We start from the raw sequence: 55,216 nt of genomic DNA, 5'->3' as shown, positions 1-55,216 counted from the left end.
CTGCCGAGCTGGCGGGAGCTGGTCGTCGCGACGGCCCTGTCCCTGCGCAGACACCACGCGCGGACGCTGGTGGTGCCGATGTCGCTCCTGCGCGACGGCTACCGGGCGGAGATCCTCGACGGCCTGGCCGACGCGGGCGAGGAGGTTCTGCACGTCTTCCTGGACGCCGCCCCCGAGGTGCTGCGGGACCGGCTCCGCGCCCGTACGCCGCCACCCGGCGACCACCGACCGGACGGGTCGACCCTCGACTGGGCCCTGCGCCGACTCGACCCGACCGCCGCGGGCCGGCAGCCGGCGGGGACCCTGGTCCTGCGCTCGGACCGGCTCACCCCGGCGGAGCTGGCCGACGCCGTCCTGGCCGCCGCGTAGCCAGGGCACCATTCCCGGCGTGCGTACCCACATCGCGCTGCTGCGCGGGATCAACGTCGGCGGCCACGGGAAGGTCCCGATGGCCGACCTGCGCCGGGTGCTCGGCGGACGCGGCTGTGCCGACGTCGTCACCCACATCCAGTCCGGCAACGTCGCCCTGACCAGCCCCGCGGGCGACGACGAGGTCGCCGCGACGATCGCCGCGGCGCTGGTGGAGGAGTTCGGCATCGAGCGCCCAGTGGTCGTGTTCGGCCGTGCCGACTACCTCACCGCGGTGGCGGCGAACCCGTTCCCGCAGGTCACCGACCCGAAGCAGCTGCACGTCCTGTTCCGGGCCGGTCCACGGCCCGACGACCACGAGCGGATCGCGGCCGCGCTGGCGGCCGAGCGGGCGAAGGGCGGCCGGGGTGACGCCGTCGTCCGTGGCCGGACGGTGTGGCTGCACCTGCCCGACGGGCTGGGCCGCAGCGAGCTCGCCACCCGGATCTCGGCCCGTACGACCGCGCCGGACCAGGGCGGCACGATGCGCAACCTCGCCACCGTCCGGAAGCTCGCCGACCTCCTGGGCTGAGAACTCCTGGGCGGAACGCTCCTGGGACGAGACGCGACGAAGCCGTGGCCCGCGCCCGATCGGACGCGACGCCACGGCGCCGTCGACGGCGGATGTCGAGCTGCCAGAACGATCTCCACCGCGTCACCGGCATTCCTGCAAGTGACTTGCAGCAGAGTACATGTGGCGGATCGATCCGTCCACGCGTGCGCGTGGCCGGTCGCGGGTAGTCGGCAGTTGCTACATAGTGGCAAGTGAATCCGCGTGGCACACCGCCGCGCGTTCCCGACCCAGGAGAGGACCATGGCCGAGTACACGCTTCCGGACCTGCCCTACGACTACTCCGCGCTCGCCCCGCACATCGCGCCCGAGATCATGGAGCTGCACCACTCCAAGCACCACAACACCTACGTCCAGGGCCTCAACACCACCCTCGACAAGCTCGCCGAGGCCCGGGACCGCAACGACTTCGGCGCCATCGTCGGACTCGAGAAGACCCTCGCGTTCAACCTCGGCGGCCACGTCAACCACTCCGCCTTCTGGAACAACCTCTCCCCCGACGGCGGCGACAAGCCCACCGGCGACCTCGCCGCCGCCATCGACGAGGACTTCGGCTCCTTCGACGGATTCCAGGCCCACTTCACCGCCGCCGCCACCACCATCCAGGGCTCCGGCTGGGCCATCCTCGGCTACGACCAGCTCGGCGACCGCCTGCTGATCCACCAGCTCTACGACCAGCAGTCCCAGCTCCCCGCCGGACAGACCCCGATCGTCCTGCTCGACATGTGGGAACACGCCTTCTACCTGCAGTACAAGAACGTGAAGCCCGACTACGTCAAGGCCTGGTGGAACGTCGTCAACTGGGCCGACGCCGCCCAGCGCTTCGCCGCCGCGAAGGGCTGAGCCTCCCCGCACAGCGCAGCGCCCCGTCCGGGTCCCCCGGGCGGGGCGTCGTGCACAGAGGGTGCGCTCAGCGGTGCGCGCCCGGCCCCGTGACGCCGGTGGCGCGCAGCAGCAGGTGCATGGCCAGGTCGACCGAGCGCTCGCGCACGTCGGCCCGCCCGCCGGGCAGCTGCGGGTCGCGCGCGATGACCTGGCCGTCGGCGGTGGTCACGCAGAAGCAGACGTAGCCGACGGGCTTGGCCTCGGTACCGCCACCGGGGCCCGCGACGCCGGTGATCCCGACGCCGACGTCCGCCCCGAACCGCGCCCGCGCACCGTCCGCCAGTGCCCGCGCGACCTCCGGCGACACCGCCCCGTGCGCCTCGATGAGCGCGGCGGGGACGTCGAGCAGCGCGGTCTTCGCCTCGTTCGAGTAGGCGACCACGCCCCCGGCGACGTAGGCCGACGACCCGGCCCGGTCGACCAGCCGCCCGGCGAGCAGCCCACCGGTGCAGGACTCGCCGGTCGCGACCGTCCAGCCCTTCGCGCCCAGCGCCGCGGCGAGCAGCTCGTCGGTGGTGCTGCCGTCGTCGCTGATGAGCGCGCGGCGGTGCCGGTCGACGATCCGCGCGGCCAGCTCGCGGGCCGCCGGCTCGGCCCCGGGCAGCGGGTGCAGGTCGACCTTCAGCTCCGAGCGACGCAGGCAGGTGGTCACCTCCACGCCGGACACGTCGAGCTCGGTCTCCAGGACGCGCAGCGTCTCGGCGATCTCGGACTCCGGCAGCCCCGCGAAGCGCAGCAACGTCGCCTCCGCGCGGGGTACCCGGGTCAGCAGCTCAGCGACCGGGGCCGACTCCAACGCGGCGGGCCACATGCCCTGCAGCTCCCGCGGCGGCCCCGGGAGCACGACGACGAGCGGCCCGCCCGGCCGCGTCACGGCCAGCCCCGGCGCGGTCCCGACCGGTTCGAGGACGCTCGCCCCGCGCGGGACCCTGGCCTGCTTGGCCGTCGCCGCGTCGAGCGCGGGGCCGGCCCAGCCGGCGCGGCTCGCCCATCCGGCGACCCGGTCATGGATCCGACCCTGCAGCGCGGTGTCGACCTCCATCTCCGCTCCCGCGAACTCGGCGACGACCTCGGCCGTGAGGTCGTCGGCGGTCGGTCCGAGCCCGCCCGAGGTGACGACGAGATCGTCGGAGGCGACGAACTCCAGGGCCGAGCGCAGGTCCTCGGTGCGGTCCCCCACCAGCAGGACCCGCGAGACGGCGAAGCCGAGCTCGCCGAGGGAGCGGGCGACGAAGGGGCCGTTGGCGTCGGCGACGTGGCCGGTCAGCAGCTCGCTCCCGGTGACCAGGACCGAGGCGGTGGGGCGGGACTCGCTCATGATCCGAACCTACCCGCGCCCGGACACCCGCACCCCGTCCCGCGCGAGCTCACCATCGGTGCTGGTCCGGGGCGTCGGGGGATCGTCCGGTGTGGACTTCGCGCCCGTTCGGGTGATGAGAGAGGCGCGACACGCCCGAAACCGGGCTTCCACGGCGTGTCGTCGCAGCACCACTGCCGCTCGTCGCGCCCCGGCACCGCCGTGGGCAACCGCGCTGCGCGGCCGCCGTCATCACCCGTACGGCGCATGATCGGGCGCCACGGCTCCGACCTGCGCCGACGCCGTCCGTCGCACCGCATCCGGTGAACTCCGCGACCGCGCACACGCACAGTGTCCGAAATCCGGCAACCGCGCACTCTCAGTGTGAGCACAGCTCGCATACCCGACACTGTGACCCATGTCAGCGATGTCTGCGCCGAACGACGCCGCGACCTGGGTGGGTGAACTGGACCGGCTCGGGCCGCTGCGTGATCTGCGGGTCGACCCGGGCTTCCACGCCGCCCGTCTGCTCGTCACCGTCGGGGGCACTCCACAGGGTCAGGTGACCGTGCCGCTGCGTGGCGGACGGGCCACGATCGCAGAGCTGCGATCCGCGCTGATCACCCTGGGGCCGCCCGAGGAGGTGACCCCGGCACCGGTGGCGAGCGACCCGGTGACGGTGGTGATCGCGACGCGCAACCGCCCCGAGTCGCTGGCCCGCTGCTTGCGCGCGGTCCTCGCCTCGGACCACCCGGCATTGTCGGTCGTCGTCGTCGACAACGATCCGCCGGACGAGCTCACCCGCGATGCCGTCGCCGCGGCCGGGTCCCCACGGGTCCGCTACGTCCGCGAGCCGCGCCGCGGGGCCTCGGTCGGGCGCAACCGCGGACTTGCCGAGGCCCGCACCGAGATCGTCGCCTTCACCGACGACGACACCGAGGTCGACCCCGCCTGGGCCTCCCGCATCGCCGGCGCCTTCGCCGCCGACCCCGAACTCGCCTGCGTCTCCGGCCCCGTCCTGGCCGCCCGCCTCGCCAGCCCCGAGGAACGCGCCGCCGACGTCGCCCTGGCCTGGAACAAGGGCTTCACCCCCCGCCGGTTCACCCTCGCCGAACCCCCCGCGGACTCCCCGATCTTCCCCTTCGCCCCCGACCTGTTCGGCATCGGCGCCAACCTCGCCGTCCGCGCCAGCGCCGCCCGCGCCGTCGGCGGCTTCGACGAGGCCATGGGCCCCGGCACCCCCACCCACGGCGGCGAGGACTGCGAGTTCCTCGTCCGCATGATCCTCGCCGGCCACGTCCTGGGCTACGCACCCGGCGCCTACCTGTGGCACCACCACCGCCCCGACCAGGCCGCCCTGCGCAAGCAGATGGAGGGCTACGCCGTCGGGCTGGGCAGCTTCCTGGCCAAGGTGGCGCTGTCCCCGCAGGGCCGGTCGGTCGCACTGCGCCGACTCCCCGCCGCGGTCGCCCGGCTGCGCCACATCTCCGACCGCGAGGCCGGCGCCGGCGTGGCGATGCCCGCCGACGCCGACCAGACGCGCAACCGGGGACTGCTGACCGGCCCGCGCGCCTACCTCCGGTCGCGCCGCGCGGTGCGACGGGCCGGCGGAGCGGTGCCGCCGCTCGTCGGCCCGGCCCGGGCCGGGACCACCGCCCCGCACAAGATCCTCGCGACCGGCGGCCACCGGGCCGTCACGCCCACCCGGCCGCACGGCACCGGCGGGTATCCCGCGGTCGCTCCGTCCGGGGCCGAGGGCACCGGGGGCCGTCCGGCCGCCGCACCCCGTCCGCAGGACAGCGGTGGGTACCGGCCCGTCCCCGCCCGCACCGGCGGCCCGTACGGCGCGGACCCCGCCCGGCGCGGCTGAGCCGTCTCGGGCCGGCGCCGGCGGCACCCCGCCACGGAGCCTCCGGCACCTCGACGCCCCCGCCGCGAGGGCGCGCCCCCGCCGTCACGACGGCGTCGTGGCCTCCGGGCCCGGCCCCAGCAGGGCCGGGTCCGACGCCGCGGCCACGAGCCGGCCGTGCGGGTCGGCGACCAGGCGTCGCGTCGTCGTGTCGAGCACCCCGAGGGTGCACTCCACCTCGGCCGCGAGATCGTCCGTCCGGGCCCCGTCGGCCGCGGTCTCCCGGACGATCCGGTGACGCATCGTGAACGGCTTGCGGGTCGTGAACGCGATCGCCGAGTCGATCCACAGCTCGTCGCCGGCGCGCAGCTCGGCCCGGAAGTGCGCCGTCGTCGACAGCAGCACGATCGTCAGGCCGTGCGCCCCGAGCGCGTGCTGGGACAACCCGGCCGCACGGAAGTGCTCCATCCGGGCGTGCTCGCCGTACTGGTGGTAGACGGCGTGGTTGACGTGCCCGTTCACGTCCATCTCATAGCTGCGGACACCGATCCGGACCCCGAACGGCGGAGGCATCTCGACGCTCATGGTGGCCACCCTGCCAGCCGGGCCGGACCACCCCCGCCGACGCACCGGACCACGTCGCGGAACGTTTGTGCCACCGCCGACCGCGGTCGTAGGGTGGGTGACCGCGCTGACTAGGCTGGTGCGGAGGCAGCACGAGCGGCACGTCAAGCAACGGCGGCCGGTTGTCACTCACGGTGAAGTCGACGGCGTGTCCGGGACCGGACCACGAGCACGTCGACGGCGCCGACGGCGACGACTCGCGAGGGAGCACGACACATGAGCAGTGAGACGCCCACCGGGGTGGGGGGAGACCAGGGCCCCGACGTCGGCGAGGTCGTCCGCTTCGAGGTGACCGAGCACGGTGACGGCGCCGTCGTCGTCGGTGTGCACGGCGAGATCGACACGATGACGGCGCCCGTGCTGAGCGAACGCCTCGCCGAGCGGATCGGCTCCGCGAGCCTGCTGGTGGTGGACCTGACCCGGGTCACGTTCCTCGGGTCGGCCGGGCTGGCGGCGCTCGTCGAGGGCAAGGAGAAGGCGGAGAACGCCGGCAGCCGGCTGCGGCTGGTCTGCGGGTCGCACGCCGTCACCCGGGCGCTCGAGGCGACCAACCTGATGTCCCTGTTCGACGTGGCCGACGGTGTGCCGGAGGCACTCCGCACGGCCTGATGCCCCGGGGGTCCACGGGTGCCCGGTGGCGCCCGCGGTCCTCGACGCCGACGTGGCCGAGCATCTCGGCCGGGCGGGTGCGATTCCCGTCCTTTTCCCCGACCACTCCCTCCGACGACCGGGACGACGAGCCCCACCGCGATGAGCACTCTGCACCTGGACGAGCCGTCCCCCACCTCGGGAGACGGCCCGTCCGGTGTGTCGGGGCTCGCGGCCGCGGTGCGCGAGGGACGGCTGAGCGCGGCCACCGTCGCCGAGCGGCTCCTCGCCGCCCTCGACGACGCGGTACCCGTGGGCGCCGGGCTCGTGGTGGACGCCGGACCGCTGCGCGCGGCCGCCGCGGCGCTCGACCGGCGCACCGACCGGTTCGCCCTGCCGCTGGCGGGGGTCCCGGTGGTGGTCGAGGACGGCATCTCCGTCGCGGGTCGCGGGGACGAGGTCGTGCGCAGGCTGCGGGCCGCGGGCGCGCTCGTCGCCGGGCGGGCGCGGACAGCCGAGCACGAGGTGGGCCTCGACGGCACCCCGGGCGGCCGGGCCACCGCGACCGTGGTCGCCTCCGGTGTCGTCCCGCTCGGGATCGGCGTGGACGGCGACGGGACCCTGCGCTGCGCCGCCGCCGCCCACGGGATCGCCGCGCTCAAGCCGGGCCGCCGGGTGCTCCCGCTGCCCGACGCCGCCGAGCGCCGCTGGTGCGGGCTGGCCGAGCCGACCCTGATCGCCGGGTGCGCGGAGGACCTCACCGTGGTGCTCGACGCCCTCTCCCGCGGCACCGGGGGGCCGGCCGCGCCGTCGTCGGTGCTGCGGCTCACCGCCCCGACCGGTCCCGGCCCCGGGTCCGGCGCGACGCCCGTCTCCTCCCTGGCCGCGTCGCTGCGGACCGGACGCACCCGGCTCGCCGGGCCGGACGCGGCGTCCGCGGTGCACACGGCGATCACGCTGCTGCAGGACGCCGGGCTGGGCCTCGTCGCCGCCGACCCGCCGTACCGGGCCGTGCTGGTCGTCCACTCGGCCCGCCGCCGGCAGGCCGGGCTCGCCCGCCGGGTGGAGGACCTCGGCCTCGACCCGGCCGAGCTGCCGCGCAGCGCCCGCAGCCTCGTCCGGCGCGGCCGCCGCGTCCGGCGCCTGGGCGGCCTGCGTCCCGCGACGCCCGCGTCGTGGCGGCAGCGGATGGTCGCCTGGCTCGACGACGCCGGCGCCGAGGCCGGCCTGCTGCCCGCCCCGCCCGGGGCGTCCGGTGCCGGATCCACCGGGGTGGCGGCGTGGAACCTGGCCGGGCTGCCGTCGCTGGTCGCGCCGGTGCACCGGCCCGGGGAGCACGGCTGCGTGCAGCTCGTGGGGCGGCCCGGGTCGGAGCGACGGCTGCTCGCGACCGCCGCCCTGCTCGCCGAGGGCTGACCCGGCCCGGCGGAGCCGCTCAGTCAGCGGGCGGGGACCAGACCCCGGTCGCGACGAACCGGTCGAGGGTCGCCGTGTAGGGCGCCAGGTCCATCCCCTGGGCGGCGACCCAGGCGTCGTCGTAGTAGCTGTGCCGGTAGCGCTCGCCGCCGTCGCACAGCAGGGTCACGACGCTGCCCGACCGTCCGGCACGCAGCATCTCGGCGACGACCTGGTAGACGCCCCACAGGTTGGTGCCGGTCGACCCGCCGGCCCACCGGCCGGTGCGGTCGCGCAGGTGGCGGGCCGCGGCGACGCTGGCGGCGTCGGGGACCGGGACCATCCGGTCGATCACCGACGGGACGAAGCTCGGCTCCATCCGGGGCCGCCCGATCCCCTCGATCCGCGACGCCGCACCCGTCGCGTACGACGGGTCCCCCGCCGTCCAGCCGGGCAGGAACGCCGAGCCCTCCGGGTCGACGACGGCCAGCCGGGTCGCGAGCCGCCGGTAACGCAGGTAGCGGCCGATCGTCGCCGAGGTGCCCCCGGTCCCGGCGCCGACGACGATCCACTCCGGCACCGGGTGCGGCTCCTCGGCGAGCTGGGCCAGGATCGACTCGGCGATGTTGTTGTTGCCGCGCCAGTCGGTGGCACGCTCGGCGTAGGTGAACTGGTCGAGGTAGTGCCCGCCGGTGGCCGCGGCGAGCCGCTCGGCCTCGGCGTAGACCTCACCGCCGTGGTCGACGAAGTGGCAGCGCCCGCCCTCCCGCTCGATCAGCGCGATCTTCTCCGGGCTGGTCGAGCGAGGCATGACCGCCACGAACGGCACCCCGATCAGCCGGGCGAAGTAGGCCTCGGAGACCGCCGTCGACCCGGAGCTGGCCTCGACGACCGTGGTGCCGTCGGTGATCCAGCCCGACGCGAGCGCGTAGAGGAACAGCGACCGGGCCAGCCGGTGCTTGAGGCTGCCGGTGGGGTGCACGGACTCGTCCTTGAGGTAGACCTGCACACCCCACTCGGCGGGCAGGTCCAGCACGTGGAGGTGGGTGTCGGCGGAACGGTTCGCGTCGGCCTGGACGCGGCGCATCGCCTCGTCGACCCAGGCGCGGGTACGGGCACAGGAACGGTCGACGGGGTGCACGCCCCCGACCCTAGATCGGCCTCGGAGCCGGCCCGGCCCGGTCCCTCGGCCACGGCGCCGATCCGGGTCACGTCGTGCCCGCGCGGCCCGCCCCGCGCCGCCCTCCGCGCCCCCGTGCCCGCATCGGGGCTCCGTGATCGCGCACGTCACACACCGTCGACCGCCGCACCGGCGCCGTCCGCCGAACGGGGGCTGTCGGGGTGCGTCACGGAGCCGGAGACTGACGCACCGTGAACATCTGCCCGGGGAGTGCGACGAGGTGACCGACGGTGTCACGGAGACCGGTGCCGAGGTGACGGCCGAGGACGTGCGCGACGACGAGGCGACCCGGCCCGGGGACGCGACGCCCCCGACCGGGCGCGTTCCCGAGGCCGCGCCCCCGGGGACCACGGCCGCCGGACTGCCGCAGCGCAGCCCGCGCGGCGGCGACGGTGCCCGCACCGTCGAGCACATCGTCGAGGACCTGATGGTCCGTCTCGCCGCGGCCGAGCACGCGCGCGACACCGCCGAGCGCCGGGCCGACGCGCTCGCCGCCACGCTGGAGGAGGCCCGCTCCCGGCCCGCGGAGACCTTCGGCATGCGCGCGGACAAGGTGCTCCGGATGGCCGAGCACGAGGCCGCGATGCGGCGGCGCGGCGCGGAGGTCGAGGCCGCGCAGCTGGTGGACGCCGCCCGCGACGAGGCCGCCCGGATGGTCGACGAGGCCCGCGCGGAGGTCGACCGGCTGCGCGCGGCCGGGGCGGCCGCACGGCGGGACAGCGAGCTCGTCGCGGACACCGCGGCGTCGATGCACGCGCACGTGTCCGGCCTGCGCTCGTCGGTGCGCGACGAGATCGCCCGGCTGCACGCGATGCCGGGGGCCGAGCTGGGCAGGCTCGACGCGCCCGCCCGCGCCTCCCGGGGCGCCGACCAGGGCGAGCGGGTCCGGCGCCCGGTGGGCGGCCCGGCGCACGCGCTGCGCACCGGGGAGACCGCCGGGCCGGACGAGGTCCCCGACGCCGTCGCCGCCGACGCCGTCGCGGACCGGGACGAGGCCGCCGCGCTCCCGGCGGTGGTGCTGCCGGAGCAGCGGGACGCCGAGCCGTCACCGGCCGCAGCCCCCGCCTCCTCCGCCGCCGGTTCCGAGGGCAGCGCGCAGCGGACGTCCTGAGCCTGGACGGTGCGGTCGCCCGACGGGACGCGTCGCCGGCACCGTGCGGGCACCGAGCGGGCTCCGAGTGGCGACGCCGTGCCGCGGTGCCTACCGTCGACCCAATGACCGACCCCCGTCCACCCGGCGCCGGCACCAGCGACGGCTCGGGCACGGCGTCACCCGATGTCACCGACAGCTGCGACGGGCTGCGACTGGAGACCACCCGGCCCGCGGACGGGACGGTCGTCGTCGCGGTGACCGGCGAGCTGGACATGCTGACCGCGCCGGAGCTGCGGCACTCGGTGGCCGAGCAGATCTCGGTGTCCTCGCTGGTCGTGCTGGACCTCGACGGGGTCCGTTTCCTCGGCACGTCCGGACTGGCGGCCCTGATCGAGCTGCGCGAGCAGGCCCACCGGGCCGGCGTCGAGCTGCGTCTGGCGTGCACCGAGCGGCGTGTCCTGCGCCCGATCGGCATCGCCGGGCTGCACCATCTGTTCGACATCCACGACGACGTGCAGGCCGCACTGGCCTCCTGACAGGTGACGTGAGTCACACATCGTCGGTCCGATTCCGCCCGATACCGGCGTGCCGGTCGCAGCGCGCAGGTGCGGGGTGGTGTCGTGAACAGGGGTGATGGCGGTCGGTCCGATCGACCGCCCGCCCCCGGGGGCCGCACGCGGCCGATCACCGGCACCGGTCCCGCCACCCCGCAGGTTTGATCTCGGACCCCCTCGGGAACCGGGTTGGGGAGCCAACCCGGTCCGCCCGGGCCCCGAGCGACGAGGTGAGCACGTGAGCGACGTTTCCCGGCTTCCCGGCCCGATGGACGACGTGTGGCAGTGGCAGCGACTGGGCGCGTGCCGCGGCATGGACAGCGCCGTGTTCTTCCACCCCGACGGCGAGCGCAACCCCTCCCGGTCGCGTCGCACCGAGCGCGCGAAGCAGGTCTGCCGGGGTTGTCCCGTGCTGCAGGAGTGCCGCCGCTTCGCGCTGGCCAGCCGTGAGCCGTTCGGCGTGTGGGGCGGGCTGGGCGAGTCCGAGCGTCGCGCCATCATCGAGCGCCGCGACGCCGAGCGCATCGTCGCCGAGCAGGGCCCGGGCCTCGCCGCCGTCGTCTGACGGCATTGCTCGACGGCTCACCGATCCGGCACGGCCCGCCCGGGCATCGGGCGGGCCGTCCTGCTGCCCGGACGTTCTGCCACATCTCCGGGCGTCACACCGCGGAGGGCAGGGCCTCCGGCCCGGTGATGTCCCGGGTGATGTCCTCGGTGATGTCCTCCGCGACGGGGCCCGCGGGTCGGTAGGGCAGCACCGGAAGGCCGTAGACCCGCGCGACGCGGCGCACCGCGCGACGGACCACCTCGATCTCGGGGTCGGACACCGGTCCGGCGGCGGCCGGGGCCACGCACCAGGTGTCGTCGTCGGGGTCGAACCCGACCAGCTCCGAGAGCGCCGCGACGAGGTCCGCCTCGTCGCCGTCCTGCACCGCCCAGCGCAGCCCGAGGCGGTGCACCCGCACCCGCTCGACCGGCAGCATCACCACCGGCGCGGCCTCAGTGCCGTCCCCAGTGCCGTCCTGGGTGTCGTCATCGAGGTCGTCCTCGGCCGCCAGCAGCTCCCGCGCCTGCGCCGGTGTCAGCGGACGCCGGACGGGGGCCGGGTCGTCCCGCACCACCAGCAGGTCGGTCTCCCCCGCCGCGCCGGAGAGCGCCGCGAGCGGTCCCCCCGCCCTCTCCGACTCCGCAGCGGTCAGCGCCACGGCGACCAGCCTCCGCGGTCGCGTCGTCCCCTGCCCCACGCTCGCCCCCGTCGATCCCGCACGTCCTCGTCCGTCCAGTACAACGCCCGGGTCCCCCGATCGATCGCCGATTACCCACCCGGACGGACGAGTGGGGTCACCCGTTCCACGAGCGGGAGACGACCCCCTGTCCCGAACCCCCGGACGGCCCCGACCGCAACTCCGCCGTGACCTCGGCCCGCCCACCGGTAGTACGGAGGGGCCGGACGGTCGAACGGCGCCGGCCGGTCAGGGCGGCCGGTCAGGGCGGTACGTCAGGCGGGGCGGTCCAGGCGGATCGCGAGCAGCGCGATGTCGTCGTCGAGCCGGTCCGGCAGGCACACCTCGAGCACCCGCTCGACGACCCGCTCCGGGTCCGCGTCGGACGGCAGCTGCTCCACGGTGCGTTCGATGAGCTCGGTGCGGGCGTCGGCGTCCTCCCCGACGATGTCGGTCAGGCCGTCGGTGTAGAAGACCAGCAGCGACCCCGCCGCACACGGCACGGTGGCCCCGTCGCGGTGCGCCCCGGTGGCCCGCCCGAACTCCGGCACCGCCCCGAGCATCGGCGAGTGGTGCGCGTCGAGCCGGTGCAGCCGGCCCTGCGGATCGCGCAGCAGCGGCGCCGGGTGCCCGGCGTTGGCGTAGGTCAGCTCGCGCGCGCCGTCGGGGCCCGCCGGGCCGAACCGGGCGTAGACCGCGGTCGCCATCGCGGCGATGTCCAGGCCCTGCACCAGCTGGTCGCAGCGGTCGAGCACCGGCCCTGGCGCGTCGCCGCCCCAGGCATAGGAACGCAGCACACCGCGCAGCTGCCCCATCGCGGCCGCCGCCGACAGGTCGTGGCCCACCACGTCGCCCACCGCGGCACCGACAGAGCCGTCCGGCATCGGCAGCACGTCGTACCAGTCCCCGCCGACCTGGTTGCCGTCCGCGCCCACCAGGTAGCGGGCCGCGACCCGCATCCCCGGGACCTGCGGCAACGCCGGGAGCAGGCTGTGCTGCAGGGTCGCCGCCGCGGCCCGCTCCACCTCGTAGAGCCGGGCGTTGTCGACGGCCAGCCCGGCGCGGCCCGCCAGGTCCGAGGCCAGGTGCACGTCGCGCTGGGTCCAGCGACGGCCGTAGGGAAACTGGGTGGACAGCGTCACCAGGCCGAGCACCCGGCCGCGGCCGAGCAGCGGGACGACCATCGCCGAGCGGAGCCGCAGCCGCTCGTAGGCGTCGGCCGCCTCCGGGTCGTCCGGATGGACCTCGCGTCCGTCGTCGGGCAGCTCCTGCACCAGGTAGGGCTTGCCGGTCCGCACCGCGGTCTCGGCCTGCTGCTCGATCCGCACGGCCCCCAGCGGACCGGACCGCGACAGCAGCGCCTCGTCGTCGGCATCGCGGGCCGCGACGGCCATCCGCTCGCGGCTGGCCCCGTTGGGGGTGTCGAGCAGGTCCACCGTGCACAGGTCGGCCAGCTCCGGCACCACGATCCGGGAGAACCGACGGCAGGCGTCGGCCACGTCGAGCGCCGAGGTCATCTGGGTGGTCGCCTCGGCGAGCAGCCGCAGCTGGGCCCGCGCCGCCTCGGCGTCGGCCAGCGCCGCCCGCCGCTCCTGCTCGACGACGACCCGTTCGGTGACGTCGCTCTGCACCCCGACGAAGTTGACCAGCTCGCCGTCGCCGTCGTGCACCGGCGAGACGGACACCTGGTTCCAGAACGCGGTGCCGTCGCGGCGGTAGTTGAGCAGCACCTCGGTGATCGGCCGCTGTTCCCGCAGCGCCTCGCGCAGCCGGCGGACCGCGGACCGGTCGGTGTTGGGCCCCTGCAGGAACCGGCAGTTGCGCCCGACGACCTCGTCGAGCGGATAGCCCGTCAGCCGCTCGAACGACGGGTTCACCCAGGCCAGCGGGTCGTCCTCACGCTGCGGGTCGGAGATCGTGAACGACATCTCGGTGGCCAGCACGGCGCGGTCGCGCAGGAACCCCATCCGGTCCCGGTCCCCGCCCTGGCCGACCTCGGAGTCCGACAGCGGCAGCAGCACGGCCAGCGCCCGGCCGGGCCCGGTGGTCGAGGGCTGGGCGAACGCGCCCTGTCCCTGGGCGCCGGGGTCCGACAGCGCGAACCCGGTCACCCAGACCAGCGTGCTGCTGGCCGTCGCGCCCTCACCCGGGACCGGGACGCCGTCGCGGTCGGGCATCAGGCCCGGTCCGTGCAGTGCCACCGGCTCGCCGGACACCGCGTCGCCCGCGGCGATGCGGGACAGCGGTGACCCCTCGTCGGTGTAGGGCCAGCCGTCCAGATCGGTCAGCCGCACGGACTCGCTCCACTCGCGGACCCCGATCGGCAGCCGCACCGGGCGGTCGCCGGCCAGCTCCAGCGCGGTGGTGTTGGCGTAGACGATCCGGCGGTCCGCGATGTCGATCATCAGGACGGCCACCTGGGTCCCGCCGCGCACGTACGGCATCGCGGGGGTGCTCGGCTGCTCACCGAAGGACTCCACCGAGGTCGCGACCGCCTGGTCGACGGCCCGGTCCACCGCGTCGCCGGGCGGGCCGGCGGGGGTGTCGGAACCGAGATCGGGATACCGCGTCACCCTGGCGAGCCTAAGGGCAGGCGCCGTGCCGGGCGCACCGAGCCCGGCCGGTATCGTCGGTCCCGGTCTCCTGTCGTGGGTGGACCGGACCGGTGCGGGCCAGGAAGGCTCCGCCGCACCCCCGGTGCGTCGTCGCGATGCGAGAAGGCATCTGCCCGTCGAGAGCACGGCGGCGCTCCACCACGCTTCCGCGCCGCCCGGCGCCCGACACGGAGGTGATCACCCTGCCCGGATCCGCGCCGGCGCAACCGTCCCGGGGGGGACGGCGACGCCGAGCTGGACCCCGCCGACTCCGCCCACCTCGGGGTCCGCCTGTCCTCACCGCGCAGTGGCCTGACCGTGCTCACCGTGCGTGGCGAGGTCGACACCCTGACCGCGCCGCGTCTCGAGACGGCCCTCGACGAGCTGCTGAACCTCCCGCCCGACGGCGACGGCCGCGACCTCGCCGTCGACCTGGAGGGCGTCACGTTCCTCGCCTCCAGCGGCCTGGGCGTGCTCATCCACACCGCCCGTCGGGCCGCCCGGGACGGACGGCGGCTGTTCGTCGTCGCCACCAACCGGGCCGTGCTCCGGCCGCTCGAGGTCACCGGCTCCGCCCAGCTGTTCACCGTCCTGCCCGATCAGGAAGGCATTCCCGGCGCCTGAGCGGGCACCCGGTCTGCACATCCCCGCCGGAGGCGACATGATCCGGCCCGACACCCCCCCGTCGTACGAAAGGACTCGTCAGCGTGGCCCAGGAGGACGTGGCAGGCACGGCGCACCCCGCCGGCACCGACAACACCGTCGAGATCCGGGTCGCCGCGCGGCCCGCGTTGATCCCCACGGTCCGCGCGGTGGCCTCCGACCTCGCCGCGCGCGCGGACTTCGACCTGGACGCGGTCTCCGATCTGCGGATGGCCGTCGACGAGGCGTGTGCGACGCTCGTCGCGATGGCCACTCCCGGCACGCCGCTGCGGTGCACCTTCGCCGTGTCCGACGAGCGCATCGAGGTCACCGCCCGGGTCGAGACCGGCAGCGGCGCGCAGCTGCCCACCGACAGCTTCGGCTGGCGGGTCCTGCAGACCCTGGCCGACCACGTCGCCGTCGAGACCGGTGAGGAGGACGGCGGCCGCCCCGCCCTCACCATCCGGCTGCACAAGCTCGCAGGTCACGGACTGTGACGTGACGGTGGACCCCCAGTACGCCCACCTCACCCCGCTGCTCGAGCAGTACGCGGGCCTCGACGACGGTGATCCCCGCCGGGAGCGGCTGCGCGAGCAGCTCGTCACCGGCTACCTGCCCGTCGCCCAGCACATCGCCCGCCGGTTCAACCACCGCGGCGAGCCCCTCGACGACCTCGTGCAGGTCGCGACGGTCGGGCTGATCAACGCCATCGACCGGTTCGACCCGGAGAAGGGCGGCGAGTTCTTCTCCTTCGCCGTGCCCACGATCTCCGGTGAGGTGCGCCGGCACTTCCGGGACCAGAGCTGGTCGATGCGGGTACCGCGACGGCTCAAGGACATGCACGTGTCGATCAACGGCGCGGTGTCCGAGCTGTCCCAGACCCTCGGTCGCGCGCCCCGGCCCTCGGAGCTCGCGGAGTACCTCGACCTGCCCGTCGGCGAGGTGCTGGAGGGCCTGGAGGCCGCCGAGGCCTACCGCAGCTCTTCGCTCGACGAGATGCTGTCGTCGGAGGACGGCAGTGCGACCGTGGGCGAGCTGGTCGGCGACGCCGACGCCGAGCTCGACCGGGTCGACTACCGCGAGTCGCTGCGCCCGCTGCTCGCCGAGCTCGCGCCACGGGAGCGGACGATCGTGATGCTCCGGTTCTTCGGCAACCGCACACAGACCCAGATCGCCCAGGAGGTCGGCATCTCCCAGATGCACGTCTCCCGGCTGCTCGCACAGACCCTGTCGCGGCTGCGCAACCGGCTCGACCCGGACGACCGCACCTTCTGACGGCCGGGCCGCGCGGCCGCGTCGCACGCCGTCCGCGAAGATCGGGACGGGACCGGCGCACCGTCCGGCCCCGGAGCGGGGAGGTAGGAGATGAGCGTGCCGGAACACGTGCTGGTGGTCGGCGCAGGGCTGGCCGGGCTGCGGACGGTGGAGAACCTGCGCCGGGACGGCTACGAGGGCCGGATCAGCCTGGTGGGGGCCGAGGAGCACCTCCCCTACGACCGCCCCCCGCTGTCGAAGCAGTTCCTCGCCGGGGCGTGGGAACGCACCAAGATCGACCTGTGCACCGCCGAGGACCTCGCCGAGCTCGGCGCGCGCACCCATCTCGGCCGCTCCGCGGTCGCCCTGCGGCCCGGTGAGGGCCCGGCCGACGGCTCCGAGGTCGAGCTCGACGACGGCACCGTGCTGCACGCCGACGCCGTCGTCCTCGCCGTGGGGGTCACCTCCCGGTTGCTCGACGGCCAGCCGGACTCCGCGCACCTGCTGCGCGCCGTCGACGAGGCCGAACGGCTGCGCGACGCGCTCGCCTCGGCGTCGTCGCTGCTCGTGGTCGGTGCCGGGTTCATCGGGGCCGAGGTGGCGAGCACCGCCCGGGACCGGGGTGTCGCTGTCACCGTCGTCGAGACCGGCACGGTGCCGATGGCGCGGCTGCTGGGCGAGCAGGCCGGTGCGGTGGTGGCCCGGCTGATGGTCGACGCCGGGGTCGACCTGCGCACCGGGGTGGCGGTGTCGGAGCTGACGTCCTCGGGTGCCACCCTCTCCGACGGGTCGACGGTGACGGCCGACGAGATCGTCGTCGGCGTCGGAGGGATGCTCGACCTGGGCTGGCTGGAGGCCACCGGCGTCGACGTCTCCGCCGGGATCCCGTGCGACCACCGGGGCCGGGTCGACGGGCTGCCCGGGGTGTGGGCGGCGGGCGACGCCGCCGCCTGGACCGACCCGGACACCGGCGAGCGCACCCGGCTGGAGCACTGGACCTCGGCGAGCGACCAGGCCGCCGCGGTCGCCGCGGACATCACCGGCACCGACCTGCCGCCCGCCGCGGTGCCGTTCTTCTGGTCCGACCAGTTCGGCATGAAGATCCAGCTCGTGGGGTGGCCGGACCGCGCGGACTCGCTGCTGCCGTTGCACGGCGAGGGTCTCGGCGACGGCCCGGTGAAGGGCACGGTGCTCGGCTACCTGCGCGGCGACGACCTCGTCGCCGTCGCCGGGTTCGGCGCGGCCCGGCTCGTCGCCCGCTACCGCCGTCCACTGGCCGAGGGCGCCGACCGCGCCGCGGTGCTGGAGCTGCGCGACTCGCTGTCCTGACACACCGACGCCCGGCCGGTTCGTGCACCGGCCGGGCGTGACGTGCAGGCGGTCTAGCGGAAGATCGAGCGGACGATCGCCAGTCCGACCAGCGCGCCGACCGCGATGAGCGAGTACTTGACCTTCGGGTCGGCGAGCCGCTCGGCGAGCTGCGCCTTGCCGCCCTCGATGAGGTTCTTCGGGTTCGCCCGGTCCGCCAGGGCGTCCAGACTCTCGGCCAGCGCGTCCCGGGTCTTCTCGATCTCGCGCTGGATGTTCTCGGGGTCGCGGGCCACCACGTCCACCTCCGGTTCGGCCGGTACGCGTCCGCGTCCGGGACTCCTGCTGCTCGCGCCCGACGCTGCCCCGACAGCTCTGTCCGGGCACCGCGAGCGGCGTGGGACACACCGTAGCCACCGACGGGGGCGGACCGCGCGCCCGGCCACCGGCGCGCCGCCGATCGGGTGCGCCCGACGGTCGTCGGTGTCGCATCCGTCCACAACCGGCCGGTACGTCCACAGGCACCACACTCGTGGCGGCGCCGCGGCCGGCGGGTGGCACGCTGATCGACATGAGCACACGGCTGCAGGCGGGCGACCCCGCCCCCGACTTCACCCTCGACGACGCCGACGGCACGCCCGTCTCCCTGGCCGACTACCGCGGCCGCAAGGTCGTCGTCTACTTCTACCCGGCGGCGAGCACCCCGGGCTGCACGAAGGAGGCCTGCGACTTCCGCGACAACCTCGCCGAGCTGAACGAGGCGGGCATCGACGTGCTGGGCATCTCCCCGGACAAGCCCGCCAAGCTCGCGACCTTCCGCGACAACGAGAAGCTGACCTTCCCGCTGCTGTCCGACCCCGACCGCGAGGTCCTCACCGCCTGGGGCGCCTTCGGGGAGAAGAAGCTCTACGGCAAGACCGTCACCGGCGTGATCCGGTCGACCTTCCTGGTCGGCGAGGACGGCACGATCGTCGACGCGCAGTACAACGTGAAGGCGACCGGGCACGTGGCGAAGCTCCGCCGGGACTGGAAGGTCTGATGCCGGCCCGGCCGGCGGGCGCGGGGTGAGCGGGCGTGCCCCGCGCCCGCCGGTGGACCGACGAGGAGCTGGTCGCCGCGGTGGCGGCGTCGCAGCGGCTGAGCGAGGTGTGCCACCGCCTCGGGATCCGGCCCGGCCGGTACGACCAGCTACGGGCGCACATCGCCCGGACCGGCGTGGACGCGAGCCACATCCCGGGGGCGCTCGACCCCGGGCACCGCAACCACCGCCGGCGCTACACCGACGAGGCGCTGCGGGCGGCCGTCGAGGCGGAGGTCAGCGTGTACGCCGTGCTCCGGCGGCTCGGGTACGAGCCCAGCGGCGGGATGTTCCGGGCGGTGGTCGCGCACATCCGGGCGCTCGAGCTCGACACGACGCACTTCACGGGCCGTTCCTGGGCCCGGGGCCGGACCTTCCCGGGGCGGCGGGCCCGTCCGCTGGCGGACATCCTGGTCCGCGGCTCGAGCTACCGCAGCAGCGCGACCCTGCGCCGGCGGCTCGTCGCGGAGGGGCTGAAGGCCGCCCGGTGCGAGGAGTGTGGCCTGACCGAGTGGCGGGGACGGCCCGTCCCACTCCAGCTCGACCACGTCAACGGCGACCACACCGACAACCGGCTCGAGAACCTTCGTATCCTGTGCGCGAACTGCCACGCCCTCACCGACACCTGGTGCGGCCGAAAGAACTAGCCGGCGTACTCCAACTGGCAGAGAGACACGGTTTAGGTCCGTGCAAGTGCGGGTTCGAATCCCGCCGCCGGCACGCGTCGCGTCGCCCGCCTCACCCGGCGGGCGGCGCGGTCCCGGTCGGCCCGGCACCCCCGGGCGCGACGCCCTCGGGCTCGTCGGGCAGCGGCCGGCGGGCGGCGAGCAGCACCCCGCCGAGCCCGAGCACCGCGCAGATCCCCGACACCAGTAGCAGCGCGGGCGGCACGTGCCCGGTCACCGCGTCGCCGAGGGCCACGACGGCGATGGTGCTCGGCGCCGACCCGATCACGGTGCCGACCAGGTAGGGCCAGAACCGCACCTGGGACAGACCGGACAGGTAGTTGAGCACCGCGAACGGCACCATCGGGATCAGCCGCAGCGACGTCACCGCCAGCACGCCGTGGTGGTCGAGCCTGCGGCGCACCCACACCGCGCGCGGGTGGCGCGCGTAGCGGGCGACGAGCCCCCCGCCGGTGGCACGGACGAGCGCGAACGCCACGACCGCGGACAGTGCGGTCGCGAACAGGGTCAGCGCGGCCCCGCCGACGGCACCGAACAGCACCCCGGCGGACACGGTGAACACCGTCCGGGGGAAGGGCGGGACGTTGAGCGCGACCTGGAGCAGGACGAACACGACCGGGCCCCAGAGCCCTGCCGACTCGACGGCCCGGCGCAGCTCACCGAACCGGGGGAACGCGGACAGGCCCAGCGACCGGGCCACGAGTACGACGAGTGCGGCCGCGAGCACCAGCCCGAGGCAGCCCAGCAGAAACCGCCACCACCGCACGGACGTCACGGTACCGAGCCCCGCGCCGGTGCCGTCGGCCGCGTCGCCGCACCGGCCGGTCCCCGCCGCCGGTCGTCGGGCGACCTCGGCCGGCGTGCCGTGGGGATGGGCCGTGAGAGGCTGCCGACCATGAGCGACTCGGGTATCGATCCCGCCGAACTGGACGCCGACGGGCTGGCCGTGCGCCGCGAGGTCCTCGGCCAGGACTACGTCGACGCGGCGCTGGGCCGCGTCGACGACACGACCGCGGACTTCCAGAAGCTGATCACCCGCTACGCGTGGAACGAGATCTGGACCCGTCCCGGGCTGGAGCGCCGGATGCGCTCGGCGGTGACGCTGACCGCACTGGTCGCGCACGGGCACTGGGAGGAGTTCGAGCTGCACGTACGGGCGGCCCGGCGCAACGGCCTGACCACCGACGAGATCGTCGAGATCATCCTGCAGACCGCGATCTACTGCGGGGTCCCGGCGGCGAACTCGGCGTTCCGGATCGCGCAGCGCGTCCTGGCCGAGCCCGCCCCCGAGTAGACCTCAGTCGCGGGCGAGCAGCGCCTGCAGGTGCGGGACGAGTGCGCGCAGCGCGGTCCCGCGGTGGGAGGCGGCGTCCTTCTCCTCGGCGCTGAGCTCGGCCGAGGAGCGGGTGTCGCCCTCCGGGGCGAAGATCGGGTCGTAGCCGAACCCGTTCTCCCCGCGCGGGGCGCGCAGCAGGGTGCCGCGCCACGTCCCGTGCACCACGGTGCGCCCGGGCACGGACTCCTCCGCGTCGGGGCCGCCGGTGGCATCGGGGCCGTCGGCGTTGTCGGTGTCGTCGGTGTCGTCGGTGTCACGGAGCCCGGCCACCGCCTCGGGCGTGACGAGCGCGGCGGCGCACACGAACGCGGCGCCGCGGCGCTCGTCGGGGACGTCGGCGGTCTGTCCGAGCAGCAGCGCCAGGTTGGCCGCGTCGTCGCCGTGCCGGCCGGACCAGCGGGCGGAGAAGATGCCCGGCATGCCGTTGAGGGCGTCGACGGTGATGCCCGAGTCGTCGGCGATCGCGGGCAGCCCGGTCGCGGCGGCGGCGTCGCGGGCCTTGGCGAGCGCGTTCGCGGCGAAGGTCGCGCCGGTCTCGGGGGCCTCGGGGAACTCGGGGACGTCGGCGAGCCCGACGATCTCCACCCCGGAGAGCCCCGCGGCCTCGGTGATCCGGCGCAGCTCGACGAGCTTCTTGGCGTTGCGGGTGGCGAGCAGGATCCTCACGCGTCGCCCTCCCCCGCGGTGCCCGGGGCGGCGGGGGCGGTCTGCGCGACGATCTTCGGGTGCGGCGCGGCGAGCACCTCGACCTGGAGGCGGGACAGCTCGGCGATCCCGGCGAGCGCGGAGTCGAGCATCGCGTCGAGGGTCGAGCGGGAGAACGTGGCGCCCTCGCCGGTCCCCTGGACCTCGATCAGCGTCCCGGTCTCGGTGGCGACGACGTTCGTGTCGACCTCGGCCCGCGAGTCCTCCTCGTAGGGCAGGTCGAGCCGGACGCGGCCGTCGACGACGCCGACCGACACCGCGGCGACCTGGCAGGAGATCGGCTTGGGGTCGGACAGCTTGCCCTGCTCCCCGAGCCAGGTGACGGCGTCGCACAGGGCCACGTAGGCGCCGGTGATCGCCGCGGTGCGGGTGCCGCCGTCGGCCTGCAGGACGTCGCAGTCGATCGCGATCGTGTTCTCGCCGAGCGCGCGCAGGTCGATGCAGGCACGCAGGGACCGGCCGATCAGCCGGGAGATCTCGTGGGTGCGGCCGCCGATCCGGCCCTTCACCGACTCTCGCGACGAGCGGGTGTCGGTGGCCGAGGGCAGCATCGCGTACTCGGCGGTGACCCAGCCGAGGCCGGATCCCTTGCGCCAGCGCGGTACCCCGTCGGTGACGCTGGCGGCGCACAGCACCTTCGTGTCACCGAACTCCACCAGCACCGATCCCGCGGGGTGCTTCTGGAAGCCCCGGGTGATGGTCACCGGCCGCATCTCGTCGTCGGCCCGGCCGTCGGCCCTGCCCTCGGTTCGTGTCACCCGACCATCGTAGGAAGCCGGTTCAGACCTCGAACACCGCGTCGGGCCGGGCGAGCTCGACGGTTCCGCCGAAGGCCGCCTTGGCCTCGGCGCCGAGGGACTCGCGGTCGAACCAAGCCGGGACGTGGGTGACGACCAGGCGTCGGGCGCCGGCGGCCGCGGCGTGCTCGCCCGCCTCCCGTCCGGACAGGTGCACCCCGGGCGGTCCGGCCTCGGCGTGCGGCCAGCTGGCCTCGCAGAGCAGCAGGTCGGCGTCGCGGGCGGCCTCGACGAGTCCGGGGCAGGCGGCGGTGTCCCCGGAGTAGGTCAGCACCCGGCCGCGGTGCTCGAGGCGCAGCGCCCAGGCGGGGCAGACGTGCACGACCTCGTACGCGGTGACGGTGACGACGTCGTCGCCGGCGCCGACGGTGAACGGCTCCCCCGCCACGAGGTCGTGGAAGGAGAAGACGTCGGTGAGGTCGGTGCGGGCGTAGTCGGCCTCGGTGACGGCGTCGGCACGGGCGAAGCGGGCGTGCGCACCGGCCGGGGCGTGCACGGGCAGCTTCCGCGCGGTCGCGTCGAACGGGGGCCGGGGATGGTAGCGACGGTGCACCGCCAGCGACGGGAAGTCCGCGCAGTGGTCGGGATGCAGGTGGCTGAACACCGCGGCGTCGAGGGAGAACGGGTCGGCGTGCCGCTGCAGTGCGCCGAGGGTGCCGTTGCCGAGGTCGAGGGTGAGGCGGGTCGACCCGGCCTCGACGAGGTAGCCCGATGCCGGGGACTCGGGTCCGGGGCCGCTGCCGGAGCACCCGAGAACGATCAGCCGCATGCGCGACCCTAACCCGTTCGTGAGGTGCGCCGCAGCCACCAGAGTCCGACGAACGGCAGGACGAGCGGGACGAAGCCGTAGCCGGCGCCGAAGTGCGACCAGACCGTCTCGCGGGGGAAGTCGGCGGGGACGAAGGTGGTGAACGCGCCGACCCCGAGCACGCCGACGAGCTCGAACACCACGGCGGACCAGGCGAGACGGCGGAAGCCGGGCCCGGTGCCCGCCAGCCCGACGGTGGCCAGGATGTAGACGAACCCGGCGAGCGCGGACAGCGAGTACGCCAGCGGTGCCTCGCCGAAGCGTTCGGCGATCTGCACGCCGGCCCGCGCCGAGGCCGAGAGCGCGAAGATGCCGTAGACGGCGATGAGGATGCGACCGGGGCCGGTGGCGGTGGCGCGGGGCCCGGGGGCGTGCGGCTCAGGCACCGGGCACCCCCGGGATCCACAGGCCCTGCAGGCGCAGCACGGCGACGAGCGTCCCGATCGCGCCGACGGCGATCACGGCCCCACCCCAGCGGCTCGGCTCGGCGGTGGCGAACTGCAGCGCGATCACCGGGACGCAGACCGCGACGGCGAGGTAGATGAGGAAGGTCGACTGTTCGGGCAGGGTGACCCCGCCGAGCAGGACCCGGTACGCCGCGATCGCGGCCTGCACGACGATGAGCGCCACACAGACGCCGACGGCGACGGCGTGCACCCGGCTCGGGGGCCGGTTCAGCGCCGTCGTGACCAGCCCGAACAGCGCGGTGGCCGAGAGCGCCACAGTGATCACCAGGACGAGCGTTCCGATCACGGCGGGAACGCTACCCCCGCGCCCCTCCGACACGGCGCCGGACCCACCGTCGTGGCCGGTGGGCATCCACACCCCCGGCCGTCAGGCGGACGGGAGCGCGGCACCCGCGCGGCCCACGACCGACCCGATCTCCGGGCCCAGGAACCGGCGGCCCAGGCGGGCGAAGGGCTCCGGGTCACCGGTGGCGAGGAAGCGGTGCGGTGCGGGCGGGGCGGTGTCGTCGCGCAGCAGGTCGTGCGCGTGCAGGGTCCGGACCAGGGTGCGGGCGGTCTCGTCGGCCGAGGACACGAGCGTCACGTCCGGGCCGAGGACGATCTCCAGCACCCCGGACAGCAGCGGGTAGTGGGTGCAGCCCAGGACGACGGTGTCGACCCCGGCGCGCTGGAGCGGCTCCAGGTAGCCCTGGGCGACGCCGAGGACCTGGCGGCCGCTGGTGGTGCCGCGCTCGACGAAGTCGACGAACCGGGGGCAGGCGACCGAGGTGATCTCGGTGTCGGGGGCGGCGTCGAAGGCGTCGGCGTAGGCGCCCGAGGCGATCGTCGCGGCGGTGCCGATGACACCGATCCGGCCGTTGCGGGTGGTGGCGACGGCGCGACGCACGGCCGGGCGGACGACCTCGACCACCGGCACCGGGTAGCGCTCGCGGAAGTCGGCCAGGCACGCCGCCGAGGCCGAGTTGCAGGCGATGACCAGCGCCTTGACCCCGGAGTCGACCAGCTCGTCGCCGATGCCGAGTGCGAGGCGCCGGATGTCGGCGAGCCGGCGCGGCCCGTACGGGCTGTGCGCGGTGTCGCCGACGTAGACGATCTGCTCGGCGGGCAGCAGGTCGATGACCGAGCGGGCGACGGTCAGACCGCCGACCCCGGAGTCGAAGATGCCGATCGGGGCGTCGAGCCCGGGTGCGTCGCTCACACCCTAGGAGGGTAGGCGGTCGGCCCGGGACACCCAGTAGGCGGCGAGCACGCCGCCGACCGCGCCGAACAGGTGGCCCTGCCAGGACACCGACGGGTCCGAGGGCAGCACACCCCAGAGGATGGAGCCGTAGAACAGGAACAGCACGACGGCGAGCAGGATCTGCCTGCCGTTGCGGGCGTAGAAGCCGCGGACGAGCAGGAACAGGAACCAGCCGAACACGATCCCGGACGCCCCGATCACGGCCGCGGGCGAGGTCAGCCACACCCCCAGCCCGCTGACCAGCCAGATCGTCGCGGTGACCGCGAACCACTGCACGATGCCGCCGGACATCGCGAGGAACCCGAAGATCAGGAACGGCAGGCTGTTGGCGGCGAGATGCGCCCAGTCGTCGTGCAGCAGAGGTGCGGTGAGGATCCCGACGAGGCCCTCGGTGCTGCGCGGGTAGATCGCGGCGGCGAACTGGACCATGCCGCCCGACGCCTGGTCGACGGCCTCGAAGACGTACAGCGCGGCGGTGAACACCAGCATGATCACCGCCGCGCGCACCGGCGCGGGCGGCAGCACACGGGCGGGGCGGCCGTCCGGGGGTGCGGTCATGCCGTCCACGGTACCGGCGCGCCCGCCCGCTATGCCCGTTGTGACCGGTTCAGGCCCAGAGGTGCCCGTCGATGCCCTGCGCGGCGGTGCCCAGGTCACCGGAGTAGGCGCCGGTGGACAGGTACTTCCATCCGCCGTCACAGACGATCATCACGACGTCGGCGCGCTGACCGGCGTCGAGCGCCTTGTTCGCGACGCCGAGGGCGGCGTGCAGGATCGCGCCGGAGGAGATCCCGGCGAAGATGCCCTCCTGCTCCACCAGCTGGCGGGTGCGGCGCAGCGCGTCGTAGGAACCGACCGAGAAGCGACCGGTCAGCACGGTCTCGGCGTAGAGCTCCGGGACGAAGCCCTCCGACAGGTTCCGCAGGCCGTAGACGAGCTCGCCGTAGCGGGGCTCGGCCGCGACGACCTGCACGTCGGGCTTCTGCTCACGCAGGTAGCGCCCGGCGCCGACGAGGGTGCCGGTAGTGCCGAGCCCGGCGACGAAGTGGGTGATCGACGGCAGGTCGCGCAGGATCTCCGGGCCGGTGCCGCGGTAGTGCGCGTCGGTGTTGGCCGGGTTGCCGTACTGGTAGAGCATCACCCAGTCCGGGTGCTCGGACGCCAGCTGCTTGGCGAGGGCGACGGCCTGGTTCGACCCGCCGGCCGCCGGCGAGGAGATGATCTGCGCGCCGTACATCGCCAGCAGCTGGCGACGCTCCTCGGAGGTGTTCTCCGGCATCACGCAGATGATCTCGTAGCCCTTGAGCTTCGCGGCCATCGCCAGCGAGATGCCGGTGTTGCCCGAGGTGGGCTCCAGAATCGTGCAGCCGGGCGTGAGCAGCCCCTGCTTCTCGGCGTCCTCGATCATGGCCAGCGCGGGCCGGTCCTTGATCGAGCCGGTGGGGTTGCGGTCCTCCAGCTTCGCCCACAGCCGCACGTCCTCCGACGGCGACAGGGACGGCAGCCCGACGAGCGGGGTGTCGCCGACGGCGTGCAGCAGCGAGTCGTAACGCACGGGATCTCCTCACGCGCCGGTGCCGGGCGGGCGGGCCGCCCGGCACCGATCTCCGGTGGGGCTCAGCGACCGCCGGCCACGGCCGGGAGGATCGTGAACGTCGAGGACTCCTTGACCGGGGCCTCCAGGCCGCCGGCGAAACGGATGTCCTCGTCGTCGACGTAGATGTTGACGAAGCGGTGCAGCTTGCCGTCGGTGATCAGACGGTCCTTGATGCCGCTGTGCCGCGACTCCAGGTCGTCGATGACCGCGGAGACGGTGTCGCCCTTCGCCTCGACGGTCTTCTCGCCGCCGGTGTGGGTGCGAAGGATGGTGGGGACGGACACGGAGACGGCCATGTCGGTGATCACTCCTGGTGGGGTCGCTCTGGCGTGGACTTCTGCACGCGGCAACGCGGCCGGAGTACGGCGACATTCCCGCGCGACCTCCGGCGCGGGTGCGCGAGAGGGTCGATCAGGCCCGGTCGGGGACGTCGTCGGAGCCGGTGTGGGAGAACATGTAGGACTCCACGACCGCCAGCTCGTCCTCCACGACCTCGCCGTCGGCGAGGTGGTAGGAGCGCACCTCGGGCTCGGCGTCGGCGGTGGCGAGGCCCACGATCAGCCAGTGCTGGTCGGGGGTCCACTCCATCTGGGCGACGTCCTTGGGCGACGGGTAGGCCTCGGGCAAGCCGGTGTGCGCCACCGGGCGCCGCGGCAGCCGCGTGTGGGAGTGGACGACGAGCATGCGGCGCTCACCGGACGCGTCCAGCTCGCGCTCCAGGCGGATGTCCTCGGCCGGGGAGAAGGCGAAGTCGCTCGCCACCTCGTCGGCGTTGGTCATCGGCACGTAGCGCTCGGGGTGCTCACCGGTCTCGGGACCGACGAGCTGCCCACACGACTCGACCGGGAAGTCCCGGCGGGCGTGCGCGACGATCGCATCGAGGAGGTCGGACCGGAGGACGAGCACGACGTGAGGATACGCGGCCCCGGCGGCGGGACCGAACACCCGCCGGGCCCGCACCCGGCGTTCACGCACTCAACACCACGGTCTGTGATCCCGGCCACGGCCCGGCGGTCGGCGGTGCCTCCATACTGCCCTGCGTGTCCTCCCCCGGTCGCCGTGTCGGAATCGTCCTCGCCGCCCTGCTCGCCGTCGTCCTGGCGGTGGGGGTCACCGTCGAGGCGATGACGCTCTCCGGCCGTTCCGCCCCGGGTGCCCCCGGCCCCGGCACGGTGCGGCTCATCGCGCTCAACGACCTGCACGGCAACCTGGAACCGCCCTCGGGATCCTCGGGCCGGGTGACCGACGACGCCGGCGCGCAGGTCGAGGCCGGGGGTGCCGCGTTCCTCGCCGCGCACGTCGCGGCGCTGCGGGCACAGGCTCCGGCGAGCGTGGTGCTGTCCACCGGCGACAACGTCGGCGCGTCCCCGCTGGCGTCGGCGCTGTTCCACGACGAGCCGACCGTCGAGGTGCTGGAGCGGATGGGTGTCGCCGCGTCCGTCGCGGGCAACCACGAGTTCGACGAGGGCATCGCCGAGCTGCGCCGGTTGCAGCACGGCGGCTGCCACCCGACCGACGGCTGCCGCTTCACCCCGTCCTACGACGGCGCGTCCTTCCCGATCCTGTCCGCCAACGTGACCGACGGCTCCAGGCGGCCGGCGCTCGCCGCGTCGACGGTGGTGGAGGCGGGCGGGACCCGGATCGGTGTCATCGGCGCCACCCTGTCCGAGCTGCCCGACCTGGTCTCCCCCGACGGCATCCGCGGCCTGGCCGTCGGCGACGAGGTCGCCGCGGTCGACGCGGCGTCGCGCGGGCTGACCGCGCAGGGGGTGCGGGCGCAGGTGCTGCTGCTGCACCAGGGCGACGAGACGACCGGTGACGGCGGCCCGGACGCCTGTGCGATCGAGCCCGGCGGGCCGGCGGCGCGGATCGCGGCCGCGGTGTCCGCCGACGTCGACGCGGTGTTCTCCGCGCACACCCACCAGCAGTACCTGTGCTCGGCGACCGACCCGGCCGGGAACCCCCGGCCGTTCGTGCAGGGCCTGTCGTTCGGCAGGCTGCTGTCGGTGGTCGACCTGGCCCTGACCGGCGACGGCGACGTGGACCGCGGCGCGACGACGGCCCGCAACGAGGTCGTCACCCGCGACGTCACACCCGACCCGGGCGTGGCCGAGGTCGTCGACCGTGCGGTCGCGCAGTCGCGGCCGCTGGCCGAGCGTCCGGTCGGGACGGTGGCCAGGCCGCTGCTGCGCACGGCCGGGCCGACCGGGCTGTCCCCCCTCGGCACGGTGATCGCCGACGCCCAGCTCGCCGCCTCCCGCGGCGACGGCGCGCAGATCGCGCTGACCAACCCCGGCGGGGTGCGCGCGGACCTGGTGCCCGACGCGGGCGGCCGGGTCGCCTACGGGCAGGCCTACACCGTGCAGCCGTTCGGCAACATCCTGCAGACGATGACGCTCACCGGTGCCCAGCTGCGGGCGGTGCTCGACCAGCAGTTCACCGTCGAGGACGGCCCGACGGTGCTGCAGAGCTCGTCGAACCTGCGCTACACGGTGACGGGGAACCAGGTGGGCGACATCGCGATCGGCGGTGTCCCGGTCACCGACGGCGGCCGCTACCGGGTCGCGACGAACAACTTCCTGTCCGCGGGCGGCGACGGCTTCGACACCTTCACCGCCGGGACCGAGCTCATCGGCGGGCCGGTGGACCTCGACGCGTTCGTCGCGTACCTGGGCGCGAACCCGGGATTGACCCCGCCGTCCACCGACCGGATCGTGCGGCGGTGACGGGGCCCGGCCCGTCGGGTCAGAGCCCCCGGACGCGAACCCGGACCAGGGAGTCCTGCACGTAGGTCAGCCAGTGGTAGACGCCCAGGTGCTGGGCCCTCGGGTCGTCGTCGGGCAGCTGCTCGGGCATGTCCTCGCTGACGTCGAGGGCGGTGCCGAGCGCGAGCCGCACGTCGTTGAGGGCGGCCAGCCAGGCGTCGACCTGGGCCTCGGTGAGCTCCAGCCGTCCGCCCGCTTCGGGCAGGGTGTCCAGCACGGTCGCCGCGGCGGCGTCCTTGGCCTCGATCAGCGACGGCTCGTGCAGCGAGCGCATCCCGCCGGCGAGGTCGGAGTCCTCGGTGGTGAAGTCCGGCAGCAGCCGGGCCAGCACCCGGTCGGTCGGCCGCGACGTCGGGCCGGTGCGGATGCCGGTGAGCTCGGCGAGCTCGTCGGTGGACGCGAGCTCGGCGCGACCGGCGAGCATCTGGCGGATCTCGGTGAACAGCCCCCGCAGGACGACGGCCTCCTCGCCGGAGAACCCGGACGTGTAGCGGACGCGGTCACCGCGGCCGCTGCGCTTCCAGCCGTTCACCCTCAGGCCCGCTGCATGGTGGCCCACAGGCCGGCCGCGTGGAGCTGGGCGACGTGCCCCTCCACGGTGTCCTTGTCACCGGCCGACACGGCGGCGCGTCCCTTGTGGTGCACGTCGAGCATCAACGCGGTGGCCTTCGCCTCGGGGTAGTGGAACACCTTCTGCAGCACGTAGGTCACGTACGACATGAGGTTGACCGGGTCGTTCCAGACGATGGCCTGCCACGGCGTGTCGGGGCCGGCGGACTCGTCCAGGTCGGGCGTGACCTGCTCGGTGGGCGCCGGGGACGGCGCTGGTGACGGCGCGGACATGCGCCCCATGGTGGCACAGCCGGGACGACGGTCCCGGCCCGACCGCACAGCCCCCGACACCGGCCACGACACCGGCCCCGGCCCGACCGCTCCGGCACCGACCAGCGCGGCCCCGACCGCGGCGGCGGGCGCGGCCGTAGGCTCCCGACCATGACCGGCACGGCCCTGCTGACCGACCGCTACGAGCTGACGATGGTGGCGGCGGCCCTCGCCGACGGCACCGCCGAACGGCACTGCGTCTTCGAGCTGTTCGCGCGCCGCCTCCCCGACGGGCGCCGCTACGGCGTCGTCGCCGGGACGGGGCGGCTGCTGGAGGCGCTGTCGCGCTTCCGCTTCTCCGACGCCGACCTGGAGTTCCTCACCCCGGTCGTCGACGCCGCGACCCTGGACCGGCTCCGCGACTACCGCTTCTCCGGCGACGTCGACGGCTACCCGGAGGGCGAGCTGTACTTCCCCGGCTCCCCCGTCCTCACCGTGACCGGCACCTTCGCCGACGCGGTGATCCTCGAGACCCTCGCGCTGTCGATCTACAACCACGACAGCGCGATCGCCTCGGCCGCGGCGCGGATGGTGACCGCGGCGGCCGGGCGGCCGCTGATCGAGATGGGCTCGCGGCGCACCCACGAGGAGGCCGCCGTGGCCTCCGCCCGGGCCGCCTACCTGGCGGGCTTCGCGACGACGTCGAACCTCGCCGCCGGCGCCCGGCACGGCATCCCGACCGCGGGCACGGCCGCGCACGCCTGGGTCCTGCTGCACGACGACGAGCCGTCCGCCTTCGCCAGCCAGGTCGCCGCCCTGGGCACCGACACCACGCTGCTCGTCGACACCTACGACATCCGCCGCGGCATCTCACACGCCGTCGCGGCCGCCGGCCCCGGGCTGGGTGCGGTCCGCATCGACTCCGGGGACCTCGGCGTACTGGCCCGCCAGGCCCGCGACCAGCTCGACGCGCTCGGTGCCACCGGGACCCGGATCGTGCTGTCCGGCGATCTCGACGAGTACGCGATCGCCTCGCTGCGCGCCGAGCCGGTCGACTCCTACGGCGTGGGGACCTCCCTGGTCACCGGGTCGGGCTCACCGACGGCCGGGATGGTCTACAAGCTCGTCGAGGTCGACGGGCGCCCGGTGTCCAAGCGGTCGAGCGCGAAGGAGTCCCGCGGCGGGCGCAAGGCGGCGCTGCGGCGGTTCAAGCCGACCGGCACCGCGGTCGAGGAGGTCGTGTACCCCTACGGCACCGATCCGGCCCCCGGCCCGCACGACCGGGTGCTGCCGGAGCCGCTGGTACGGGGCGGCGAGGTCGTCGCCGACGACTCCGTCACCGGTCTGGAGTCCGCCCGGGAGCGGCTGCGGACGGCACTGATCGCCGTACCGTGGGAGGGGCTGAAACTGTCCCGCGGCGAGCCCGCGATCCCGACCACCTTCCTCACCGGGAGCTGAGCCATGGCCCGAGCGTTGATCGTCGTCGACGTCCAGAACGACTTCTGCGAGGGCGGCGCCCTCGCGGTGGCCGGTGGGGCCGCCGTCGCCGCCGGCATCGGGCCGCTCGCGACCGGCGGCCGGGACGGCACGGCCTACGACCACGTCGTCGCCACCCGGGACGTGCACGTGGACCCGGGGCCGCACTTCTCCGACACCCCGGACTTCGTCGACTCCTGGCCGCCGCACTGCCGCGCGGGGACGCCGGGCGCGTCGTTCCACCCGGCGCTGGACGTCGCACCGATCGAGTGCGTCTTCGACAAGGGCGCCTACACCGCTGCCTACTCGGGCTTCGAGGGCGCGAGCGCCAACGAGTCGGGCGAGCCGCTGGGCGACTGGCTGGGCGGGCGCGGGGTGACCGAGGTCGACGTCGTCGGCCTGGCGACCGACCACTGCGTCCGGGCGACCGCGCTCGACGCCGCACGGCTCGGACTCGCGACGACGGTGCTGCTGCACCACTGCGCGGGGGTCTCCCCGGAGACGACGGAGCGGGCGCTGGCCGAGCTGGCCGAGGCCGGCGTGGAGCTCCGCACGGCCTGAGCCCGGCACCGGCCGGGAGCGCGTCCCGGCCGGTGCCGATGTCTCAGTGCCAATCTCTCAGTGGCGCTCGACCGTCGTGACCTGGGCAGCCCGGTCGCCGTCCACCGGGGTGGCGTCGCCGTCCGCCGGAGCCGCGTCGCGGTCGGGGCGCTGCGGGTCCGCCGGGACGCTCAGCGGGTCGACCGCCGCGACCGGGACGGCCGCTCCCCCGGGGTCCGCGTCGGTGGCCCCGTCGTCCTTGGCGAAGGAGCCGACCTTCACGTAGAAGTCGTCGCCGTGGTTGTCGGTCGCCCAGTCGACGGCCTGCTCCATCACCTCGGCGCTCTTGACCGCGCGCAGGATGACCCGGTCACGGCGGACGTCGCGGTGCAGGGCCACGCACAGCAGCACCATGATCACCACGAACGGTGCCGCGACCAGGATCGTGAGGTTCTGGATGCCCGACAGTGCGTCCTCGCCCCCGGTGAGCAGCATCAGCACCGCGACCGCGCCCATCGCGGCGCCCCAGAAGACGACCACCCACTTGCTGGGCTCGATGGTGCCGCGCTGGGACAGGGTGCCCATGACGATCGACGCGGCGTCGGCGCCGGAGACGAAGAAGATGGCGACCAGGACCATGACGAGCAGGCCGGTGACGGTCGCCCACGGGTAGGCGCCGAGTACCTGGAACAGCTGGACGTTGGAGTCGTCGGAGAACTGTGTGCCCTGCTGGGCCTGGGTGATGGCGGTGCCGCCGAAGATGCAGAACCAGACCAGCGAGACCAGGCTGGGTGCGAGGATGACCCCGCCGACGAACTCGCGGATGGTGCGCCCGCGCGAGATCCGGGCCAGGAACATGCCGACGAACGGCGTCCAGGAGATCCACCACGCCCAGTAGAAGATCGTCCAGCCGGAGAGCCATTCGAGCATCGGCTCGCCGCCGACGGCCTCGGTGCGCCCGACCATCTCGAAGAACTGGGAGAAGTAGGCGCCGATCGAGGTCGGGATCAGGTCGAGGATGATCACCGTCGGGCCGACGACGAACACGAAGAACGCGAGCACCGCCGCCAGCACCATGTTGGTGTTGGACAGCCACTGGATGCCCTTCTCGACGCCGGAGACGGCGGAGAGGATGAACGCGGCGGTCAGGACGACGATGATCGCGGCGAGCAGCCAGGGGCTCACCGGGCCGTCGACCCAGCCCACGGTCTGCATGCCGCCGCCGATCTGGAAGGCGCCCAGGCCGAGGGAGGCGGCGGAGCCGAACAGCGTCGCGAAGATCGCGAGGATGCCGATGGCCCGGCCGATGGAGCCCTCGGCGGCCTTGCGGCCGATCAGCGGGACGAAGGCCTGGCTGATGAGCTGCCGGCGGCCCTTGCGGAAGGTGGAGTAGGCGATGGCGAGGCCGACGACGGCGTAGATCGCCCACGGGTGCAGCGTCCAGTGGAACAGCGAGGTCGCCATCGAGGTCTGCAGCGCGTCGACGGTGCCGGGCTCGGCGGAGCCGGGGGGCGGTGACCGGAAGAAGGTCAGCGGCTCGTTCACGCCGAAGAACATCAGTCCGATGCCCATGCCGGCGGAGAACATCATGGCGATCCAGGAGACCGTGCGGAACTCGGGTTCCTCGTCGTCGGCGCCGAGCTTGACGCGTCCGAACCGGCTGAAGGCCAGGAACAGTGCGAAGGCGACGAAGGCGGTCGCGGCGAGGATGAAGCCCCAGCCACCGCCACGCATCAGCGCCCCGATCATCGTGGACGCGGTCGTGCGCAGGCTCTCCGGCGCCGCGACCCCCCAGACGACGAACAGCAGCGCCAACGCGGCACCGATCCCGAAGACCGTCCGGTCCGTGCGGGGGCGTTCCGGTGGTGCTCCGGGGTCCTCGGTACACGACCGGGGATCGACCTGCGTCATGACGTCTCCACCTCTGTCCGGTGCGGGGAAAGTGCGGTACGTGCGCCGCTCCGTGGGGTCGTGCGGATCCGCGGCCGGGATCACCGGCGCGACGGGTGGACGGGCAGCGGGTGCCGCCGACCCGGGGACGGGCGACGGTCGGGCGGCGGTCGGCCGGGACTCGGCACCACCTGCTCCCCCTCAGATACTCGATTAATATATCTGTGCACGTTATGATGCGGCCGGAGCGGCGGTCAAGACCCGATCCGTCGCCCGGAGCCCGAGGACACCGGAGTCGCCACCGTGCCCCCAGCAGTTCCGATGCCCGACCCGCGGCGACCGGCCCACGCCTCGGGCCTGCACGAACACCACCGTTGCAGCCCCTTGACACCGACCAGGGCGACGCGCTCCCATCGTGGTGCGTATTGAGCGACTCGTTGCTTGTTACGCAACAGTTTCGGTGTTTCTCGTGTGTTACCGCGGCCCCGATCGCCGTCGTCGTCATCGCGCCCAACCCCACTGCAGGAGGTGATCCGCTGTGCCGCAACGGTTCTGCCGCGACCGCACGCCGGCCGCCTCCGGCGCCCGGTCGTCGCACGGGCCCCCGGTCCCGCGGCGCCGGCCTCCGTAACGAACCGATGCCGTCGCACCGGTCCCGAGCTCGACCCGCGAGGGCGACCCCCGCCGGCGCGCCCGATCTCGCCCCAGACCCGCCAGCCGCCCCACACCGACCGTCGCCCACGAGGAGTACCGCCATGACGACCGGCGAGTTGTCGAACCCCACCACCGAGGGGCAGAGCCTCCCGGACAGCCTGCGAGAGACCCTCGCCGGCCACTACTACACCGACCCCGCGATCTTCCGGGCCGAGCAGGACAACATCTTCCACAAGACGTGGTTCTGCGCGGTGCTGGCCGCGGACCTGGACAAGCCCGGCGCGTTCGAGACCGTCCAGATCGGACGTGAGAGCGTGATCGTCACGCGGGCCAGGGACAACTCCGTACGGGCCTACCTCAACGTCTGCCGACACCGCGGCGCGCGGCTGTGCACGGAGGAGAAGGGCGAGGTCAGGCGCTCGTTCCAGTGTCCGTACCACGCCTGGACCTACGGCCTGGACGGCAAGCTCATCGCGGCGCCGAACCTCAACTCGATGCCCGACGTCGACAAGGTCGAGTACGGCCTGCACACCGTGCACGTCCGCGAGTGGCTGGGCTACGTGTGGCTGAGCCTGGCCGAGGAGCCGCCGTCGTTCACCGAGACCGTGATCGGCGACGTCACCACCCGGCTCGGCTCGCCGGACGCGATCGTGGGCTACGACGTCGAGAACCTGAAGCTCGGCCGGCGCATCTCCTACGACGTCAAGGCGAACTGGAAGCAGATCGTCGAGAACTTCATGGAGTGCTACCACTGCGCGACGATCCACCCCGAGCTCACCGAGGTGCTGCCGGAGTTCGCCGACGGCCTGGCCGCCCAGTACTTCGTCGGGCACGGCGCCGAGTTCGGCGAGGAGATCAAGGGCTTCACCGTCGACGGCTCCGAGGGGCTCGCCCGGATCCCGAGCATCACCCAGGAGCAGGACCGCCGCTACTACGCCATCACGGTGCGGCCCTCGGTGTTCATCAACCTGGTCCCCGACCACGTCGTGTTCCACCGCATGTTCCCGCTGACCCCCGAGCGCACCCTGGTCGTCTGCGACTGGCTCTACCTCCCCGAGGTCGTCGACTCCGGCGCCGACATCGACCGCTCGGTGGAGCTGTTCCACCGGGTCAACGTGCAGGACTTCGACGCCTGCGAGCGCTGCCAGCTCGCGATGGACTCGCGCTCCTACGAGAAGGGGGGCGTGCTCGTGCCGAGCGAGCACCACATCGGCGAGTTCCACGACTGGGTGCGCGACCGGGTGGGCTGATCCCCCGCACCGCACCGCACCGCGCCTCACCGCACTCCCCGCACCACGACGAACGCCCCGCCCGGCCCCGCCGGCGCGGGGCGTTCGCGCATGCCCCCGGGCCCGACCGGATCAGGCCGGCACGGAGGGGTGCCGTGGCACCCCGTCACCCCCCCCGCACCCCACGCGAGGGGTGCGGCGGGACGCGGGGAGGTGCCACGCCGTGCCCCCGCGGGCGGGACCGCAGCTGAGCAAGCGGGACAGCGGCCGGGCAGCAGGGCGGCCACCGGACGCGGAACGGCCCCGCCCCCGCGGTGCGGGGACGGGGCCGTGGGAGAGCCGCCGCGGCGCTACCGGAAGACGACCGTGCTGCCGCCGGTGAGCAGGACCCGGCGCTCACAGTGCCAGCGGACCGCGCGGGACAGGGCCAGCGCCTCGGCGTCGCGGCCGACCATCTGCAGGGCCTTCGGGTCGTAGGAGTGGTCGATCCGGATCACCTCCTGCTCGATGATCGGGCCCTCGTCGAGGTCGGGGGTGACGTAGTGGGCGGTGGCGCCGACCTGCTTCACGCCGCGCTCGTAGGCCTGGTGGTACGGGCGGGCACCCTTGAAACCGGGCAGGAACGAGTGGTGGATGTTGATGGCACGGCCCTCGAGCGCCTTGCACGTCTCGTCGGAGAGCACCTGCATGTAGCGGGCGAGCACGACCAGCTCGGCGTCGAACTCGTCGACGAGCGACAGCAGCCGGGCCTCGGCGTCGGGCTTGGTCTCGGCGGTCACCGGGACGTGCACGAACGGCAGCCCGGCGGCCTCGGCCATCGGGCGCAGGTCGGGGTGGTTGGACACGACCGCGACGATGTCGGCGCCCAGGCTGCCGGCCCGCCACCGGAAGATCAGGTCGTTGAGGCAGTGCCCCAGCTTGGAGACCATGACCAGGATCCGGGCGGGGGCGCCGTCGTGGAAGGTGAAGCTCATGCCGAACTCGGCCGCGACCGCCTCGAAGTCCCGGCTGATCACGTCGAGGTCCACCTCGTGCTCCGCCCCGACCTGGGTGCGCAGGTGCAGCCGGCCGCGCAGCGGGTCGTCGAACTGCTGGTACTCGCCGATGTCGCAGCCGTGCTCGAACAGGAAGGCGCTGACCGCGCGCACGATGCCGGTGCGGTTCGGGCAGCTCAGGGTCAGGATGAAGGAACGGGACACGGCGGCCTCTCCTCGGGTCGGACGCGGTCCGCGGCGACCACGGACCCCTGGATGGTGCATTGATATATCAGTCATAGTCAAGAGGTGTGGGCATGTCCGAGAACTGTTACGCACACATGACGGGTTAACATGCGACGGTGACCGCACTGCCCGACGACGCCGAGCCGGAGTACACCTCGCTCGCCGACAAGGCGTACACGGTGATCCGGGACCGGCTGATCATGCTCGACATCCCGCCGATGACCGCGATCGACGACGTCGCCCTCGCGAAGTCCCTCGAGGTCGGTCGCACACCGGTGCGGGAGGCCCTCAAGCGCCTGGAGATCGACCGGCTGGTCGTCTCCTACCCACGGCGGGGCACGTTCGCGACCGGGGTCGACATCACCGACCTGGCCTACATCTCCGAGATCCGGGTGCAGCTGGAGCCGCTCGCGGCGCGCCGCGCGGCCGAGTACGCCGGCCCCACGACCCGGGCCGACCTCGCCGAGCTGGCCGACACCATCGACCGGATCGACGTGCGCACCCTGGACCGCGACGCGCTGATGCGCTGGGACCTGCACGTCCACCGGACGATCTACGAGGCAGCGGCCAACCCGCACCTCGAGGACACCCTGATCCGCTACGACAACCTGGCGACCCGGATCTTCTGCCTGTTCCTGGACCGGATGACGCACTTCGACCAGCACGTCGGCGAGCACTCGGGCCTGCTGCGGGCCATCGCGGGGCAGCAGGCCGACGAGGCGGCCGACCGGGCCCGCGCGCACGTCATCGGGTTCGAGAAGGCGGTCCGCGAGGTCGTCTGACCCGGCTCAGACGTGGGCGCGTGCCGAGCGGACGGTGTGTGCCAGCAGCAGGGCCGTCGTCACCGGTCCGACGCCGCCGGGCACCGGCGTGAGCGCACCGGCGCGGGTCGCGACGTCGGCGGCGTCGACGTCGCCGACCAGGCTGCCGTCGGGGGCGGTGTTCGTCCCCACGTCGACGACGACCGCGCCCTCGGCGACGTGCTCGGCGCGGATCAGCCCGATCCGCCCGACCGCGACCACGAGCACGTCCGCGGTGCGGGTGTGCTCGGCGAGCTCCTTGGTGTGGCGGTGGCAGATGCCGACCGTCGCGTCGCGTTGCAGGAGCAGCTGGGCGGTCGGCTTGCCGACGACCAGCGAGCGCCCCACGACCACGGCGCTGCGCCCGGCCAGCTCGACGCCGTGGTGGTCGAGCAGCTCGAGCACCGCGGCCGCGGTGGCCGGCGGGTAGGCGGGCAGGCCCGCGGCGAGCCGGCCGGCCGAGAGCGGGTTGGCGCCGTCGACGTCCTTCTCCGGGACGATCGACGCGGCCAGCTCCTCGACCCGCACACCGTCGGGCAGCGGGGTCTGCAGGATTATGCCGTGCACGGTGTCGTCGCTGCTCAGCCGGGCCAGGGTGGCGGTGATGGACTCGGCGTCGGCGTCCGGGCCGAGGTCGAGGACCTCGCACTCGACGCCGACCCGGCGGGCGGCCCCGGACAGCGAGCGGACGTACCAGCCCGCGCCCTCGTCGGCGGTGGCGACGACGACGGCCAGCCGCGGCACGACGCCGAGGACAGTGAGCGCGGCGGCCTCGGCCTGCACCCCCTGGCGCAGCTCGCGGGCGCGCGCGGTGCCGTCGAGGACGACGTGGTCGGGGTGGGGGGCCGGCCGGGTGGTGGGTGGCGGGGTCATCGGCGGATCTGCTCCCGGACGTCGTCGGTCACCTTGTCGGCCCGGCGCAGCAGGTCGTCGACGCCGGTCAGCGCCGCGGACAGCTCGGTGCGCGCCTGCGGGTCGGTGAGGCCCGCCAGGTTGATCTCGACGTTGAGCCGGGCGGTGCTCGCCGCGGCCCGTGCGGCGTCGGCCGCCGCGCCCACGTCGCTGATCACGTTGGGGTTGCCGATCGGCCGCAGCCGCTCGGCGAGGTCGACCACCTGCTCGGCGGCGCGGATGACCTGTGCGGGAATCCGTCCCGCCTCGACCGTCGCGGCGGCGATCGCCGCGCTGCGGACCTGCTTCGCCTCGTCCGTGTCGCGCGGGAGCTTGTAGGCCGCGCCGACCGCGCCGAACGCGCGGGCGTCGTCCTCGGCGAGGCCGAGGCCGGTGATGCGCAGTGCGTCGGCCCGGTTGCGGACGTCGAGGACCGTCTCGGCGTGCTCGGCGTAGCGCTCGCCGTCGGTGTAGCGGGCGACCATGCCGAGCAGGGCCGCGGCCTGGGCGAGGTGCAGGCCGGCCGTCGCGCCGCCGCCGGGGGCGGGGACGCGGGCGGCCAGGTCCCAGAGGAACCGGTCGAGGGTGTCGGAACGCATGGGGGTCCTTCCGTGCGGCGGAGCGACGGTGCGTCGTCGGGTGCGGAGGCGGGGGCGGCCGGTCGGGCCGCCCCCGCCCCACCGGGTCAGCGCCGGATGCGGCTCATCTCCGGGTCGAACAGCGGCTCGGCCGCGACCGAGGCACGGATCCGGCGGTCGAAGTACTGGATCTCGACCGTCGCCCCCACCGGCAGCCCGGCGGGCAGCCAGGCGTAGGCGATCGGGGTGCCCAGGGTGTAGCCGTAGGCCGCGGAGGTGACGTAGCCGGCGGGCTCGCCGTCGACCAGCACCGCCTCGTGGCCGAGGACGACGCTGCGGCCGTCGTCGACCGTGAGGCAGGTCAGCCTGCGGGTGACGGCGTCCGGGTCGATCTTCTCGACGGCCTCGCGGCCGACGAAGTCGCCCTTGGTGTGCGGGCGGACCGCGAAGCCGAGCCCGGCCTCGTAGGGGTTGTGCTCGGTGGACATGTCCGCACCCCAGGAGCGGTAGCCCTTCTCCAGGCGCAGGCTGTTGAACGCCGCGCGCCCGGCCGCGACCACACCGAGCGGGCGCCCGGCCTCGTAGAGCACGTCCCACAGCTTCCGGCCGTACTCGGCGCTGGTGTAGATCTCCCAGCCGAGCTCGCCGACGTAGGACAGCCGCATCGCGGTCACCGGGATCCCGGCGATGTGCGCGGACATCGCGCGGAAGTACTTCAGGCCTTCGTGGGAGAAGTCCTCGCCCGACAGCGGCTGGACCAGGTCGCGGGCCAGCGGCCCCCACACGCCGATGCAGCAGGTGCCGCCGGTGATGTCACGGACGGCCACCGAGTGGTCGTCGGGCAGGGCGCGGCGCAGGTGGTCGAGGTCGAGGTGGGAGTTCGCGCCGACCTGGAACAGCTGCTCGCCGAGACGGGCGACGGTGAGGTCGGACCGGACGCCGCCCGCCTCGTCCAGCATCAGGGTGTAGGTGACGGCGCCGACGGACTTGTCCATCTTGCCGGTGGTCAGGCCCTCCAGGAACGCGCACGCCCCCGGCCCGGAGACCTCCAGGCGGGTCAGCGGGGTCATGTCGTACATCGCGACCGCGGTGCGGGTCTTCCAGGCCTCGACCGCGACGACCGGCGAGTGGAACATCGCCGACCAGGCGTCGTGGGACGGGGCGCGCCACTGCGGCGGCATGTCCTTGGCCAGGGCGGCGTTGGCCTCGTACCAGTGCGGGCGCTCCCAGGCGTGGGACTCCAGGAAGAACGCGCCCAGCTCCCGCTGCCGGTCGTGGAACGGGCTGGTCCGGATGCCGCGCGGGGACAGCTTGGGCTGCAGCGGGTGCAGCACGTCGTAGATCTCGACGAAGTTCTGCTGGGAGGTCTCGTCGACGTAGGCGTCGGTGGTCTCGACCTCGTCGAACCGGTTGACGTCGCAGCCGTGCAGGTCGAGCTCGCTGCGGCCGTCGACGAGCAGCTGCGCGACCGAGCGGGCGACGCCGGAGGAGTGCGTGACCCACACGGCCTCGGCGACCCAGAAACCGGCGACGTCGGGCGACTCCCCGATCAGCGGGCCGCCGTCGGGGGTGAAGGAGAAGACGCCGTTGAACCCGTGCTCGATCTTCGAGCGCTGTAGACCGGGCAGCAGCTGCTGGCTCTGCTCCCACTGCCGCGCGAAGTCCTCCTCGGTGAAGGGCAGCATCGAGGGCTGGGTGCGCTCGCCGACCTCGCCGTCGCCGACCTCGGGCAGCTCGGAGATCGACACCGGCATCGGGCGGTGGGCGTAGGAGCCGATGCCGAGGCAGTCGTTGTGCTCGCGGTAGTAGAGGTCGGCGTCCTGGTGGCGCAGGATGGGCAGCCGCGCCTCGACGAACTCACCGTGCGGAGCCCCGGCGGAGCGCGCATCGGCACCGTTGCGGCCGACGAGCTGCTCGACCTGGGTGGTGCGGGCGTACTGGTGCGCCAGCGGCAGCAGCGGCACCCGCATGCCGACGAGCTTCCCGAGCTCGCGGCCCCAGAACCCGGCGCAGGACACCACGATGTCGGCGGGGACGGTCTCGCCGTCGGCGGTCTCGACGCCGGTGACCCGGCCGCCGGACTGCGCGATGCCGGTGACCCGCACCGAGCCGCGGAAGACCGCGCCGCGGGACTCGGCCCGCCGGGCCAGCGCGACGACGGCGCGGGCGGCCTTGGCCAGGCCGTCGGTGGGGGTGTGCAGGCCGCCGAGGACCTGGTCGGGGTCGAGCAGCGGGTGCAGCCGCGCGCACTCGGCCGCGTCGACGACCGCGGCCGGCACACCGCGGGAGATCGCCCAGCCCTGCTTGCGGTGCAGGTCGGCGAGCCGCTCCGGGGTGGTCGCGACCTCCAGGCCGCCGACCTGGTTGAAGCACCAGCCGTCCGCGGTGGTGCCGTCGTCGAGACCGAGGAGCTTCTCGACGGTGTAGGTGGCGAACGCGGTCATGGTCTTCGACCCGGTGGTCTGGAAGACCAGGCCGGGGGCGTGCGAGGTGGAACCGCCGGTCAGGGGCAGCGGCCCCTGGTCCAGGACGGTGACGTCGGTCCAGCCGCGGGTGGTGAGCTCGTCGGCCAGGTTCGCCCCGACGATCCCGGCTCCGATGATGACGACACGGGGGGTCATGGTGGTCTCCTTGTGCGTGGTCGTCGGGCGGGTCAGCGGGCGAGGGACGGGACGTCGGAGCCGCCGAACTCGAGGGCGGCGTCGAGCAGCCAGTCCGCGAGGTAGCCGGCGAACGAGCTGCGCACGTGCAGGTCGAACACCGCTCCCCCGTCGGCGTCGGACCGGTCGTCGCGGGCCAGCAGGAGCACGGCGGCCCGGCCGAGCAGCGTCTGGGCGCTGCTCCCGGCCGGGAACGAGCGCGGGTGCAGGTCGAGCGCGCAGCCGAAGGACAGCAGCTCGCGGGCGAGCCGGCCGCCGATCCGCAGGACGACGCGCTGGGCGGAGGTGTCGGTCGCGGCGCCCCCGACGCCGGTGTCACCGGCGACGAGTGCGCGCAGCGCAGCCTCGCCGACGCCCCGGTTCCCGGTGTGGCTGGTGACCAGCCACTCGTCGGGGCCGAGCCAGACGACCTCGCCGTCACCGGTGTCGACCCAGGTGTTGGGCCGGACCGGCAGCGGGACCCCGAGCGCGGCGTCGACACCGGCACGGGCCGGTGCGGACGGGTCGAGCCGCAGCGTCACCGACTGCGCGACCGGGAGCACCTCGACCGTGAGATCGCCCCCGGTGTCGCGGGACAGGGCGGCCAGCGCCGGGATGTGGGCGTCGAGCGGGTGGGTCGTGAGCAGCGGGATCGACTCAGCCGTCACGGCGGGCTCCTTCCGGGTCGACGAGGACGGGTCCGGTGATCTCGACCGGGACCAGCGCCCCCTGGTGCGGGACGTGCACGACGTCGCCGATGCGGTCGCGGCCGCCCTTGAGCAGGGCCAGGGCGAACGGCCGCTCCAGCTCCGCGGACAGGTAGCTGGAGGTGACGTGGCCGAGCATCGGGACCGGCGGCGGGGGCAGGGTGCCGTCGGGTGAGAACTCGACGATCTGCGCGCCCTCCGGCAGCCGGGTGCCGCGGTCGGTCGGGAGCAGCCCGACCAGGTGCTTGCGCATCGGGTCGGTGTTGGAGGCGCGGGCGAAGGAGCGCTTGCCGACGAAGTCGACCTTCTTCTTCGACACCGCCCAGCTCATCCCCAGGTCGTGTGGGGAGACGGTGCCGTCGGTGTCCTGCCCGATGATCGGGTAGCCCTTCTCGGCGCGCAGGACGTGCATCGTCTCCGTGCCGTAGGGGGTGATCCCGTACGGCTCGCCGGCCGCGATCAGCCGCTCCCAGACGGCCAGGCCGTACCGGGCGTCGACGTTGACCTCGAAGGCCAGCTCGCCGGAGAAGGAGATCCGGGCCAGCCGGACCCCGACGCCGTCGAGCTCGGTGTCGCGCCAGGTCATGAACTCGAACGCCGCGGCGGAGGCGTCGACACCGGGGAACACGGCGGAGATCACGTCGCGCGAGCGAGGCCCGACGACCGGGAACACCGCCCAGTGCTCGGTGACCGACGTGAGGTTCACCTTCAGGTGCGGCACCTCGGTCTGGCGCCAGTCCTCGAGGTGGTCCAGCACCGAGGCCGCGCCGCCGGTGGTCGTGGTGAGCAGGAAGCGGTCCTCGGCGATGCGCAGCACGGTGCCGTCGTCGGTGACCATGCCGTCGTTGCCGCACATGACGCCGTAGCGGACGCGGCCGACCTTCAGGCTGCTCATCAGGTTGGTGTAGACGAGGTCGAGGAACTGCCCCGCGTCCGGTCCCTGGACGTCGATCTTGCCCAGCGTGGAGCCGTCCATGATCGCGACGTCGCGGCGGGCCGCGGCGCACTCGCGCAGCACGGCGGCGTCCATGTCCTCCCCGGCCAGCGGGTAGTGGCGCGGTCGCTTCCACTGGCCGACGTCCTCGAACACCGCGCCGTGGGCGACGTGCCACGGGTGCACCGCGGTGGTGCGGACCGGGTCGAACAGGTCCCCGCGCTCGCGGCCGGCGAGCGCGGCGAACGACACCGGGGTGTAGGGCGGGCGGAACGTGGTGGTCCCGAGGTCGCCCGCCGGGCGGCCCAGCAGCTCCGCGGTGATCCCGGAGGCGATGGTGCCGGAGGTCTTCCCCTGGTCGTGGGCGGTGCCGATGGTGGTGTAGCGCTTCACGTGCTCCACCGAGCGCAGCCCGGCGCCGACGGCCCGCTCGATGTCGGCCACCGTCGCGTCGCGCGCGATGTCGACGAACTGGCGCGTGGAGTCGCCCGCGGTGCGCCACAGCACCAGGCCGGGGGTGCGCGCCGGCTCGGGTGCCGAGCTCGGGGCGTCGCCGCCCGCGCCGTCGTACAGGCAGCCGGCCAGGTCGAGGGTGCCGTTGGCGGCGCCGATCACCTCGGTGCCCGCGACCGCGGCGCCGGGACGGAAGGCGCCCAGGCCCGCGTCGTAGACGAGCTGGCCGCGGACGTGGCTGAACAGGTGCGCGGTCGGCGTCCAGCCGCCGGAGACCAGCAGCAGGTCGCACGCCAGCACCTCGGTGCCGTCGCCGGTCGCGACGTGCGCGGCGGACACCCGGCCCGCGTCGTCGCCGTCGGAGCCGACGACGGTGGCCCCGGCGCGCAGGGCCACCCCGGCCTCGGTGCACTCCCGCGCGCGCTCGGCGGGCAGTTCGGAGCGGGCGTCGACGAGGGTCACCCGGGCGCCGGCACCGGCCAGGTCGGCGGCGGCCAGGTAGGCGGCGTCGTCGGTGGTGAACACGACGACCTCGCGGCCGGCGAGCACGCCGTAGCGGTGCAGGTACTCGCGCGCCGCGGAGGCGAGCATGACGCCCGGCCGGTCGTTGTCGGCGAACACCACGGGGCGCTCGATCGCGCCGGCCGCGACGACGACCTTCCCGGCGCGGATGCGGTGCACCCGCTGGCGGGACCGGTGCGCCGGGGCTGTGCCGAGGTGGTCGGCGCCGATGCTCGTGCGCCGCTCCAGGGCCAGGACGAACCCGTCGTCGTAGTGGCCGAAGGCGGTGGTGCGCTGCAGGTGGCGCACCTCGGGGTTCTCGGCCAGCTCGGCGACGACGTCGGCGACCCAGCGGTGCGCGGCGCGGCCGTCGATCCGGTCGGTCGGGACGAGCGAGCCGCCGGCCTCCAGACGGTCGTCGACGAGCACCACGCGGTCGCCGCGACGGGCCGCGGTGCGCGCGGCGAGCAGCCCGGCCGGGCCGGCGCCGACCACCAGGGTGTCGCAGTGGGCGTGGCGGCGGTCGTACCGCGCGGTGTCGGGCACGGTCGCCAGCCGGCCCTGCCCGTTCAGCCCGCGGGCGACCAGGCCGTCGTACAGCTCGACGGTGGCGGCCTGCAGCATCGGCTCGGGGAACGGCTCCTCGATCTGCACGAGGCCGACCGGGTCCTCGGTCCAGGCCCCGCCGATGCCGCGGGGGCGGCCGAGCTTGACCGAGCCGCCGAGCACGGTGACGCCGTGCGCGAGCAGTGCCGAGGCGAGCGTGTCGCCCGGGTGACCGGTGTAGGTGGTGCCGTCGAAGACGAAGGTCAGTGTACGGGTGCGGTCGATGCGCCCGTACCCGTCGATGCGGGTCATGTGCGGGTCCCCGGGATCTGCGGCCGGGCCTCGCCCATCGGGTAGACGGCGAGGAACCGGTAGGTGTGGGTGTCGCGGACGGCGTTGAACCAGCGGCGGCAGCCCGCGGAGTGGCTCCAGCGCTCGGCGAACGGGCCCTTCGGGTTGTCCCGGAAGAACACGTAGTGCGCCCACTGCTCGTCGTCGAGCTCGGCCGGTGCGGCCGGGTACGCGACGTGGGCCTGTCCGCCGTAGTGGAACTCGACCTCCTCGCGGGGGCCGCACCAGGGGCAGTCGATGAGTTGCACGTCGGGCTCCTAGTGGGCGACGCCGGCGGCGCCGTGCTCGTCGACGAGCGCGCCGGTGACGAACCGGTCGAGGGCGAACGGGGCGATGTGCGGGTGCAGCTCGTCGGTGGCGATGGTGTGGGCCAGGCACCAGCCCAGCCCGGGGGTCACCTTGAACCCACCGGTCCCCCAGCCGGAGTTGACCAGCACGTTCGTGTACGGCGTGCGGCCCACGATCGGCGACGCGTCCGGGGTGACGTCGACGATGCCCGCCCAGCTGCGCAGCAGGTGCGCCCGGGCGAACACCGGGAACAGCTCGACCGCGGCGGCCATCTGGCGCTCGATGATGTGGAAGGCGCCGCGCTGGCCGTAGCCGTTGTAGGAGTCGACGCCGGCGCCCATCACGAGCTCGCCCTTGTGCGCCTGGGAGACGTAGACGTGCACCGCGTTCGACATGACGATCGTCGGGTGCACCGGCTCCAGCAGCTCGGACACCAGCGCCTGCAGCGGGTGCGACTGCAGCGGGGTGTCGACGCCGAGCCGGTCGAGCAGGGTCGAGGTGTGCCCGGCCGCGCAGAGCGCGACCTGCCCGCAGGCGATGTCGCCCCGGCTGGTCCGGATCCCGGTGACCCGGGCCGTGCCGTCCTCGACGGAGCCCTCGGTCACGAAGTCCAGCACCTCGCAGTCCTGGATGAGATCCACCCCGGCCTCGTCGGCGCGGCGGGCGAAGCCCCAGGCCACGTAGTCGTGCTTGGCGATGCCGGCACGGGGCTGGTAGGTCGCGCCGAGCACCGGGTAGCGGATGTCGTGCGAGACGTTGACGATCGGGCAGATCTTCGCGACGTCGTCGGGGCCGAGGTACTCGGCGTCGATCCCGTTGAGCTTGTTCGCCTCGACCCGGCGGACCGAGTCGCGCACGTCCTGCTCGGTGTGGGCGAGGTTCAGCACGCCGCGCTGGGAGAACAGGATCGGGTAGCCGAGGTCCTCCTCCAGCCCCTCCCACAGCTTCAGGGCGTGCTCGTAGATGAAGGCCGACTCGTCCCACAGGTAGTTCGAGCGGATGAGGGTGGTGTTGCGGGCCATGTTGCCGCCGGCCAGCCACCCCTTCTCCAGCACCGCGACGTTGGTGATGCCGTGGTTCTTGACCAGGTAGTGGGCGGTGGCCAGGCCATGCCCGCCGCCGCCGACGATGACCACGTCGTAGGAGCGCTTCGGCTCGGGGTTGCGCCACAGGGCGTCGGGGTGCTCGGGCAGGTGGGCCCCGGGGGGCGCGTTCTCGGTGCCGGTGTGCTCGGTGCTCATGCCGTCAGCTCCGGGTAGAGGGGGTGGCGGTCGGCGAGGACGGTGACGCGGGCGGCCAGCTCGTCGAGCTCGGCGTCGCCCGCGGCGGGGCGCAGCGCGCGGGCGATGACGTCGGCGACCTCGGTGAAGTCCTCGGCGCCGAAGCCGCGGGCGGCCAGTGCGGGGGTGCCGATCCGGACCCCGGAGCTCACCATCGGCGGGCGCGGGTCGAACGGGACCGCGTTGCGGTTGACGGTGATGCCGACCCGGTGCAGCCGGTCCTCGGCCTGCTTGCCGTCGAGCTCGGAGTCGCGCAGGTCGACCAGGACCAGGTGGACGTCGGTGCCGCCGGAGACCACGCCGACGCCGGGCTCCTGGACCAGCCGCTCGGCGACGATCCGGGCACCTTCCAGGGTGCGCTGCTGGCGCTCGGCGAACGCGGGCTCACCGGCCAGCTTGAACGCGACGGCCTTGGCCGCGATCACGTGCTCCAGCGGGCCGCCCTGCTGGCCGGGGAAGACCTGCGAGTTGAGCTTCTTCGCGAGCTCGGCCCGGGCCAGGATGATGCCGCCGCGCGGGCCGCCGAGGGTCTTGTGCGTGGTGCTGGTGACGATGTCGGCGTGGGGCACCGGCGACGGGTGCAGCCCGGCCGCGACGAGACCGGCGAAGTGCGCCATGTCGACCATCAGGCGGGCACCGACCGCGTCGGCGATCCGCCGGAACTCGGCGAAGTCGAGCTGCCGCGGGTAGGCCGACCACCCGGCGACGATCAGCTTGGGGCGGCGTTCGTGGGCCAGGCGCTCGACCTCGGCCATGTCGACCCGGTGGTCCTCGGCGCGGACGTGGTAGGCGGCGACGTCGTAGAGCCGGCCGGAGAAGTTGAGCCGCATCCCGTGGGTGAGGTGCCCGCCGTGTGCCAGGTCGAGACCCAGGATGGTGTCGCCCGGGTCGAGCAGCGCGGCCATGGCGGCGGCGTTGGCCTGGGCACCGGAGTGCGGCTGGACGTTGGCGTAGTCGGCGCCGAACAGCGCCTTCACGCGGTCGATGGCGAGCTGCTCGACGACGTCGACGTGCTCGCACCCGCCGTAGTAGCGGCGGCCGGGGTAGCCCTCGGCGTACTTGTTGGTGAGCACCGAGCCCTGCGCCTGCATCACGGCCAGCGGCGCGAAGTTCTCGCTGGCGATCATCTCCAGGGTGCCGCGCTGGCGACCCAGCTCGGCGGCGACGGCCGCGTGCACCTCCGGGTCCACGTCGCGCAGCGTCCCGTCGAGGACCCCCGCCGCACCGTTCGACGGACCCCGATCCACGGCGAACGTCGTCATGGGCACCTCCAGATATCTTCTCCAGCGGACTGATATATCAACTGTCTGCGTTCAGCGTCGCACGGGCGGTCCCGGCAGGTCAAGAGGCTGATCGTGGCCCGTGCGACCGGGCCGGGACACGCCTGCGGCGCAGGTCCCCACGAGGACCTGCGCCGCAGGTGACGAGCCGGGTCAGCGGATCCGTTTCGCCAGCTCCCGGCGCATCCGCCCGAAGGGCCGGGGACGGTCGACGCCGAGCACGCCGACGGCCTCGCCCTCGGCGTCGAGGAACACCGCGAGGAAGCCGCCGTCGCCCTCGGGGTCGCCGTCGTCGATCCGGACCGTGCCGTCGGCGTCCCGGTGGCCGGCGAACTGGATGTTGTGCCCGTACTGGTCGGACCAGAAGTAGGGCACCGCGTGGTGCGCGGGCAGCGAGTGCTCGGCGCCGAGCAACGCCGCGGCCGCGACGGCGGGCTGCTGCAGGGCGTTGGTCCAGTGCTCCAGGCGCAGCCGGTTGCCGGTGTAGGCGCGGTGCGCGCTGGCGCAGTCCCCCACCGCCACGATCCCGGGCAGGTTGGTGCGGCCCTCGGCGTCGGTGACCACGCCGTCGTCGAGCTCGACGCCGGAGCCTTCGAGCCATTCGACGTTGGGCAGCGCGCCGATCCCGACCACGACGACGTCGGCGGGCAGCTCCCGGCCGTCGGTGAGCTCGACCCCGGTGACCCGGGGCGAACCGACGAGCCGGGCCACACCCGCCCCGAGGAGCAGCGGCACCCCGGCGGCGGCGTGCAGGCGGCCGCAGGCGGCGCCCATCTCGGGCCCGAGAGCCCGCTGCAGCGGCACCGGCGCGGCCTCGACGATCGTGACCTCCAGACCGAGGCCGTGTGCGGTCGAGGCGACCTCGGCCCCGACGAACCCGGCGCCGATCACCACCAGACGCCGGCCGGGGACGAGGTCGGCGCGCAGCGCGCGGGCGTCGTCGAGGGTGCGCAGGGTGTGCACCCCGCCGGGCAGCTCGCCCGGCAGGTTCCGGGCGCGGGCGCCCGTGGCGAGGACGACGGCGTCGGCCGAGAGGGTCGAGCCGTCGTCGAGGGTGACGGTCCGGGTCGGACCGTCGAGGGCGAGTGCGGTGCGACCGAGGCGCCAGTCGACGCCGAGCGCGGCGTCGTCGTCCTCGGTCAGGGCGATGGCGTCCTCGTCGGAGCTCCCGGCGAGGAACTCCTTGGACAGCGGAGGGCGGTCGTAGGGCAGGTGCTTCTCGTCCCCGACGACCGTGATCGTCCCGGTGAACCCCTGGGCGCGCAGGGCGCGCACGGTCGCAAGACCGGCGAGCGAGGCACCGACGACCGTGACGTCGCGCATCAGGTTCCGGCCTGTACGCCCGGACGGGCGCCGGTCGCGACGCCGGAGGCGGGGACGGACTCGACGACGTGGACCACGCCGTCGGCGACCACCACCTGGTGCGTGCGGACGGGTGTCTTCGCGGGCGGGCCGCTCGGCATCCCGGTCCGCAGGTCGAAGCAGGCCGCGTGCAGCGGGCACTCCACCGCACAGTCCTCGAGCCATCCGTCGGACAGCGAGGCGTCCTGGTGGGTGCACGTGTCGTCGATCGCGTACAGATCGCCGTCGACGTTGAAGACGGCGATGGGCACCGTCCCCTGGACACGAACGGACTCCCCGACGGGGATGTCGGACAGCTCGCCCACGAAGATCATGGTTCCTCCACTGTTGCCTATCGCGAAACTCGCCATGCCATGCGCAACCGTATGGTGAGGCCGCAGGTCGCAGCCGTCAACGAGGGATTTTCTCGACCGGCCGCGAGGGGCATCGGCGTCACGACGTGGAAATGTGAGCGGCTGTCCCCAGTGACCGAAAGGGCCCGGAAACCGGCACCGGCACATTCCGGGCCGCCCGTCGACGAAAGATATATCACTCGTGGACACGTGACACCATGGCCGTGAGAATGATGGTGTGGCGATACTGCATCGCCACGTCGGCGTGGCTGCCGCGACGCGGCCGATCGATCCGAGGGGGGACCATGACCGAGGGACCGCGCAGGCCCCGACGTCGCGGTCCGGTCGCGGTCGAGGAGGAGCGCACTGTCCGCCGGGCGGCTGCGGCGGCATCGGTCGGCAACATCGCCGAGTGGTACGACTTCGGCCTCTTCTCCTTCCTCTCCGCGGTGGTGCTGAACCGGGTCTTCTACCCGGAGGCCGGCGAATGGTCACTGACGCTGACGCTGGCGACGTTCGCTGCCGCGTTCGTCGTCCGGCCGCTCGGCGGGTTCGTGTTCGGCCCGCTCGGGGACCGGATCGGCCGCACCCGGGTGCTCGCGTTCACGGTCCTGTTGATGACCGTCGCGACGCTCGCACTGGGCCTCGTGCCCTCCTACGAGACGGCAGGGGTCGCCGCGCCGCTGCTGGTGCTGCTCATCCGGATGCTGCAGGGCTTCTCCGCGGGCGGGGAGTACACCGGTGCGCTGACCCTGGTCGCGGAGTACGCGCCCGACCGCCGTCGCGGGTTCTTCGGCAGCTGGCTGGAGTTCGGCACGATCACCGGCTACATGCTCGGCGCGGGTGTCTGCGGCGCGCTCGTCGCGGTGCTGCCCGAGCAGGACCTGCTCGACTGGGGCTGGCGGATCCCGTTCCTGCTCGCCCTCCCCCTCGGGATAGCCGGCATCTACCTGCGGATGCGCCTGGAGGACACCCCGGCGTTCCGACAGCTGATGGAACGCTCCCCCGCGCTCGCGACGATGCCCTACCGGCGGGCGATGCAGATCCTGGTCCGCCGCTACCGGGTGCCGGCCCTGGTGACCGCGGCGCTGGCCGTCGCCTGGAACGTCACCAACTACGTCCTGACCAACTACATGCCCACCTACCTGACCGGGACGCTCCCCCGGCACGGCCAGCACGGCGCCTCCGGGGCCGCCACCGGCGCCATGCTCGTCGCGGTCATGCTGCTCATGCTGTGCGTGATCACCGGGGTGGGCAGGCTCAGTGACCGGATCGGCCGCAAACCGGTCCTGATGGTCACGAGCCTGACCCTCGTGGCCGTCGGACTGCCCGCGGTCTGGCTGATGCGCGACGGCATGGTCGGCCAGTTCGTCGGGCTGCTGCTGCTGGCCGTGGTCCTGGTCGGCTTCGCCGCGGTGCTGCCCTCGACACTGCCCGCGCAGTTCCCGACCATGGTCCGCTACGGCGGCCTGGGCGTGGTGTTCAACCTGTCGGTGTCGCTGTTCGCGGGCACCGCACCGACGCTGATCGAGACCGCCGTGACCGCCACCGGCAACCTCGACTGGCCGGGGTACTTCCTCGTCGCCGCGGGTCTGGTCGGCGTCGTCGCCGTGGTGTTCCTGCCCGAGTCCGCGGGCCGACCGCTGGCCGGCGCGGCACCGCTGACCTCCAGCGCGGACCTGCCCCCGCCGCCGATGTCGGCCGACGGCATCCCGCTCGAGCAGCCCTACGATCACACGCACTGACCCGCCCGCGGCACCGGTGCGGGCCGACCCGCGCCCCCTCTTGGCACGATTGATATATCAGTCTAACATCGTCGGCATGACCAGAGCCCGGCGTGGATCGGAGCGACCGTGAGCATCTCCGTGTTCGACATGTTCAAGGTCGGCATCGGCCCGTCCAGCTCGCACACCGTGGGGCCGATGCGGGCCGCGTCCCGCTTCGTCGGGCGGCTGCGGGCCTCGGGCGACCTGACCCGGACGGCGTCGGTGCGGGTGGAGCTCTTCGGTTCGCTCGGCGCGACCGGGCACGGCCACGGCAGCGTGAAGGCGGTCGTGCTGGGCCTGGCCGGGCACGAGCCGCACCTGGTCGATCCGGTCGCCGCCGACCCGATGGTCGAGCGGGTGCGCGCCGAGGGCCGGATCCGCCTCGGCGGCGAGCACGAGATCGTCTTCGCCGCCGACGACGACGTCGTCCTGCACCGGCGCCGTCGGCTCGACTTCCACTCCAACGGCATGCTCTTGCAGGCCTTCGACGCCGACGGCGCCGTCCTCGACAAGCGCGAGTACTACTCGGTCGGCGGCGGCTTCGTCCTCGACTCCGACGAGGCGGGCCGCCCCGTCCTGGTGGCGGACGCGACCCCGGTCGCGTACCCCTTCACCACCGGCGACGAGCTGCTCGGCCTCACCCGCACCCACGGCCTGTCGATCTCCGACATCATGCTGGCCAACGAGTTGTCCCGGCGCACCGAGGACGTGGTGCGCAGCGAGCTGCTGCACATCTGGTCGGTGATGCAGGAGTGCGTCGAGCGCGGCGCCCGCACCGGCGGCACGCTGCCCGGCGGGCTCAGGGTCCGGCGCCGGGCGATGGCGCTGCGCGAGCGGCTGGAGGCGGCGACCGGCGAGCCGGACGCGCTGCACGCTATGGAGTGGGTGACCCTCTACGCCCTCGCCGTGAACGAGGAGAACGCGGCGGGCGGGCGGGTCGTCACCGCCCCCACCAACGGCGCCGCCGGGATCGTCCCGGCCGTGCTGCACTACGCGGAGCGGTTCCTGCCCGGCTTCGACGACGACTCCGTCGTCCGGTTCCTGCTCACCGCGGGAGCCGTCGGGCTGCTGTTCAAGGAGAACGCCTCGATCTCCGGCGCCGAGGTCGGCTGCCAGGGCGAGGTCGGGTCGGCCTGCGCGATGGCGGCCGCCGGGCTCGCGGAGATCATGGGCGCCACACCCGAGCAGGTCGAGAATGCCGCCGAGATCGGCATCGAGCACAACCTGGGTCTGACCTGCGACCCGGTCGGCGGGCTGGTGCAGATCCCGTGCATCGAACGGAACGCGGTCGCCTCGATCAAGGCCATCACCGCGGCGCGGATGTCGGCGCACGGCGACGGGATGCACCACGTCTCGCTGGACAAGGCCATCAAGACGATGCGGGAGACGGGTGCGGACATGAAGGACAAGTACAAGGAGACCGCCCGCGGTGGTCTCGCACTGAACATCGTCGAGTGCTGAGCCGTGTTCTCCGATCAGGACGACCTGGAGCGGTTCCTGCTGTCGCGGCCGGCGACCGGGCGCCGCAACGGCACCGCGCCCGACGCGCCCCGGGAGCGCACCCGCGAGGTGCTGGCCGGGCTGGGTGACCCGCAGGAGGCCGTGCGGACCGTGCACGTCGCGGGGACGGCGGGCAAGGGGTCGGTGTGCGCGTTCGTCGCGTCGCTGCTGACCCGGCACGGGTTCCGGGTCGGGGTGCAGGCCTCGCCGCACGTCTACGGCATCCGCGAGCGGTTCCGCCTCGGTGACCTCCCGGTCCGCGCGGACGTGCTCGACGACCGGCTCGCCGCCGTCGCGGGTTCGGTGGCCGCGGTCGAGGCGCGCCGGGGTGAGCGCTGCTCGTTCTTCGAGGTGGTGACCGCACTCGGGTTCGCCGCCGTCGCCGGGCGGGCCGACTACGCCGTCGTCGAGACCGGAATCGGGGGCCGGCTGGACCCGACGAACGTCGTCGCCCGCACGGACAAGCTGGCCGTGCTCACCGCGATCGGCCTGGACCACGTCGACATGCTCGGCAGCACGCTCGGCGAGATCGCCACGCAGAAGGCCGGGATCCTGCCGGTCGGCGGCCGCGCGGTGCTGGCCCGTGGCGGCCCCGAGACCGACGCGGCTGTGGCCAGGGAGGCGGCGCGCCGCGACACCCTGGTCGACGTCGTGGACGTCGCCGCCGCGGCCGCGCTGGCCCGGATCGGTCCGGGCGGCACCACCGTGGACCTGGCCGGCTGGTCGGACGTTCCGCTGGGCCTGCACGGCAGGCACCAGGCCGGGAACGCGGTGCTGGCCCTGCACGCGGTGTCGGTGCTGGCCCGGCGCGACGGCTGGCGGCTCGACCCGCTCGCCGTCCGTCAGGGGCTGGCGCTGACCTCGCTGCCGGGGCGGTTCGAGCGGCGCACCGTCGCCGGGACCCCGGTGGTGCTCGACGGTGCGCACGACGCACTGAAGCTGTCCGCGCTGGCCACCACGGTGGCCGAGACCCACCCGGGCGCCCCGGTGACCTGGGTGCTGGCGCTGGCCAGGGACAAGGACCTGGGCGAGGCCGTCCGGGCGGTCGCCGGGACCGGGGCGCGGGTCGTCGCGACCGGGCTGCCGGGCGGGGACCACCCGTCGCGGCACTGGAGCCCGTCCGAGGTCGCCGCGGCGGCGACGGCGGCCGGGATGTCGGCCGTCGCCGTCGCGGACCCGGCCGACGCCGTCGACCACGCGCTGGCCACCGGCGGGGGCGACCCCGTGGTGGTGACCGGGTCGTTCCGGCTGCCCGGCGCGGTCGCGTCGCGGCTGGACCGCGCGGCCGTCCCCGAGGGGCAGCCGGCATGACGATCACCGAGGACGTGTTCGTGGACTTCGACAGCCCGCGGTCGCTGGCCGACCGGGCCTACGTGGCCATCCGGGACCAGCTGATCATGCTGGAGATCCCGCCGCTGGCCCCGATCGACGACGAGGCCCTCTCGACCCGGCTCGGCCTGGGCCGCACCCCGGTGCGCGAGGCGCTCAAGCGGCTGGAGACCGAGCGGCTCGTCGTGTCCTATCCGCGACGCGGGACGTTCGCGACCGCCGTCGACATCTCCGACCTGCGCGACGTCGGCGAGGTGCGGACGGTGCTGGAGCCGACCGCTGCCCGGCGGGCCGCCGCCGTCGCCCCGGCGTGGCGGCGCGAGGAGCTGCGTGAGCTGGCCGGGCGGGTCGCCGCGCTCGAGGCGCCGCGGATGAGCCGGATCGAGCTCATGCGGTGGGACGTGACGGTGCACCGGTCGGTCTACCGGGCCGCCGGGAACCCGTACCTGGAGGACACGCTCACCCGCTACTACCACCTGGCCACCCGGATCCACTGCCTGTTCGTCGACCGCATGGACCAGGTCGGCCACCACGTGCACGAGCACATCGCGCTGCTGGAGGCGATCGCCGACGGCGACGCCGACCGCGCCGAGGCCGTCAGCCGCGAGCACGTCCTCGGCTTCGAGACCGCCGTCCGCGCGGTCCTCTGAACCCGCTCCCCTACGGAAAGGAACCCACTGAGGTGTTCTCAGTAGCGGGGTGGCAGGTCGTGGCGACACGCCGAGGGTGGTGAGATGAGCGGGAACGGGGCAGGACCCCGGTAGATCGGTTCGGTCCAGCACAGATCGACACCGTCACCGAGGTCCTGCATGTCTGATCCTGTCACCTACACCGCTGTCCTCCCGATCGGGGAGCGCACCGTGGCCTATCTGGCGCGGCTCCTGGTCCTTCAACGCCGTCGACG

At 74.1% G+C, this 55,216-nt stretch carries 56 protein-coding genes and 1 tRNA gene (1 of these 57 cut by a window edge); 26 read left to right on the top strand and 31 right to left on the bottom strand.

The window, feature by feature from the left end; translation table 11 throughout:
- The 3 genes from Ae331Ps2_RS16360 to Ae331Ps2_RS16350 form a co-directional block, all read left to right on the top strand.
- Positions 1-369, top strand: partial view of an AAA family ATPase gene (locus tag Ae331Ps2_RS16360; RefSeq protein ID WP_075312254.1) — the 3' portion only. 153 nt of this gene lie to the left of the window's left edge; the window shows 369 of its 522 coding nt (coding positions 154-522); the start codon falls outside the window, past its left edge; its stop codon occupies positions 367-369.
- Between the two features lie 19 nt (positions 370-388).
- Positions 389-940 carry a DUF1697 domain-containing protein gene (locus Ae331Ps2_RS16355; protein WP_075307903.1) on the top strand — a complete coding sequence of 184 codons (552 nt, stop codon included), beginning with the start codon at positions 389-391 and terminating at the stop codon, positions 938-940.
- 282 nt (positions 941-1,222) lie between these two features.
- Positions 1,223-1,822, top strand: a complete 600-nt coding sequence (locus Ae331Ps2_RS16350) for a superoxide dismutase (protein WP_075307905.1) — start codon at positions 1,223-1,225, stop codon at positions 1,820-1,822.
- Positions 1,823-1,889: 67 nt separating this feature from the next.
- Here the strand turns inward: Ae331Ps2_RS16350 and Ae331Ps2_RS16345 are convergent, their stop codons facing one another.
- Positions 1,890-3,182 carry a competence/damage-inducible protein A gene (locus Ae331Ps2_RS16345; RefSeq protein WP_075307907.1) on the bottom strand — a complete coding sequence of 431 codons (1,293 nt, stop codon included), beginning with the start codon at positions 3,180-3,182 and terminating at the stop codon, positions 1,890-1,892.
- Between the two features lie 406 nt (positions 3,183-3,588).
- Between Ae331Ps2_RS16345 and Ae331Ps2_RS16340 the strand changes: the two genes are divergently transcribed.
- Entirely contained in the window at positions 3,589-5,031 is a 1,443-nt protein-coding gene (locus Ae331Ps2_RS16340; protein WP_075307908.1) for a glycosyltransferase family 2 protein, read from the top strand.
- Positions 5,032-5,115: 84 nt separating this feature from the next.
- Here Ae331Ps2_RS16340 and Ae331Ps2_RS16335 read toward each other — a convergent pair whose 3' ends face one another.
- Positions 5,116-5,595, bottom strand: coding sequence for a thioesterase family protein (locus Ae331Ps2_RS16335; RefSeq protein WP_020625583.1), 480 nt, complete (start codon positions 5,593-5,595; stop codon positions 5,116-5,118).
- 255 nt (positions 5,596-5,850) lie between these two features.
- On the opposite strand from Ae331Ps2_RS16335, the gene Ae331Ps2_RS16330 reads away from it, so the two are divergent.
- Positions 5,851-6,243, top strand: a complete 393-nt coding sequence (locus tag Ae331Ps2_RS16330) for an STAS domain-containing protein (RefSeq protein WP_043280132.1) — start codon at positions 5,851-5,853, stop codon at positions 6,241-6,243.
- Positions 6,244-6,384: 141 nt separating this feature from the next.
- Positions 6,385-7,638, top strand: coding sequence for an amidase family protein (locus tag Ae331Ps2_RS16325; protein ID WP_075307909.1), 1,254 nt, complete (start codon positions 6,385-6,387; stop codon positions 7,636-7,638).
- 19 nt (positions 7,639-7,657) lie between these two features.
- On the opposite strand, the gene Ae331Ps2_RS16320 is transcribed toward Ae331Ps2_RS16325, so the two are convergent.
- Positions 7,658-8,704, bottom strand: a complete 1,047-nt coding sequence (locus tag Ae331Ps2_RS16320; protein ID WP_205015926.1) for a PLP-dependent cysteine synthase family protein — start codon at positions 8,702-8,704, stop codon at positions 7,658-7,660.
- Positions 8,705-9,017: 313 nt separating this feature from the next.
- Between Ae331Ps2_RS16320 and Ae331Ps2_RS16315 the strand changes: the two genes are divergently transcribed.
- From Ae331Ps2_RS16315 to Ae331Ps2_RS16305, 3 genes are all read left to right on the top strand, one after another.
- Positions 9,018-9,908, top strand: coding sequence for a hypothetical protein (locus tag Ae331Ps2_RS16315; RefSeq protein WP_075307911.1), 891 nt, complete (start codon positions 9,018-9,020; stop codon positions 9,906-9,908).
- Positions 9,909-10,012: 104 nt separating this feature from the next.
- The gene (locus Ae331Ps2_RS16310) at positions 10,013-10,426 is read left to right on the top strand and encodes an STAS domain-containing protein (protein ID WP_075307913.1); all 414 of its coding nucleotides are present in this window, start codon (positions 10,013-10,015) and stop codon (positions 10,424-10,426) included.
- 256 nt (positions 10,427-10,682) lie between these two features.
- Positions 10,683-11,009: a WhiB family transcriptional regulator gene (locus Ae331Ps2_RS16305; protein WP_060710891.1), complete on the top strand. Its 327-nt coding sequence runs from the start codon at positions 10,683-10,685 to the stop codon at positions 11,007-11,009.
- A gap of 94 nt (positions 11,010-11,103) precedes the next feature.
- Here Ae331Ps2_RS16305 and Ae331Ps2_RS16300 read toward each other — a convergent pair whose 3' ends face one another.
- Both Ae331Ps2_RS16300 and Ae331Ps2_RS16295 read right to left on the bottom strand, forming a co-directional pair.
- Positions 11,104-11,649, bottom strand: a complete 546-nt coding sequence (locus Ae331Ps2_RS16300; RefSeq protein ID WP_075307915.1) for a hypothetical protein — start codon at positions 11,647-11,649, stop codon at positions 11,104-11,106.
- Between the two features lie 293 nt (positions 11,650-11,942).
- Positions 11,943-14,240 carry a GAF domain-containing SpoIIE family protein phosphatase gene (locus tag Ae331Ps2_RS16295; RefSeq protein WP_139318793.1) on the bottom strand — a complete coding sequence of 766 codons (2,298 nt, stop codon included), beginning with the start codon at positions 14,238-14,240 and terminating at the stop codon, positions 11,943-11,945.
- Positions 14,241-14,579: 339 nt separating this feature from the next.
- Here Ae331Ps2_RS16295 and Ae331Ps2_RS16285 point away from each other — a divergent pair, with 339 nt between their 5' ends.
- From Ae331Ps2_RS16285 to Ae331Ps2_RS16270, 4 genes are all read left to right on the top strand, one after another.
- On the top strand, positions 14,580-14,885 hold the full coding sequence (locus Ae331Ps2_RS16285; RefSeq protein ID WP_256371342.1) for an STAS domain-containing protein: 306 nt from the start codon (positions 14,580-14,582) through the stop codon (positions 14,883-14,885).
- Positions 14,886-14,968: 83 nt separating this feature from the next.
- The gene (locus tag Ae331Ps2_RS16280; protein WP_020624055.1) at positions 14,969-15,400 is read left to right on the top strand and encodes an ATP-binding protein; all 432 of its coding nucleotides are present in this window, start codon (positions 14,969-14,971) and stop codon (positions 15,398-15,400) included.
- A gap of 1 nt (position 15,401) precedes the next feature.
- Entirely contained in the window at positions 15,402-16,178 is a 777-nt protein-coding gene (locus Ae331Ps2_RS16275; protein WP_020624056.1) for a SigB/SigF/SigG family RNA polymerase sigma factor, read from the top strand.
- A 90-nt stretch (positions 16,179-16,268) separates the two neighbouring features.
- Positions 16,269-17,486 carry an NAD(P)/FAD-dependent oxidoreductase gene (locus Ae331Ps2_RS16270; RefSeq protein WP_020624057.1) on the top strand — a complete coding sequence of 406 codons (1,218 nt, stop codon included), beginning with the start codon at positions 16,269-16,271 and terminating at the stop codon, positions 17,484-17,486.
- Between the two features lie 53 nt (positions 17,487-17,539).
- Here the strand turns inward: Ae331Ps2_RS16270 and Ae331Ps2_RS16265 are convergent, their stop codons facing one another.
- Positions 17,540-17,761, bottom strand: coding sequence for a DUF3618 domain-containing protein (locus tag Ae331Ps2_RS16265; RefSeq protein WP_043278533.1), 222 nt, complete (start codon positions 17,759-17,761; stop codon positions 17,540-17,542).
- Positions 17,762-18,036: 275 nt separating this feature from the next.
- Between Ae331Ps2_RS16265 and bcp the strand changes: the two genes are divergently transcribed.
- The 3 genes from bcp to Ae331Ps2_RS16250 all read left to right on the top strand — a co-directional run bounded on the left by bcp (position 18,037) and on the right by Ae331Ps2_RS16250 (position 19,263).
- A complete protein-coding gene (gene bcp, locus Ae331Ps2_RS16260; protein WP_060714385.1) occupies positions 18,037-18,504 on the top strand; it encodes a thioredoxin-dependent thiol peroxidase in 468 nt (155 codons plus the stop codon).
- A gap of 35 nt (positions 18,505-18,539) precedes the next feature.
- Entirely contained in the window at positions 18,540-19,190 is a 651-nt protein-coding gene (locus tag Ae331Ps2_RS16255) for an HNH endonuclease (RefSeq protein ID WP_075307917.1), read from the top strand.
- Positions 19,190-19,263: transfer RNA gene (locus tag Ae331Ps2_RS16250), tRNA-Leu, on the top strand. The genes Ae331Ps2_RS16255 and Ae331Ps2_RS16250 overlap by 1 nt, the downstream gene beginning before the upstream one ends.
- An 18-nt stretch (positions 19,264-19,281) precedes the next feature.
- Here Ae331Ps2_RS16250 and Ae331Ps2_RS16245 read toward each other — a convergent pair.
- The gene (locus tag Ae331Ps2_RS16245) at positions 19,282-19,995 is read right to left on the bottom strand and encodes a TVP38/TMEM64 family protein (RefSeq protein WP_075312258.1); all 714 of its coding nucleotides are present in this window, start codon (positions 19,993-19,995) and stop codon (positions 19,282-19,284) included.
- Positions 19,996-20,124: 129 nt separating this feature from the next.
- On the opposite strand from Ae331Ps2_RS16245, the gene Ae331Ps2_RS16240 reads away from it, so the two are divergent.
- Positions 20,125-20,523 (top strand): carboxymuconolactone decarboxylase family protein, encoded by a 399-nt coding sequence (locus Ae331Ps2_RS16240; RefSeq protein WP_020624061.1) that lies wholly within the window; start codon positions 20,125-20,127, stop codon positions 20,521-20,523.
- Between the two features lie 3 nt (positions 20,524-20,526).
- Here Ae331Ps2_RS16240 and Ae331Ps2_RS16235 read toward each other — a convergent pair whose 3' ends face one another.
- The 10 genes from Ae331Ps2_RS16235 to Ae331Ps2_RS16190 all read right to left on the bottom strand — a co-directional run bounded on the left by Ae331Ps2_RS16235 (position 20,527) and on the right by Ae331Ps2_RS16190 (position 27,085).
- Positions 20,527-21,231 (bottom strand): non-canonical purine NTP pyrophosphatase, encoded by a 705-nt coding sequence (locus tag Ae331Ps2_RS16235; protein ID WP_075307919.1) that lies wholly within the window; start codon positions 21,229-21,231, stop codon positions 20,527-20,529.
- Positions 21,228-22,028, bottom strand: coding sequence for a ribonuclease PH (gene rph / locus Ae331Ps2_RS16230; RefSeq protein WP_255407888.1), 801 nt, complete (start codon positions 22,026-22,028; stop codon positions 21,228-21,230). The genes Ae331Ps2_RS16235 and rph overlap by 4 nt, the downstream gene beginning before the upstream one ends.
- A 22-nt stretch (positions 22,029-22,050) precedes the next feature.
- Positions 22,051-22,836, bottom strand: coding sequence for an MBL fold metallo-hydrolase (locus Ae331Ps2_RS16225; RefSeq protein WP_020624064.1), 786 nt, complete (start codon positions 22,834-22,836; stop codon positions 22,051-22,053).
- Between the two features lie 8 nt (positions 22,837-22,844).
- A complete protein-coding gene (locus Ae331Ps2_RS16220) occupies positions 22,845-23,261 on the bottom strand; it encodes a hypothetical protein (RefSeq protein WP_020624065.1) in 417 nt (138 codons plus the stop codon).
- Positions 23,254-23,628 carry a hypothetical protein gene (locus Ae331Ps2_RS16215; RefSeq protein ID WP_043278538.1) on the bottom strand — a complete coding sequence of 125 codons (375 nt, stop codon included), beginning with the start codon at positions 23,626-23,628 and terminating at the stop codon, positions 23,254-23,256. The genes Ae331Ps2_RS16220 and Ae331Ps2_RS16215 overlap by 8 nt, the downstream gene beginning before the upstream one ends.
- An 81-nt stretch (positions 23,629-23,709) precedes the next feature.
- Positions 23,710-24,540: a glutamate racemase gene (gene murI / locus Ae331Ps2_RS16210; protein WP_020624067.1), complete on the bottom strand. Its 831-nt coding sequence runs from the start codon at positions 24,538-24,540 to the stop codon at positions 23,710-23,712.
- Positions 24,541-24,543: 3 nt separating this feature from the next.
- Positions 24,544-25,140 (bottom strand): rhomboid family intramembrane serine protease, encoded by a 597-nt coding sequence (locus Ae331Ps2_RS16205; protein WP_075312260.1) that lies wholly within the window; start codon positions 25,138-25,140, stop codon positions 24,544-24,546.
- A 49-nt stretch (positions 25,141-25,189) separates the two neighbouring features.
- The gene (locus Ae331Ps2_RS16200; protein ID WP_075329750.1) at positions 25,190-26,137 is read right to left on the bottom strand and encodes a PLP-dependent cysteine synthase family protein; all 948 of its coding nucleotides are present in this window, start codon (positions 26,135-26,137) and stop codon (positions 25,190-25,192) included.
- A gap of 62 nt (positions 26,138-26,199) precedes the next feature.
- Positions 26,200-26,475 (bottom strand): MoaD/ThiS family protein, encoded by a 276-nt coding sequence (locus Ae331Ps2_RS16195; RefSeq protein WP_043278539.1) that lies wholly within the window; start codon positions 26,473-26,475, stop codon positions 26,200-26,202.
- A 115-nt stretch (positions 26,476-26,590) separates the two neighbouring features.
- On the bottom strand, positions 26,591-27,085 hold the full coding sequence (locus Ae331Ps2_RS16190; protein ID WP_075312262.1) for a Mov34/MPN/PAD-1 family protein: 495 nt from the start codon (positions 27,083-27,085) through the stop codon (positions 26,591-26,593).
- Positions 27,086-27,303: 218 nt separating this feature from the next.
- Between Ae331Ps2_RS16190 and Ae331Ps2_RS16185 the strand changes: the two genes are divergently transcribed.
- Entirely contained in the window at positions 27,304-28,905 is a 1,602-nt protein-coding gene (locus Ae331Ps2_RS16185) for a bifunctional UDP-sugar hydrolase/5'-nucleotidase (RefSeq protein WP_075329828.1), read from the top strand.
- 19 nt (positions 28,906-28,924) lie between these two features.
- On the opposite strand, the gene Ae331Ps2_RS16180 is transcribed toward Ae331Ps2_RS16185, so the two are convergent.
- Both Ae331Ps2_RS16180 and clpS read right to left on the bottom strand, forming a co-directional pair.
- A complete protein-coding gene (locus Ae331Ps2_RS16180; RefSeq protein ID WP_075307921.1) occupies positions 28,925-29,476 on the bottom strand; it encodes a DUF2017 domain-containing protein in 552 nt (183 codons plus the stop codon).
- A gap of 2 nt (positions 29,477-29,478) precedes the next feature.
- Entirely contained in the window at positions 29,479-29,787 is a 309-nt protein-coding gene (gene clpS, locus Ae331Ps2_RS16175; protein WP_060710877.1) for an ATP-dependent Clp protease adapter ClpS, read from the bottom strand.
- 150 nt (positions 29,788-29,937) lie between these two features.
- Between clpS and Ae331Ps2_RS16170 the strand changes: the two genes are divergently transcribed.
- Positions 29,938-31,224, top strand: coding sequence for a nicotinate phosphoribosyltransferase (locus tag Ae331Ps2_RS16170; RefSeq protein WP_020627398.1), 1,287 nt, complete (start codon positions 29,938-29,940; stop codon positions 31,222-31,224).
- Positions 31,225-31,227: 3 nt separating this feature from the next.
- Positions 31,228-31,803 carry an isochorismatase family protein gene (locus tag Ae331Ps2_RS16165; protein WP_043281671.1) on the top strand — a complete coding sequence of 192 codons (576 nt, stop codon included), beginning with the start codon at positions 31,228-31,230 and terminating at the stop codon, positions 31,801-31,803.
- A gap of 57 nt (positions 31,804-31,860) precedes the next feature.
- Here Ae331Ps2_RS16165 and Ae331Ps2_RS16160 read toward each other — a convergent pair whose 3' ends face one another.
- Complete coding sequence (locus Ae331Ps2_RS16160; RefSeq protein WP_083695629.1) at positions 31,861-33,693, bottom strand: BCCT family transporter; 1,833 nt, start codon at positions 33,691-33,693, stop codon at positions 31,861-31,863.
- A 734-nt stretch (positions 33,694-34,427) separates the two neighbouring features.
- Between Ae331Ps2_RS16160 and Ae331Ps2_RS16155 the strand changes: the two genes are divergently transcribed.
- Positions 34,428-35,576 carry an aromatic ring-hydroxylating dioxygenase subunit alpha gene (locus tag Ae331Ps2_RS16155; protein WP_075307923.1) on the top strand — a complete coding sequence of 383 codons (1,149 nt, stop codon included), beginning with the start codon at positions 34,428-34,430 and terminating at the stop codon, positions 35,574-35,576.
- A gap of 329 nt (positions 35,577-35,905) precedes the next feature.
- On the opposite strand, the gene purU is transcribed toward Ae331Ps2_RS16155, so the two are convergent.
- Entirely contained in the window at positions 35,906-36,754 is an 849-nt protein-coding gene (purU, locus tag Ae331Ps2_RS16150) for a formyltetrahydrofolate deformylase (protein WP_020627394.1), read from the bottom strand.
- A gap of 137 nt (positions 36,755-36,891) precedes the next feature.
- Here purU and Ae331Ps2_RS16145 point away from each other — a divergent pair, with 137 nt between their 5' ends.
- Complete coding sequence (locus Ae331Ps2_RS16145; RefSeq protein WP_020627393.1) at positions 36,892-37,557, top strand: GntR family transcriptional regulator; 666 nt, start codon at positions 36,892-36,894, stop codon at positions 37,555-37,557.
- Between the two features lie 6 nt (positions 37,558-37,563).
- On the opposite strand, the gene Ae331Ps2_RS16140 is transcribed toward Ae331Ps2_RS16145, so the two are convergent.
- From Ae331Ps2_RS16140 to Ae331Ps2_RS16095, 10 genes are all read right to left on the bottom strand, one after another.
- Positions 37,564-38,448, bottom strand: coding sequence for a bifunctional 5,10-methylenetetrahydrofolate dehydrogenase/5,10-methenyltetrahydrofolate cyclohydrolase (locus tag Ae331Ps2_RS16140; RefSeq protein ID WP_075307925.1), 885 nt, complete (start codon positions 38,446-38,448; stop codon positions 37,564-37,566).
- Complete coding sequence (locus Ae331Ps2_RS16135; protein WP_075307927.1) at positions 38,445-39,065, bottom strand: cyclodeaminase/cyclohydrolase family protein; 621 nt, start codon at positions 39,063-39,065, stop codon at positions 38,445-38,447. Before Ae331Ps2_RS16135 ends, Ae331Ps2_RS16140 begins: the two co-directional genes overlap by 4 nt.
- A gap of 86 nt (positions 39,066-39,151) precedes the next feature.
- The gene (locus tag Ae331Ps2_RS16130) at positions 39,152-41,665 is read right to left on the bottom strand and encodes an FAD-dependent oxidoreductase (RefSeq protein WP_075307929.1); all 2,514 of its coding nucleotides are present in this window, start codon (positions 41,663-41,665) and stop codon (positions 39,152-39,154) included.
- A gap of 32 nt (positions 41,666-41,697) precedes the next feature.
- Entirely contained in the window at positions 41,698-42,351 is a 654-nt protein-coding gene (locus Ae331Ps2_RS16125) for a sarcosine oxidase subunit gamma (protein ID WP_083695627.1), read from the bottom strand.
- Positions 42,341-45,136, bottom strand: a complete 2,796-nt coding sequence (locus Ae331Ps2_RS16120; protein ID WP_075307931.1) for a 2Fe-2S iron-sulfur cluster-binding protein — start codon at positions 45,134-45,136, stop codon at positions 42,341-42,343. Before Ae331Ps2_RS16120 ends, Ae331Ps2_RS16125 begins: the two co-directional genes overlap by 11 nt.
- Positions 45,133-45,423: a sarcosine oxidase subunit delta gene (locus tag Ae331Ps2_RS16115; protein WP_020627387.1), complete on the bottom strand. Its 291-nt coding sequence runs from the start codon at positions 45,421-45,423 to the stop codon at positions 45,133-45,135. The genes Ae331Ps2_RS16120 and Ae331Ps2_RS16115 overlap by 4 nt, the downstream gene beginning before the upstream one ends.
- 9 nt (positions 45,424-45,432) lie before the next feature.
- Entirely contained in the window at positions 45,433-46,704 is a 1,272-nt protein-coding gene (locus Ae331Ps2_RS16110) for a sarcosine oxidase subunit beta family protein (protein WP_075307933.1), read from the bottom strand.
- Entirely contained in the window at positions 46,701-48,005 is a 1,305-nt protein-coding gene (gene glyA / locus Ae331Ps2_RS16105) for a serine hydroxymethyltransferase (RefSeq protein WP_075307935.1), read from the bottom strand. Before glyA ends, Ae331Ps2_RS16110 begins: the two co-directional genes overlap by 4 nt.
- Positions 48,006-48,176: 171 nt before the next feature.
- Positions 48,177-49,346: an NAD(P)/FAD-dependent oxidoreductase gene (locus Ae331Ps2_RS16100; protein ID WP_075307937.1), complete on the bottom strand. Its 1,170-nt coding sequence runs from the start codon at positions 49,344-49,346 to the stop codon at positions 48,177-48,179.
- Positions 49,346-49,699 (bottom strand): bifunctional 3-phenylpropionate/cinnamic acid dioxygenase ferredoxin subunit, encoded by a 354-nt coding sequence (locus tag Ae331Ps2_RS16095; protein WP_020627383.1) that lies wholly within the window; start codon positions 49,697-49,699, stop codon positions 49,346-49,348. Before Ae331Ps2_RS16095 ends, Ae331Ps2_RS16100 begins: the two co-directional genes overlap by 1 nt.
- Positions 49,700-50,022: 323 nt before the next feature.
- Here Ae331Ps2_RS16095 and Ae331Ps2_RS16090 point away from each other — a divergent pair, with 323 nt between their 5' ends.
- The 4 genes from Ae331Ps2_RS16090 (at position 50,023) to Ae331Ps2_RS16075 (ending at position 54,962) form a co-directional block, all read left to right on the top strand.
- Positions 50,023-51,462, top strand: a complete 1,440-nt coding sequence (locus Ae331Ps2_RS16090; protein ID WP_075307939.1) for an MFS transporter — start codon at positions 50,023-50,025, stop codon at positions 51,460-51,462.
- 108 nt (positions 51,463-51,570) lie between these two features.
- Positions 51,571-52,944 carry an L-serine ammonia-lyase gene (locus Ae331Ps2_RS16085; protein WP_075307941.1) on the top strand — a complete coding sequence of 458 codons (1,374 nt, stop codon included), beginning with the start codon at positions 51,571-51,573 and terminating at the stop codon, positions 52,942-52,944.
- 3 nt (positions 52,945-52,947) lie between these two features.
- On the top strand, positions 52,948-54,294 hold the full coding sequence (locus Ae331Ps2_RS16080; RefSeq protein ID WP_075307943.1) for a folylpolyglutamate synthase/dihydrofolate synthase family protein: 1,347 nt from the start codon (positions 52,948-52,950) through the stop codon (positions 54,292-54,294).
- Positions 54,291-54,962, top strand: coding sequence for a GntR family transcriptional regulator (locus tag Ae331Ps2_RS16075; protein ID WP_075307945.1), 672 nt, complete (start codon positions 54,291-54,293; stop codon positions 54,960-54,962). Before Ae331Ps2_RS16080 ends, Ae331Ps2_RS16075 begins: the two co-directional genes overlap by 4 nt.
- Positions 54,963-55,216: the final 254 nt, after the last annotated feature.

Origin of the sequence: Pseudonocardia sp. Ae331_Ps2 (assembly GCF_001932405.1) — a bacterium.
In the GTDB taxonomy this organism is placed as follows: Bacteria; Actinomycetota; Actinomycetes; order Mycobacteriales; family Pseudonocardiaceae; genus Pseudonocardia.
This window is presented reverse-complemented; position numbering and strand designations above follow the sequence as displayed.

Coding starts and splice junctions, on each gene's coding strand:
- Ae331Ps2_RS16350 (WP_075307905.1), top strand. CDS start 1,223: ATGGCCGAGTACACGCTTCCGGACCTGCCCTACGACTACTCCGCGCTC.
- Ae331Ps2_RS16345 (WP_075307907.1), bottom strand. CDS start 3,182: ATGAGCGAGTCCCGCCCCACCGCCTCGGTCCTGGTCACCGGGAGCGAG.
- Ae331Ps2_RS16340 (WP_075307908.1), top strand. CDS start 3,589: ATGTCTGCGCCGAACGACGCCGCGACCTGGGTGGGTGAACTGGACCGG.
- Ae331Ps2_RS16335 (WP_020625583.1), bottom strand. CDS start 5,595: ATGAGCGTCGAGATGCCTCCGCCGTTCGGGGTCCGGATCGGTGTCCGC.
- Ae331Ps2_RS16330 (WP_043280132.1), top strand. CDS start 5,851: ATGAGCAGTGAGACGCCCACCGGGGTGGGGGGAGACCAGGGCCCCGAC.
- Ae331Ps2_RS16325 (WP_075307909.1), top strand. CDS start 6,385: ATGAGCACTCTGCACCTGGACGAGCCGTCCCCCACCTCGGGAGACGGC.
- Ae331Ps2_RS16320 (WP_205015926.1), bottom strand. CDS start 8,704: ATGCGCCGCGTCCAGGCCGACGCGAACCGTTCCGCCGACACCCACCTC.
- Ae331Ps2_RS16310 (WP_075307913.1), top strand. CDS start 10,013: ATGACCGACCCCCGTCCACCCGGCGCCGGCACCAGCGACGGCTCGGGC.
- Ae331Ps2_RS16270 (WP_020624057.1), top strand. CDS start 16,269: ATGAGCGTGCCGGAACACGTGCTGGTGGTCGGCGCAGGGCTGGCCGGG.
- bcp (WP_060714385.1), top strand. CDS start 18,037: ATGAGCACACGGCTGCAGGCGGGCGACCCCGCCCCCGACTTCACCCTC.
- Ae331Ps2_RS16240 (WP_020624061.1), top strand. CDS start 20,125: ATGAGCGACTCGGGTATCGATCCCGCCGAACTGGACGCCGACGGGCTG.
- Ae331Ps2_RS16225 (WP_020624064.1), bottom strand. CDS start 22,836: ATGCGGCTGATCGTTCTCGGGTGCTCCGGCAGCGGCCCCGGACCCGAG.
- Ae331Ps2_RS16205 (WP_075312260.1), bottom strand. CDS start 25,140: ATGACCGCACCCCCGGACGGCCGCCCCGCCCGTGTGCTGCCGCCCGCG.
- Ae331Ps2_RS16195 (WP_043278539.1), bottom strand. CDS start 26,475: ATGGCCGTCTCCGTGTCCGTCCCCACCATCCTTCGCACCCACACCGGC.
- Ae331Ps2_RS16185 (WP_075329828.1), top strand. CDS start 27,304: ATGACGCTCTCCGGCCGTTCCGCCCCGGGTGCCCCCGGCCCCGGCACG.
- clpS (WP_060710877.1), bottom strand. CDS start 29,787: ATGTCCGCGCCGTCACCAGCGCCGTCCCCGGCGCCCACCGAGCAGGTC.
- Ae331Ps2_RS16170 (WP_020627398.1), top strand. CDS start 29,938: ATGACCGGCACGGCCCTGCTGACCGACCGCTACGAGCTGACGATGGTG.
- Ae331Ps2_RS16165 (WP_043281671.1), top strand. CDS start 31,228: ATGGCCCGAGCGTTGATCGTCGTCGACGTCCAGAACGACTTCTGCGAG.
- Ae331Ps2_RS16160 (WP_083695629.1), bottom strand. CDS start 33,693: ATGACGCAGGTCGATCCCCGGTCGTGTACCGAGGACCCCGGAGCACCA.
- Ae331Ps2_RS16155 (WP_075307923.1), top strand. CDS start 34,428: ATGACGACCGGCGAGTTGTCGAACCCCACCACCGAGGGGCAGAGCCTC.
- Ae331Ps2_RS16140 (WP_075307925.1), bottom strand. CDS start 38,448: ATGACCCCGCCACCCACCACCCGGCCGGCCCCCCACCCCGACCACGTC.
- Ae331Ps2_RS16135 (WP_075307927.1), bottom strand. CDS start 39,065: ATGCGTTCCGACACCCTCGACCGGTTCCTCTGGGACCTGGCCGCCCGC.
- Ae331Ps2_RS16130 (WP_075307929.1), bottom strand. CDS start 41,665: ATGACCCCCCGTGTCGTCATCATCGGAGCCGGGATCGTCGGGGCGAAC.
- Ae331Ps2_RS16120 (WP_075307931.1), bottom strand. CDS start 45,136: ATGACCCGCATCGACGGGTACGGGCGCATCGACCGCACCCGTACACTG.
- Ae331Ps2_RS16110 (WP_075307933.1), bottom strand. CDS start 46,704: ATGAGCACCGAGCACACCGGCACCGAGAACGCGCCCCCCGGGGCCCAC.
- glyA (WP_075307935.1), bottom strand. CDS start 48,005: ATGACGACGTTCGCCGTGGATCGGGGTCCGTCGAACGGTGCGGCGGGG.
- Ae331Ps2_RS16100 (WP_075307937.1), bottom strand. CDS start 49,346: ATGCGCGACGTCACGGTCGTCGGTGCCTCGCTCGCCGGTCTTGCGACC.
- Ae331Ps2_RS16095 (WP_020627383.1), bottom strand. CDS start 49,699: ATGATCTTCGTGGGCGAGCTGTCCGACATCCCCGTCGGGGAGTCCGTT.
- Ae331Ps2_RS16090 (WP_075307939.1), top strand. CDS start 50,023: ATGACCGAGGGACCGCGCAGGCCCCGACGTCGCGGTCCGGTCGCGGTC.
- Ae331Ps2_RS16075 (WP_075307945.1), top strand. CDS start 54,291: ATGACGATCACCGAGGACGTGTTCGTGGACTTCGACAGCCCGCGGTCG.